Source organism: Burkholderia sp. BCC1644 (assembly GCF_902833225.1).
In the GTDB taxonomy this organism is placed as follows: domain Bacteria; phylum Pseudomonadota; class Gammaproteobacteria; order Burkholderiales; family Burkholderiaceae; genus Burkholderia.
In genome coordinates this window covers 110,651-161,787 of record NZ_CADFEI010000019.1, presented here as the reverse complement: position 1 = coordinate 161,787, position 51,137 = coordinate 110,651, and the positions used below count along the sequence as shown (strand labels likewise).

45 protein-coding genes (1 of these 45 cut by a window edge) are annotated in these 51,137 nt (G+C 67.1%); 21 read left to right on the top strand and 24 right to left on the bottom strand.

The features are described from left to right. Nucleotides 1–335: 335 nt before the first annotated feature. From adk to lpxK, 4 genes are all read right to left on the bottom strand, one after another. Entirely contained in the window at nt 336–998 is a 663-nt protein-coding gene (gene adk / locus HWX87_RS30575) for an adenylate kinase (protein ID WP_059233378.1), read from the bottom strand. A gap of 208 nt (nt 999–1,206) precedes the next feature. Beyond that, complete coding sequence (gene kdsB, locus HWX87_RS30570; protein WP_059233379.1) at nt 1,207–1,998, bottom strand: 3-deoxy-manno-octulosonate cytidylyltransferase; 792 nt, start codon at nt 1,996–1,998, stop codon at nt 1,207–1,209. A 100-nt stretch (nt 1,999–2,098) separates the two neighbouring features. Further along, nucleotides 2,099–2,293 carry a Trm112 family protein gene (locus HWX87_RS30565; protein WP_006482216.1) on the bottom strand — a complete coding sequence of 65 codons (195 nt, stop codon included), beginning with the start codon at nt 2,291–2,293 and terminating at the stop codon, nt 2,099–2,101. Then, on the bottom strand, nt 2,274–3,302 hold the full coding sequence (gene lpxK / locus HWX87_RS30560; RefSeq protein ID WP_176050714.1) for a tetraacyldisaccharide 4'-kinase: 1,029 nt from the start codon (nt 3,300–3,302) through the stop codon (nt 2,274–2,276). Before lpxK ends, HWX87_RS30565 begins: the two co-directional genes overlap by 20 nt. A 450-nt stretch (nt 3,303–3,752) precedes the next feature. Between lpxK and xseA the strand changes: the two genes are divergently transcribed. Both xseA and sodB read left to right on the top strand, forming a co-directional pair. After that, nucleotides 3,753–5,135: an exodeoxyribonuclease VII large subunit gene (xseA, locus tag HWX87_RS30555; RefSeq protein ID WP_176050713.1), complete on the top strand. Its 1,383-nt coding sequence runs from the start codon at nt 3,753–3,755 to the stop codon at nt 5,133–5,135. Between the two features lie 227 nt (nt 5,136–5,362). Further along, nucleotides 5,363–5,941, top strand: a complete 579-nt coding sequence (gene sodB, locus HWX87_RS30550; RefSeq protein WP_011352986.1) for a superoxide dismutase [Fe] — start codon at nt 5,363–5,365, stop codon at nt 5,939–5,941. A gap of 104 nt (nt 5,942–6,045) precedes the next feature. On the opposite strand, the gene chrA is transcribed toward sodB, so the two are convergent. Further along, entirely contained in the window at nt 6,046–7,257 is a 1,212-nt protein-coding gene (chrA, locus tag HWX87_RS30545) for a chromate efflux transporter (RefSeq protein ID WP_176050712.1), read from the bottom strand. Between the two features lie 87 nt (nt 7,258–7,344). Beyond that, nucleotides 7,345–8,052, bottom strand: a complete 708-nt coding sequence (locus HWX87_RS30540) for a Crp/Fnr family transcriptional regulator (RefSeq protein WP_176050711.1) — start codon at nt 8,050–8,052, stop codon at nt 7,345–7,347. An 81-nt stretch (nt 8,053–8,133) separates the two neighbouring features. Between HWX87_RS30540 and HWX87_RS30535 the strand changes: the two genes are divergently transcribed. The 3 genes from HWX87_RS30535 to HWX87_RS30525 all read left to right on the top strand — a co-directional run bounded on the left by HWX87_RS30535 (nt 8,134) and on the right by HWX87_RS30525 (nt 10,411). After that, nucleotides 8,134–8,658, top strand: coding sequence for an Mpo1-like protein (locus HWX87_RS30535; protein WP_176050710.1), 525 nt, complete (start codon nt 8,134–8,136; stop codon nt 8,656–8,658). Beyond that, nucleotides 8,651–9,697, top strand: a complete 1,047-nt coding sequence (locus HWX87_RS30530) for a 2-dehydropantoate 2-reductase (protein ID WP_176050709.1) — start codon at nt 8,651–8,653, stop codon at nt 9,695–9,697. Before HWX87_RS30535 ends, HWX87_RS30530 begins: the two co-directional genes overlap by 8 nt. Nucleotides 9,698–9,805: 108 nt before the next feature. Continuing rightward, the gene (locus HWX87_RS30525) at nt 9,806–10,411 is read left to right on the top strand and encodes a methyltransferase domain-containing protein (RefSeq protein WP_176050708.1); all 606 of its coding nucleotides are present in this window, start codon (nt 9,806–9,808) and stop codon (nt 10,409–10,411) included. Nucleotides 10,412–10,430: 19 nt separating this feature from the next. On the opposite strand, the gene HWX87_RS30520 is transcribed toward HWX87_RS30525, so the two are convergent. Both HWX87_RS30520 and mdtD read right to left on the bottom strand, forming a co-directional pair. Beyond that, on the bottom strand, nt 10,431–11,702 hold the full coding sequence (locus HWX87_RS30520; protein ID WP_176050707.1) for an EAL domain-containing protein: 1,272 nt from the start codon (nt 11,700–11,702) through the stop codon (nt 10,431–10,433). 192 nt (nt 11,703–11,894) lie between these two features. Further along, nucleotides 11,895–13,331, bottom strand: a complete 1,437-nt coding sequence (mdtD, locus tag HWX87_RS30515) for a multidrug transporter subunit MdtD (protein WP_176050706.1) — start codon at nt 13,329–13,331, stop codon at nt 11,895–11,897. Between the two features lie 218 nt (nt 13,332–13,549). Between mdtD and HWX87_RS30510 the strand changes: the two genes are divergently transcribed. Both HWX87_RS30510 and HWX87_RS30505 read left to right on the top strand, forming a co-directional pair. After that, on the top strand, nt 13,550–13,873 hold the full coding sequence (locus tag HWX87_RS30510) for a DUF2917 domain-containing protein (RefSeq protein ID WP_176050705.1): 324 nt from the start codon (nt 13,550–13,552) through the stop codon (nt 13,871–13,873). A gap of 188 nt (nt 13,874–14,061) precedes the next feature. Next, a complete protein-coding gene (locus HWX87_RS30505) occupies nt 14,062–15,453 on the top strand; it encodes a CoA transferase (protein ID WP_176050704.1) in 1,392 nt (463 codons plus the stop codon). Between the two features lie 21 nt (nt 15,454–15,474). Here HWX87_RS30505 and HWX87_RS30500 read toward each other — a convergent pair whose 3' ends face one another. After that, nucleotides 15,475–16,221 (bottom strand): GntR family transcriptional regulator, encoded by a 747-nt coding sequence (locus tag HWX87_RS30500; RefSeq protein ID WP_174384412.1) that lies wholly within the window; start codon nt 16,219–16,221, stop codon nt 15,475–15,477. Nucleotides 16,222–16,387: 166 nt separating this feature from the next. On the opposite strand from HWX87_RS30500, the gene HWX87_RS30495 reads away from it, so the two are divergent. After that, nucleotides 16,388–17,233 (top strand): aldo/keto reductase, encoded by an 846-nt coding sequence (locus HWX87_RS30495; protein ID WP_176050703.1) that lies wholly within the window; start codon nt 16,388–16,390, stop codon nt 17,231–17,233. A 27-nt stretch (nt 17,234–17,260) separates the two neighbouring features. On the opposite strand, the gene HWX87_RS38140 is transcribed toward HWX87_RS30495, so the two are convergent. From HWX87_RS38140 to HWX87_RS30460, 6 genes are all read right to left on the bottom strand, one after another. Next, nucleotides 17,261–19,213, bottom strand: coding sequence for a hypothetical protein (locus HWX87_RS38140; RefSeq protein ID WP_244137794.1), 1,953 nt, complete (start codon nt 19,211–19,213; stop codon nt 17,261–17,263). Nucleotides 19,214–19,510: 297 nt separating this feature from the next. Next, nucleotides 19,511–20,527, bottom strand: a complete 1,017-nt coding sequence (locus HWX87_RS30480) for a HoxN/HupN/NixA family nickel/cobalt transporter (RefSeq protein ID WP_176050700.1) — start codon at nt 20,525–20,527, stop codon at nt 19,511–19,513. A gap of 163 nt (nt 20,528–20,690) precedes the next feature. Beyond that, the gene (gene fusA, locus HWX87_RS30475) at nt 20,691–22,796 is read right to left on the bottom strand and encodes an elongation factor G (protein WP_176050699.1); all 2,106 of its coding nucleotides are present in this window, start codon (nt 22,794–22,796) and stop codon (nt 20,691–20,693) included. A 219-nt stretch (nt 22,797–23,015) separates the two neighbouring features. Next, nucleotides 23,016–23,516: a DUF192 domain-containing protein gene (locus HWX87_RS30470; protein ID WP_176050698.1), complete on the bottom strand. Its 501-nt coding sequence runs from the start codon at nt 23,514–23,516 to the stop codon at nt 23,016–23,018. Nucleotides 23,517–23,676: 160 nt separating this feature from the next. Beyond that, nucleotides 23,677–23,892, bottom strand: a complete 216-nt coding sequence (locus HWX87_RS30465) for a hypothetical protein (protein ID WP_011352970.1) — start codon at nt 23,890–23,892, stop codon at nt 23,677–23,679. 281 nt (nt 23,893–24,173) lie between these two features. Next, on the bottom strand, nt 24,174–24,752 hold the full coding sequence (locus tag HWX87_RS30460; RefSeq protein WP_176050697.1) for a pseudouridine synthase: 579 nt from the start codon (nt 24,750–24,752) through the stop codon (nt 24,174–24,176). A gap of 277 nt (nt 24,753–25,029) precedes the next feature. Here HWX87_RS30460 and icd point away from each other — a divergent pair, with 277 nt between their 5' ends. Together icd and HWX87_RS30450 are read left to right on the top strand one after the other, a co-directional pair. Then, nucleotides 25,030–26,286 carry an NADP-dependent isocitrate dehydrogenase gene (gene icd / locus HWX87_RS30455; protein ID WP_059233397.1) on the top strand — a complete coding sequence of 419 codons (1,257 nt, stop codon included), beginning with the start codon at nt 25,030–25,032 and terminating at the stop codon, nt 26,284–26,286. 281 nt (nt 26,287–26,567) lie between these two features. Continuing rightward, nucleotides 26,568–28,796 carry an NADP-dependent isocitrate dehydrogenase gene (locus HWX87_RS30450; protein WP_176050696.1) on the top strand — a complete coding sequence of 743 codons (2,229 nt, stop codon included), beginning with the start codon at nt 26,568–26,570 and terminating at the stop codon, nt 28,794–28,796. 123 nt (nt 28,797–28,919) lie between these two features. Here HWX87_RS30450 and HWX87_RS30445 read toward each other — a convergent pair whose 3' ends face one another. After that, nucleotides 28,920–29,144 (bottom strand): hypothetical protein, encoded by a 225-nt coding sequence (locus HWX87_RS30445; RefSeq protein WP_006490888.1) that lies wholly within the window; start codon nt 29,142–29,144, stop codon nt 28,920–28,922. A 622-nt stretch (nt 29,145–29,766) separates the two neighbouring features. Here HWX87_RS30445 and HWX87_RS30440 point away from each other — a divergent pair. Further along, the gene (locus HWX87_RS30440) at nt 29,767–31,383 is read left to right on the top strand and encodes a multicopper oxidase family protein (RefSeq protein WP_176050695.1); all 1,617 of its coding nucleotides are present in this window, start codon (nt 29,767–29,769) and stop codon (nt 31,381–31,383) included. 181 nt (nt 31,384–31,564) lie between these two features. Here the strand turns inward: HWX87_RS30440 and HWX87_RS30435 are convergent, their stop codons facing one another. Together HWX87_RS30435 and HWX87_RS30430 are read right to left on the bottom strand one after the other, a co-directional pair. Next, a complete protein-coding gene (locus HWX87_RS30435) occupies nt 31,565–31,768 on the bottom strand; it encodes a cold-shock protein (protein ID WP_006478030.1) in 204 nt (67 codons plus the stop codon). Nucleotides 31,769–31,857: 89 nt separating this feature from the next. Next, complete coding sequence (locus HWX87_RS30430; protein ID WP_176050694.1) at nt 31,858–32,025, bottom strand: hypothetical protein; 168 nt, start codon at nt 32,023–32,025, stop codon at nt 31,858–31,860. 290 nt (nt 32,026–32,315) lie between these two features. On the opposite strand from HWX87_RS30430, the gene clpS reads away from it, so the two are divergent. From clpS to HWX87_RS30410, 4 genes are all read left to right on the top strand, one after another. Then, entirely contained in the window at nt 32,316–32,630 is a 315-nt protein-coding gene (clpS, locus tag HWX87_RS30425; protein WP_006398529.1) for an ATP-dependent Clp protease adapter ClpS, read from the top strand. Next, nucleotides 32,627–34,927, top strand: a complete 2,301-nt coding sequence (clpA, locus tag HWX87_RS30420) for an ATP-dependent Clp protease ATP-binding subunit ClpA (RefSeq protein WP_175846211.1) — start codon at nt 32,627–32,629, stop codon at nt 34,925–34,927. The genes clpS and clpA overlap by 4 nt, the downstream gene beginning before the upstream one ends. 103 nt (nt 34,928–35,030) lie before the next feature. Continuing rightward, a complete protein-coding gene (locus tag HWX87_RS30415; protein ID WP_176050693.1) occupies nt 35,031–36,410 on the top strand; it encodes an amino acid permease in 1,380 nt (459 codons plus the stop codon). 134 nt (nt 36,411–36,544) lie between these two features. Next, entirely contained in the window at nt 36,545–37,315 is a 771-nt protein-coding gene (locus HWX87_RS30410; protein WP_176050692.1) for a hypothetical protein, read from the top strand. 54 nt (nt 37,316–37,369) lie between these two features. On the opposite strand, the gene dut is transcribed toward HWX87_RS30410, so the two are convergent. The 5 genes from dut to HWX87_RS30385 all read right to left on the bottom strand — a co-directional run bounded on the left by dut (nt 37,370) and on the right by HWX87_RS30385 (nt 43,586). Further along, nucleotides 37,370–37,816, bottom strand: coding sequence for a dUTP diphosphatase (dut, locus tag HWX87_RS30405; protein WP_021160741.1), 447 nt, complete (start codon nt 37,814–37,816; stop codon nt 37,370–37,372). Nucleotides 37,817–37,871: 55 nt separating this feature from the next. Next, entirely contained in the window at nt 37,872–39,083 is a 1,212-nt protein-coding gene (gene coaBC / locus HWX87_RS30400) for a bifunctional phosphopantothenoylcysteine decarboxylase/phosphopantothenate--cysteine ligase CoaBC (protein ID WP_176050691.1), read from the bottom strand. 67 nt (nt 39,084–39,150) lie between these two features. Beyond that, the gene (gene lspA, locus HWX87_RS30395) at nt 39,151–39,651 is read right to left on the bottom strand and encodes a signal peptidase II (RefSeq protein ID WP_069248662.1); all 501 of its coding nucleotides are present in this window, start codon (nt 39,649–39,651) and stop codon (nt 39,151–39,153) included. 2 nt (nt 39,652–39,653) lie between these two features. Next, on the bottom strand, nt 39,654–42,491 hold the full coding sequence (ileS, locus tag HWX87_RS30390) for an isoleucine--tRNA ligase (RefSeq protein WP_176050690.1): 2,838 nt from the start codon (nt 42,489–42,491) through the stop codon (nt 39,654–39,656). 102 nt (nt 42,492–42,593) lie between these two features. After that, entirely contained in the window at nt 42,594–43,586 is a 993-nt protein-coding gene (locus tag HWX87_RS30385) for a bifunctional riboflavin kinase/FAD synthetase (RefSeq protein ID WP_176050689.1), read from the bottom strand. 122 nt (nt 43,587–43,708) lie between these two features. On the opposite strand from HWX87_RS30385, the gene purN reads away from it, so the two are divergent. The 6 genes from purN (at nt 43,709) to nadC (ending at nt 50,732) form a co-directional block, all read left to right on the top strand. Beyond that, complete coding sequence (purN, locus tag HWX87_RS30380) at nt 43,709–44,371, top strand: phosphoribosylglycinamide formyltransferase (RefSeq protein WP_176050688.1); 663 nt, start codon at nt 43,709–43,711, stop codon at nt 44,369–44,371. Beyond that, complete coding sequence (locus HWX87_RS30375; RefSeq protein ID WP_176050687.1) at nt 44,368–45,633, top strand: RsmB/NOP family class I SAM-dependent RNA methyltransferase; 1,266 nt, start codon at nt 44,368–44,370, stop codon at nt 45,631–45,633. Before purN ends, HWX87_RS30375 begins: the two co-directional genes overlap by 4 nt. Before the next feature lie 18 nt (nt 45,634–45,651). Further along, nucleotides 45,652–47,034 (top strand): mechanosensitive ion channel domain-containing protein, encoded by a 1,383-nt coding sequence (locus HWX87_RS30370; protein ID WP_176050686.1) that lies wholly within the window; start codon nt 45,652–45,654, stop codon nt 47,032–47,034. Nucleotides 47,035–47,255: 221 nt separating this feature from the next. Continuing rightward, the gene (locus tag HWX87_RS30365) at nt 47,256–48,452 is read left to right on the top strand and encodes an acyl-CoA desaturase (RefSeq protein ID WP_176050685.1); all 1,197 of its coding nucleotides are present in this window, start codon (nt 47,256–47,258) and stop codon (nt 48,450–48,452) included. A gap of 265 nt (nt 48,453–48,717) precedes the next feature. Further along, nucleotides 48,718–49,854, top strand: a complete 1,137-nt coding sequence (gene nadA, locus HWX87_RS30360) for a quinolinate synthase NadA (protein ID WP_176050684.1) — start codon at nt 48,718–48,720, stop codon at nt 49,852–49,854. Beyond that, entirely contained in the window at nt 49,851–50,732 is an 882-nt protein-coding gene (nadC, locus tag HWX87_RS30355) for a carboxylating nicotinate-nucleotide diphosphorylase (protein ID WP_176050683.1), read from the top strand. The genes nadA and nadC overlap by 4 nt, the downstream gene beginning before the upstream one ends. Before the next feature lie 96 nt (nt 50,733–50,828). Here nadC and nadB read toward each other — a convergent pair whose 3' ends face one another. Beyond that, nucleotides 50,829–51,137: the 3' portion of an L-aspartate oxidase gene (gene nadB, locus HWX87_RS30350; protein WP_176050682.1), read on the bottom strand. It continues 1,278 nt past the right edge of the window; 309 of the gene's 1,587 nt are visible here — the last part of the coding sequence; its start codon lies off the right edge, out of view; the stop codon is at nt 50,829–50,831.

The window sequence follows — 51,137 nt, the reverse complement described above, 5'->3', positions numbered from 1 at the left end:
AACCCGCGAATATCAGTGTGATCCACCGTCGAGTTTTACTGCTACGTCGCCCTCAGGAAATTCGTATGACATGTACTTGAGAAGCTGAAAACCGATCCCCATTGACACGCGAAGTCATATCAGTGCTCAGGGCGATCCCATGCAAAGCGGTTGTTCTGTCCGACGCTGATCCATCGGCTGAAGGGCCAGCGCGCCGCGAGTGGGCGAGGCACGCATTCGAGCGATTGTACGGGGCGTCGTCACGTGAAGGCGATAAACGCACGATCGTGCAAATCCCGGCCGGGCAAAAAAAACCGCCCGGAAAGGGCGGTTCTTGCGGGTGCGCGACGCGCTGCTTACTTCAGTGCGTCAAACGCGCGCTCGCGGATTTCCTCGACGGCGCCGAGGCCCGAGATCTTGCGATACTGCGGCGCCTTCAGGCCGTTTTCCTCGCCGCGCTGCGCCCAGTCGCCGTAGTACGTGATCAGCGGCTTGGTCTGCGCTTCGTACACTTCGAGACGCTTCTTGACGGTTTCTTCCTTGTCGTCGTCGCGCTGGATCAGCGGTTCGCCCGTCACGTCGTCGTGGCCTTCGACCTTCGGCGGGTTGAACTTGACGTGGTACGTGCGGCCCGATGCCGGGTGCGTGCGGCGGCCGCTCATGCGCTCGATGATTTCCGAGAACGGGACGTCGATCTCGAGCACGTAGTCGATCGCGACGCCGGCTTCCTTCATCGCGTCAGCCTGCGCGATCGTGCGCGGGAAACCGTCGAACAGATAGCCGTTCGCGCAGTCGGATTCCTTCAGGCGCTCCTTGACGAGGCCGATGATCAGCGCGTCCGGCACGAGCTTGCCGGCGTCCATGTAGCCCTTCGCCTCGACGCCGAGCGGCGTGCCGGCCTTCACGGCCGCGCGCAGCATGTCGCCCGTCGAGATTTGCGGGATGCCGAATTTTTCCTTGATGAAGTTTGCCTGGGTGCCCTTTCCCGCGCCGGGCGCGCCCAACAGGATCAAACGCATGGTGATATCTCCAAGTATGTAGATTCGTGTGGCGAGCCTCAAAGGCGTCGGCGACAGCGGGCGCGGGGCTTGCCTGGCGCGCGGCGGGCCGGTCTGATGCGGCGCGTCGACTTGGGCGACGCGCGGCTGCCGGCAGGGCCGCGGGCGGGGTCAAGCGAGGACGCGCTGGTCGCGGACGGCTCGCACAATCGCCTGATTATGCCACGGGTTATTTTGAACCCGGCTGAAAAAGGGCCTGCACGCGCGCGAGATCGGCCGGCGTGTCGATTCCGGCTTCGGGCGCGGACTCGGTGATCAGCACTGCGATGCGCTCGCCATGCCACAGCGCGCGCAGTTGTTCGAGCTGCTCGGCCTGTTCGATCGGCGCCTGCGCGAGCGACGGATAGGTGCGCAGGAAACGCGCGCGATACGCATAGAGCCCGATGTGCCGGTAGACCGGGAAAGCCGGTGCCGGCATGGCTGCGACGTCGGGCCAATGCGGCTGGTACGCGTCGCGGCTCCACGGAATCGGCGCACGCGAGAAGTACAGCGCGACGCTCTGCGCGTCGAGTGCGACCTTCACGACGTTCGGGTTGAACACGTCGGCCGCGTCGTGGATCGGGTGGGCGGCGGTCGCGATCGCGCAGGCCGGATGCGCGGCGAGGTGCGACGCCACGTCGCGCACGAGCACGGGGTCGATCAGCGGCTCGTCGCCCTGCACGTTGACGACGACGGTGTCGTCGCTCCACCCGAAGGCCGCCGCGACTTCCGCGAGCCGGTCGGTGCCGGACGGATGGTCGGCACGCGTCAGCACCGCTTCGAAGCCGTGGTCGCGCGCCGCGTCGAGCACGCTCTGCGCGTCGGAGGCGACGAGCACCTGCTGCGCGCCTGCTTCGCGTGCGCGCTCGGCGACGCGCACGACCATCGGCTTGCCGCCGAGATCGGCGAGCGGCTTGTTCGGAAGGCGCGTCGACGCGAGCCGGGCGGGAATGACGGCGATGAAGGGTTGCGGGTGAGTCATCGGGGATGGGCGGTGAGGGGAGCGGGCGCGCGGCGCGTCCGGAGCCGGTCGGCCGGCAGGGTTCGGTACCCCGGCCGAGGCCGGGGCGCTGTCGGGCGGCTTAGCGGCCGGCCGGATCGACCGGCGTGCCTTCGACGGTCTGGCGCGCTTCGTCGACGAGCATCACGGGGATGCCGTCGCGGATCGGGTAGGCGAGCTTGTCCGCGTTGCAGATCAGCTCCTGCGCGGCGCGGTCGTAGTGGAGCGGGCCTTTGCAGATAGGGCACACAATGATTTCAAGCAGGCGAGCGTCCACGGAGTTTCTCCACAACGAGGGCAATGAGGCGAGGGTCGAGCGCGGCTTCGACGGGGACCACCCACAGTCGAGCGTCGCGCCAGGAAGCGCCCAATTTTACTGCATCCTTCTCTGTGATCAGGATTGCGTCGACGGCATCGTCGACGAATGGATTGTCGGCGAATGCGTAGTGGTCGGGCAGCGCGCGCGTCGCCGGCGCGAGACCGGCCGCGCGCAGCGTCGCGAAGAAGCGTTCCGGCGCACCGATGCCGGCCGCGGCAAGCACGCGCTCGTTCGCGAACTGCGACAGCGGACGGCGCAGCGCGGGCTGGTCGAGGTGCCACGCGGCGCCCGGCGTCAGCGCGAGCGCGTAGGTGTCGGGCCAGGGCGGCAGCGCGCCGCTGTACGGATCGTTGACGAGCGTCGCGTCGCGGTGCCGCGACAGCGGCTCGCGCAGCGGCCCGGCCGGCAGCAGGAAGCCGTTGCCGCCGAGCCGGTGGTCGAACACGACGAGTTCGACCGTGCGCGCGAGGCGGTAGTGCTGCAGGCCGTCGTCGCTGACGATCACGTCGACGTCCGGATGCGCGGCGCGCAGCGCCTGCGCGGCCGCGACACGATCGGGGCACACCCACACGGGCGCGCCGGTGCGGCGGGCGATCAGCAGCGGTTCGTCGCCGCCGGCGCCGGCGCGCGACGCGGGCGTGACGGCGGTCGGCGCCTTCACGTTCGCGCCGTAGCCGCGCGACACGACGCCAGGCGTGAAGCCGGCCGCGCGCAACGCGTCGACGAGCGCGATCACGGTCGGCGTCTTGCCGGTGCCGCCGACGGTCACGTTGCCGACCACGACGACGGGTACGCCGACGTCGACCGGCTGTTTCCACCCCTGCGTGTAGGCGGTACGTCGCAGCGCTGCGCACAGGCCGAACACGCAGGCGAACGGCGTGAGCGCCCAGGCGAGCGCGCCGCGCCGCTGCCATTCGCGTGTCAGGTGCGCTTCGAGCCGCGCGAGCGGGCCGCCGGGCGCGCTCATCGGGCCGGGCGCGGCGCGTCGTGCGCCGCGGCGTGGGACGGATTCGTCAAGGCGGATTCTCCGTTGGGCGGCACATGCCGCGGGATCTGCGGAAGGCGGCACTCTAGCGCGCCGCACGCCGGCGCGGCAAGCGCGACCGGCCGACGCAGCCCGCGGGGACGGATCGCGGCGGCCTGTGGATAACTCTGTGAAAAACTCCCCGCTCGATCACCTCAAACGCCCGCCGGGTGGGCATCGAATCGGATGAGAATCATTTCGAAAGGTTTAAAAATCTATAAAAATCAATGCGTTATCGCGAATCGTCTGGTTTTTTCAGCGGTTTTAATGCGTTTTAGGCGGAAGATTGCCAAAGTGTGGACACCTTCCGCGTGCCACGGCGAATGCGGCCGGCGCTGGACGTCGAGCGCGTGTCGGACTATCGTGTCGCCGCCAGCATTCATCCGACCGCCCATGCCTTCCGACTCCTCTTTTTCCGCACCCGGCGCGACGCGCGGCGGCGACGAAGTGATTCCCGTTTCGGCGCTCAATCGCGCGATTTCGACGATGCTCGAGCGTTCGTTTCCGCTGTTGTGGATTTCGGGCGAAGTATCGAATTTCACGCGTGCCGCGAGCGGCCACTGGTATTTCTCGATCAAGGACCAGCAGGCGCAGATGCGCTGCGTGATGTTCCGCGGCCGTGCGCAGTACGCGGAATTTACGCCGCGCGAAGGCGACCGGATCGAGGTGCGAGCGGTCGTCACGATGTACGAGCCGCGCGGCGAAGTGCAGCTCAACGTCGAGGCCGTGCGGCGCACCGGGCAGGGGCGCCTGTACGAGGCGTTCCTGCGGCTGAAGGCGCAGCTCGAAGGCGAGGGCCTGTTCGCCCCCGAGCGCAAGCGGCCGTTGCCGGCCCACCCGCGTGCGATCGGCATCGTCACGTCGCTGCAGGCCGCCGCGCTGCGCGACGTGCTGACCACGCTCGCACGCCGCGCGCCGCACATTCCGGTGATCGTCTATCCGGCGCCCGTGCAGGGCGCCGGTTCCGCCGAGAAGCTCGTTGCGGCCGTCGAGGCCGCGAATGCGCGTCGTGAGGTCGAGGTGCTGCTCGTCTGCCGCGGCGGCGGCTCGATCGAGGATCTGTGGTCGTTCAACGACGAAGCGCTGGCGCGCGCGATCGCGGCGAGCGAATTGCCGGTCGTCAGCGGTGTCGGGCACGAAACCGATTTCACGATCGCGGACTTCGCGGCCGACCTGCGCGCGCCTACGCCGACCGGCGCGGCCGAGCTCGCGAGCCCCCAGCGCGCGCTGCTGCTGCGCGAGGTCGACGACCGCCAGCGTGCGCTCGCGCGCGGCATGGCGCGCCGGCTGGAACAGCGCGCGCAGCAGCTCGACTGGCTTTCGCGCCGGCTCGTGAGCCCGGCCGAGCGGCTGCACCGGCAGCGTACGCACGTCGAGCAGCTCGCGGTGCGGCTTGCGTCGGCGGCGTCACGGCCGGTGCGCGATGCGCGTGCGCGTTTCGCGCTCGTGCAGCTGCGCTGGCAGCGTGCACGGCCCGATCCGTCGCAGGCACGCCAGGCGCTCGCGGGGCTGTCGCAACGTCTCACGGTTGCGTTGCAGCGCCGTCACGAGCGCGACACGGCGCGTGTGTCAGCCTGTGCGGCACGGCTCGAGGTGCTGAGCCCGCAGCGCACGCTCGAGCGCGGCTATGCGGCGCTGATCGATGCGCAGACGGGCCGCGCGGTGCGTGCGCCGAACGCGCTGAAGCCGCAGCGGCGCCTGACCGTGCATCTGGCTGAAGGCTCGGCCGACGTGTCGCTCGCCGACGTGCAGCCGCGCCTGACCGATACGATCTGACGTAACCGCTGCAAGCGGAGCGGAGGTTGCCGCGACGGACGCATCGTGCGCGGGAACGGAGGCTGCGCATCGTCGGGTTCGTCCGGCCGGACGATGCGCAAACATCGCTTTTCCGCATACTGCGGATAAATGGCCCGTGAGTTTGCGGGGTTATTCGTCCTCGCCTACAATCGGACGCTCGGCAGCATCCAACACAGCCTCCCTACATACTCAACGAAGGAATCGCCATGGCTCATACGCTCCCGCCGCTCCCGTACGCTGAAGACGCACTCGCGCCGACCATCTCGCTCGAGACGATCCAGTACCACTACGGCAAGCACCATCAGGCTTATGTGACGAACCTGAACAATCTGATCCCGGGCACGGAATTCGAAAACCTGTCGCTGGAAGAGATCGTGAAGAAGTCGTCGGGCGGCATCTTCAACAACGCCGCGCAAATCTGGAACCACACGTTCTTCTGGAACAGCCTGTCGCCGAACGGCGGCGGCGCACCGACGGGCGCGCTGGGCGACGCGATCAACGCGAAGTGGGGTTCGTACGACGCATTCAAGGAAGCGTTCACGAAGGCCGCAGTCGGCACGTTCGGTTCGGGCTGGGCATGGCTCGTGAAGAAGGCCGACGGTTCGCTCGACATCGTGTCGACGAGCAACGCAGCGACGCCGCTGACGACCGCCGACAAGGCACTGCTGACGATCGACGTGTGGGAACACGCGTACTACATCGACTACCGCAACGCACGTCCGAAGTTCGTCGAAGCGTTCTGGAACATCGTGAACTGGGACTTCGCAGCGAAGAACTTCGCGTAAGTCCGGCCCCTGCGCGCCGCCATGGCGCGCGGCACCCAGCAAAAAGCCCTCGAAACGAGGGCTTTTTTGTTTTTGTCGCGCGGGAAAGCGGCGCGCTTGCCGGATCAGGCGGCCAGGCCGAGCCCCCAGCCGAGTGCCGCGCTCGCGATCACGACGGCCCAGGGCGGCACGCGCCAGAACACCAGCGCGACGTAGGCGACGAGCGCGGCGGCCAGGTCGCGCGGTGCGAGGATCGTGTCGGTCCAGACCGGGTGGTAGAGCGCGGCGAGCAGCAGTCCGACGACGGCCGCGTTCACGCCCGCGAGCGCGGCCTGCATGCGCGTGCTGCGACGCAGGCGTTCCCAGAACGGTGCCGTGCCGGCAATGAGCAGGAACGACGGCGCGAAGATCGCGACCAGTGCGATCGTGCCGCCGAGCCAGCCGTTCGGCGCGTCGCGCAGCGACGCGCCGAGGAACGCCGAAAACGTGAACAGCGGTCCCGGCATGGCCTGCGCGACACCGTACCCGGCGAGGAACGTCGCATCGCCGACCCAACCGGGCGCGACCACGGCCGCCTGCAGCAGCGGCAGTACCACGTGCCCGCCGCCGAACACGAGCGCGCCGGTGCGGAAGAACGCATCGACGACGGCGAGCGTATCGGAGTGGAGCGCGCGGGCCGCGAACGGCAACGAGACGAGCAGCGCCGCGAACAGCGCGAGCCACAGCAGGCCTGCGCGATGCGACACGTGCAGCGGCAACGGTTCGTGCGCGTCGCGTGCCGGTTGCGGCAGCAGTGCGAGGCCGGCCGCACCGGCCGCGACGATCACCGCGATCTGCGTCCACGCGGCCGGCGCGAGCAGTGCGCCGCACGCGGCCGCGGCCATCAGCGTGACGCGGCGCGCATCGGGGCACAGTGTGCGCGCCATCCCCCAGACGGCCTGCGCGATCACCGCGACCGACACGATGCGCAGCCCGTGCAGCGCGCCGGCTTCGATCGGCGCGCCCGTCGCGTGAATGCCGAGCGCGAACAGCATCATCAACAGCGCCGACGGCAGCGTGAAGCCGAGCCACGCGGCGAACATGCCCGCATAGCCGGCGCGCGCGAGGCCGATTGCCATCCCGACCTGGCTGCTCGCAGGCCCCGGCAGGAATTGGCATAGCCCGACGAGATCCGCATACGTGCGTTCGGTGAGCCAGCCGCGCCGCGTGACGAACTCCGCGCGGAAGTAGCCGAGGTGCGCGACCGGGCCGCCGAACGACGTGAGGCCGAGCCGCAGGAACGCGACGAAGACGGGCCACGGATGGCGGGACGGGGCGGCGTCGGTCGATGGATTCAAGGCGGGGCGAGGGGAGAACAGACGAGCCGCCACGATAGCGCAACGCGGCGGCGGCAGGGCAACGTATGACAGCGCGGTGCGCGTTGCTCAGCGCGTACCGTCCCCCAGCCCGCTCGCGCGCCGCAGCGCGTCGATATCCACGAGCTCGATCTCGCCGACATGCAGCCGCACGACGCCGTCGGCCTGCAGCGCCTTCAGCAACTGGTTGGTGGTCTGCCGCGTGATCGACAGCATCGACGCGAGCGTTTCCTGCGACAGCCGCACGCGCGTGCGCCCGGCGCTGATGCCGCCATAGCCGTCGGCGATCATCAGCAGGCGGGCGGCGAGTCGTTGCGCGGCCGGCATCACGCTCATCGACTCGACGGTCAGGAAGCTCAGGCGCAGCTTCTGCGCCATCAGCAGCGCGAACTGCCGCCAGTATTGCGGCGTCGCATCGAGGATCGCGAGCAGCGCGGCCTGCGGGACGTGCAGCAGCAGCGCGTCGTCGAGCGCGATGGCGTCGTGGGTGCGCGGCTGGCCGTCGAACAGCGCGATTTCGCCGAACCACGTGACGGGCTCGGCCACCGTCAGCAGCGCTTCCTTGCCCTGCGGGTCGACCGCACCTATCGTGAGTGAACCGGCCAGGACCGCATACAGCCCGCACGGCGGGTCGCCGCGCCGGAACAGCGCGTGGCCGGCCGGCAGGCGGCGCAGCACCGCACCGGCGACCAGGTCCGCGCGCAACGCGGGCGGCAGCGCGGCGAACCACGGGTTCGCTTCGATCTGCGGCAGGTACGGGGCGAGCGGAGCAGGCATGGATACGCGATGTCGGGTAGCTGACAGAGGTTCTCGGGCGTGACGCGCATCATAGCGCTCAATAACCGACCAGGAGACGCGATGAAGACGCTCGAAGACCATCTTTCGCAGTATGCGGCCTACCACCGTGACGCGCGCAACATCGCGACGCATCTGGTCGGCATCCCGATGATCGTGTTCGCGGTCGAGGTGCTGCTGTCGCGGCCGGCGCTCGGGATGCTGGCCGGCATCGCGCTGTCGCCGGCGCTGCTGCTCGCGGTCGCGTTCGTCGTGTTCTACCTGCGCCTCGACCTGCGGTTCGGGCTCGTGATGACCGTGCTGTTCGCGCTCGGCCTGTGGGCCGCGCAGTCGCTCGCGTTGCTGCCGACGGCGCAATGGCTCGCGACCGGCATCGGCGCGTTCGTCGTCGGCTGGATCGTGCAGTTCGTCGGGCACTGGTTCGAGGGACGCAAGCCCGCGTTCGTCGACGATCTGGTCGGGCTGATGGTCGGGCCGCTGTTCGTCGTCGCCGAAGTCGCGTTCTTCGCGGGGCTGCGCGGCGACGTGCGCCGCGAAGTCGAGCGGCGTGCCGGCCCCGTGCACGGCGGCGCGCACTCGCATGTCTGACGCGCCGGTCTGCGTGTTCGGCGCAGGCGCCGTCGGCTGCTATCTCGGCGGCCGGCTCGCGGCCGGCGGCGCGCACGTGACGCTCGTCGGCCGTGCGCGGATCGGCGATGCGATTCACCTGCACGGGCTCACGCTGACCGACCAGCGCGGCTATCGCGCGACGCTCGCGCCGGCCGATGTCGCGTTCGCGACCGCTCCGGCCGCCGCGGCCGACGCGCGGCTCGTGCTGGTCGCGGTGAAATCGGCCGCGACGCGGGACACGGCCGCGCAGCTGGCCGGCGTGCTGCGGCCCGGCACGGTCGTGATCAGCTTCCAGAACGGCCTGCACAATGCCGACGTGCTGCGCGACGCGCTGCCGCAAGCGACCGTGCTGGCCGGCATGGTGCCGTTCAACGTGATCGAGCGCGGTCCCGGCGCGTTTCACCAGGGCTCGGCCGGCGCGCTCGCGGCCGACGCGTCGCCCGCGCTGCAGCCGTTCGCCGGCGCATTCGCGCGCGCCGGGCTGCCGCTCGCGCTGCATCGCGACATGCCGGCCGTGCAGTGGGCGAAGCTGTTGCTCAACCTGAACAACGCGGTCAATGCGCTCGCGAACCTGCCGCTGCGCGACGAACTCGCGCAACGCGCGTACCGTCGCTGCGTCGCGCTGGCCCAGCGGGAGGCGCTGCACTGGCTGGCGCGGGCCGCGATTCGCCCGGCGCGGCTGACGCCGTTGCCGGCCGGCTGGATCCCTGCCGTGCTCGATCTGCCCGATGCGGCTTTCCGTGTGCTCGGCGGCCGGATGCTTGCGATCGACCCGCTGGCGCGCTCGTCGATGTCCGACGATCTTGCGGCGCGCCGCGCGACGGAAGTCGAGTGGATCAACGGTGAGATCGTGCGGCTGGCCGCGCGCTTCGGCGCACCGGCGCCTGTCAATGCGAGACTGTGCGCGCTCGTCCACGACGCCGAGGGCGCGGTCGTGCGCCCGGCATGGCGCGGCGACGCGCTGTGGGCCGAGCTGGCCGCGCAGGCGCCACGCACGGGCGACGTGCGGGCCGCCTAGCCCGGCTTCAGACGATCGCCGGTGCGGGCCTCGCGTGCGGCACCACAGGCCGGGCGCAACGGCTAAGATGCGGGGTGCGTCATACGACGCCTATGCGGAGCACTCACCATGGTGGATCGCCCGACGCTCGACGCGTACGACGCCCATGCCGCGCAATACGCGCAGGACTGGCTCGACCAGGCCGCACCCGACGACATGTACGCGCTGCTCGAACAGCATTTCTCGCCGGGGCCGACCGCGGACGTCGGTTGTGGCGCGGGTCGCGATACGGCCTGGCTTGCGTCGCGCGGCTTCGACGTGCGTGGCTACGATGCGAGCGCCGCGCTGCTTGCCGAGGCGCGGCGGCACCATCCGGACCTGAGCTTCGAACTCGCCACGCTGCCGGCGCTGGCCGGCGTGCCATCCGGCGCGTTTCGCAACGTGCTGTGCGAAACGGTCGTCATGCATCTCGAGCAGGCCGATGCGGCGGCCGCCGCCGCGCGGCTGGCCGATCTGCTGATGCCGGGCGGCACGTTGTACCTGAGCTGGCGGGTGGCCGGAAACGGCACGTTGCGCGACGAGCGCGGTCGCCTCTATACGGCACTGGATTCGGCGCGGATGCATGCGGCGCTCGGCGCCGGCGTGCAGGTGATCGACGAGCACGAGGTCGTCAGCGCCTCGTCCGGCAAGCGTGTACACCGGTTGATCGTGCGCAAGGCGGCCGGCGCCGCGTGAAGGCGGCGCACGGTCGCGCTTACTGGTTGAGCGCCGCTTCCCAGTTGATGTCGACGCAGAGCACCTGCATGCCGGTCGCGGCCGGTGCGGCGATCGACGCCGTCACGCACAGGTGCGCCTCGTTGATCGACAGGTAGGGCGGCGTCAGGTGCACGCGGCCCGGCGCGCGCATGGCGTCGATGAAGTACGGGCGACGTTCCCAGCTGGCCCCTTCGGAATGCAGCAACGGCCGGAAGCGCTTCGCGCGTTGCGACACGCTGCCGCGCGCGAGCACGTTGTCGCCGATCTGGCGCCCCGATGCATCGAGCAGGAAGCAGCGTGCGGTCTCGGGCAATCCGAGCACGGCGGCCGCCGCTTCAGTAAGCGATTCGCCCGCGACGAGCTTCTGGCTCGCTTCCTCGAGCGCGGTGACGTACGGCGCGAGCCGTTCCGCCTGCGTGCGTTCGCGCTGCGCGACGCGCAGCCGCAGCGCGGCCGACAGCGTATCCATGCAACCCGCCGCGGCCTGCGGCTGCACGGGATCGACGCTCGGCCCCGCGAAATACTGACCCTGCACGAAATCGACGTCGCATTCGAGCGCGATCAGCGCGTCGCGTTCGGTCGACAGGCCGCCCATCAGCACGAGCTGGCCGGATTCGTGCAGCAGCGACACGAGCCCCGGCAGCACGCGTTCGAGGTGCGAGTGCTCGCTCGCCTGCGCGAGGATGCCGCGGTCGAGCGTGACGATGTCGGGATGCAGGTGCCACACGCGGTCGATGTTCGAATGCTTCGCGCCGAACCCGACCAGCGCGATCAGGAAGCCGGCCTTGCGCAGCCCGTCGACGATCGCCGCGTAGCGCGGCGTCTCGCCGCCGGCCTGCTCGGGCACCTCGAGCACCACGCGGTGCGGCGGCAGCCCGAGCGCCTTCAGGTTCGCGAGCAGCGCGTCGCCGTAGATGGTGTCCATCAGCGCAGCCGGATGCAGGCTCAGGAAGAGCCATTCGTCGTGACTGTCGAACGCGTGGAAGTTACCGAGATGCAACGATTCGGCGAGCCGGCCGAGCTCGAGCAGATCGCCGCGGCGCGCCGCCTGCGTGAATACCTCGTGCGACGCCACCTGGCGGCTTTCCTCGTCGTGTGCGCGCAGCGACGCGTGATAGCCGATCGCGCGGCGGTGCGACACCGAGAAAACGGGCTGGAACACGCTGAACACGGTGTAGCCGCCGTACAGCACGGTGCGCCGGTTCCCGTCGTCGCCGGCGACGGGGCGGGGCGGCTGAAAGCCGGGGGGATCGATTTCGATCATGCTCATGATGTCGGCCGATGGAAGACTGCCAGTTTACCTAGAGAATAGGCGAGCAAGAAGCATGCACGGCATCGCGCCGCGTGCGGCCGCCCGTCGCGGCCGGGAAAGGGCGCCTCGACGCGCGCGTCGCCGGGGCGATCTGCACCGCAATGGTGCGTTCGGCGGCGGCGCGGCCCCCGAAACGGCGCGCGCCGCGCGTCACGTGCGCTCGGACGGGTCGGTCTTGCGCGCGGTGCTGCGGATCTCGGGCGCGAGCTGCGCGAAGATCCATGCCGACGCGGCGGTGATGATCCCGACGCAGATGAAGGTCGCGTGGAACGCCGGCAGCGTATTGCTCGGCGTCACGGTGCGCAGCATGCCCGTGAAGGTCGCGAGCAGCGCGCCCGCGACCGTGACGCCGAGGCTCATCGACAGCATCTGCACGAGCGAGAACAGGCTGTTGCCGCTGCTCGCGCCGCCCGTGCCGAGATCCTTCAGCGTCAGCGTGTTCATCGCGGTGAACTGCATCGAGTTGAAGCCGCCGAACAGCGCGAGATGCACGACCTTCACCCACACCGGCACCGAGTCGTGCATCAGCGCGAAGCTCGCCATCATCACGCCGACCATGATCGTGTTCGCGAGCAGCACCTTGCGGTAGCCGTGCTGCGTGATCAGCCGCGTGATGATGCGCTTCGAGAACATCCCGGCCGCCGCGACCGGCAGCATCATCAGCCCGGCCTCGAACGCCGAGTAGCCGAGGCTCACCTGCAGCAGCAGCGGGATCAGGTACGGCATCGCGCCGCTGCCGATCCGCGCGAACAGGTTGCCGAGCAGCCCGACGCTGAACGTGTGGATTCTGAACAGTTCGAGCGAGAAGATCGGTTGCGGCGCGCGCACCGCGTACAGCCCGTATGCGACGAAGCACGCGAGGCTCAGGATGAGCAGCACGAGCACGGCCGCGTGCTGCATGCCGAGATCGGCGAGCCCGTCGAGCGACAGCGAGATGGCGATCATGCCGATCGTCAGCAGCAGATAGCCCTTCAGGTCGAAGCGGCCGACGGCCGGGTTGCGCGAATCGGGCATCGAGTAGAAGGTCGCGATGCAGCCCGCGACGCCGACCGGCACGTTGATCAGGAAGATCCAGTGCCACGACGCGATCTTCACGAGCCAGCCGCCGAGGGTTGGCCCGATCAACGGGCCGATCAGGCCGGGAATCGCGACGAACGACAGCGCGGCCAGGTAGCGCTCGGCCGGAAAGGTGCGCAGCACCGCGAGCCGCCCGACCGGCAGCAGCATCGCGCCGCCGACCCCCTGCACGACGCGGAACGCGACGAGCTGCGTGAGCGTATGCGCATTCGCGCACAGCAGCGAGCCGAGCGAGAACACCAGGATCGCGCTGAAGAATACGCGCCGCGTGCCGAAGGTGTCGGCGAGCCAGCCTGACACGGGGATCATCACCGCCATCGTCAGCGAGTAAGCGATCACGACCGACTGCATTCGCAGCGGCGATTCGCCGAGGCTCGCGGCCATCGACGGCAGCGCCGTGTTGACGATCGTCGAATCGAGCGTCTGCATGAAGAAGCCCGTCGCAACGAGCCAGAGCATCACGGTGAGATTCTTTTCGCCGGGGGCGGCGGCAGGCGGACGCTGGAACATGAGGGCGGGGCGGTGGCGCGGGACAGCCGACATTGTAGGGAAAGCCGATGGCCCGTGCAGGTTCGGCGCATGGTGTGGCGCGAATTCCGGCGGTCGGATGCCGTCCCCGTCGCCCGACCAGTACAGTTCAGTCAAAAGTGTCTGCAGCCGTATCTGTCCGCGTGCCGCCACTGTCCGAAATACTGGTGCCATCGAACCCGTGCGACCAGGAGGCTGCCATGCGCGAACTGCGACTTTACGTGATCGACGGCGACGAGCCGGCCGGACGGTGGCGGATCGTCGACCGCACCGCACTGCAGGTGGCGGACGGTGACGTGTGGGTGACGGTCGAGGGCAGGCTCGACGACTACTGGCTGGGCGCCGGCGATTCGCTGACGTTCGAGCCCGGCGTGCGCGTGTGGGTCAGCGCGGGGCCGCGCGGCGCCACGTTCGCGTTCGGGCCGCACGCGGCCCCGGCCGTGCGTGTTGCGCACGCGTGGTGGCGGCCGCTCGTCGCATGGCGCGATGGCCGGCGCCATGCGGCCGCGTCGCTGCCGACGTAGTGTGCGCGGGGCGCATGTGTGCAGGAGGGCGCTCGCCCGAACACGGCGGATGCCCGCGAATGTCGTGCCGATCGCACCGGTCGTGCAGCATCAAGCGCGCCCGCACGTGGATTCTCGCGATCCGGATTGATTGCGGCGGGCGCGAATTCTAGACTCGATTTCGTGTCCTCCATCGCGCCCCGTTCACCATGACGCCCGAACTCGCATTGACGCATCTGTGGCAACTCGCGCGCGGCGATCGCGGCGCGCTGGCCCGCGCGACCGTGACGGGGCAGGACCCGGCGCTGCCGTCGACGTTTCATGTCGGCACGCTCGCGGCGGCGACGATCGCGGCTGCCGGGCTCGCGGCAGCCGAATGCCACCGGCTTCGCACGGGCGTAGCGCAATCCGTCGGCGTGTCGGTGCGCGATGCGCTGATCGCGTTCCGCAGCGAACGCTACCTGCGCGTGGACGACGGCCCGCCGCCGGAGTTGCGTCATCCGGTGACGGGCTTCTTCGAGACGGGTGACGCACGCTGGATTCAGCTGCATGCGAACTTCCCGCATCACCTGCGCGGGATTCTCGACGTGCTCGGTTGCAGCGCGCAGCGGGACGACGTCGCTGCCGCGATCCGCACGTGGGACGGCACGGCGCTCGATACCGCGCTGGCCGAGGCCGGTCTGTGCGCGGCATTGATCAGAACCCCTGACGAATGGGTGGCGCACGCGCAGGCGCACGCAATCGCATCGCTGCCGCTGTTCGAGATCGAGCGGATCGGCGACGCGCCGGTCGAGCCGATCGGCCGCGGCGAATCCGGACAGCCGCTCGCGGGCGTGCGCGTGCTCGATCTCACGCGCATCATCGCGGGGCCGGTCGCGGGCCGCACGCTGGCGTCGCACGGCGCGCAGACGCTGCTCGTCAACGGGCCGCACCTGCCGAACATCGCGCCGCTGGTGATCGACAACGGGCGCGGCAAGCGTTCGACGTGGATCGACCTGCGCGATACGGCGGGCGTCGACGCGTTGCACGCGCTCGTGCGCGACGCGGACGTGTTCCTGCAGGCGTACCGGCCCGGCGCGCTCGCGGCCCGCGGTTTCGCGCCGCAGGCGCTGGCGGAGCGGCGGCCCGGCATCGTGTGCGTGTCCATCTCGGCGTACGGACAGGCGGGGCCGTGGGCGCAGCGGCGCGGCTTCGACAGTCTCGTGCAGTCGGCGAGCGGAATCGCGTGGCAGGAGCAGCACGCCGCGCACGCGGACGCGCCGCGCCATCTGCCGTGCCAGGCACTCGATCATGCGACGGGGTATCTCGCGGCGTTCGGCGCGATGATCGCGCTCGCGCGGCGTGCACGCGAAGGGGGAAGCTGGCACGTGCGGATGTCGCTCGCACAGACGGGGCGCTGGCTGCAGGCGTTCGGCAACGTGCCGGGCGGCCTGAGTGCGCCCGATCTCGCGGCCGCCGACGTGCGTGACCGGATCGATCGCATCGCGTCGCCGTTCGGCATGCTCGATACCGTGCGGCCGGCCGAGCGGTTGTCGGCTACGCCGCCGGCGTTCGCGCGGCCGCCCGTGCCGCCCGGCACCGATGACGCGTACTGGCTGTAAGCGCCGGCCGCACGGCCGGCGTTACTTGCGCAGCTCGACGACGAAGTCGTAGTAGTCGTTGCGGCAGTAGGTATCGGTCAGCTCGATCGCGCGCTGGTCCGACGTATAGCCGATCCGCGTGATCAGCAGCAGCGCGTCATGCGGCGCGATGCCCATCTGTTCGGCGATCTCGTCGGTCGCGTTGACCGCGCGGAAATGCTGCAGCGCGCGCACGATCGGCGTGCCGCGCGCTTCGAGATAGCTGTACAGCGACCCGCCGATCGCTTGCGGATCGGGAATCAGCGTCGCGGGGAAGGTCGAGTTCTCGACGGCCATCACGATGCCGTCGGCGAGGCGCAGGCGTTTCAGGCGTGTAACGGATGCGGCAGGCGATAGTCCGAGCTGGATCACTTCGTCTCGGTTCGCCGGCTGAATTTCGCGCGCGAGCCATTGCGAACTCGGCTTGAAGCCGCGGCGCTCGAGCATTTCGCTGAAGCTCGACAGTCGCGACAGCGGATCCTCGTAGCGCGGCTGGATGAAATTGCCCGCGCCCTGCGTGCGGCGGATCAAGCCCTGCTCGACGAGCAGCGCGATCGCCTTGCGCGCGGTGATGCGCGACACGCCGAGCGCATCGGACAGCACGCGCTCCGAAGGCAGGGCCTCACCGGCCGTCCAGCGGTTGTCGTGGATCGCGTCGCCGAGCTTGCGGGCGAGCTGCAGGTACAGCGGCGTGTCGTTGTCGGGGTCGGGGCGCAGGTCTTGCCACCGGTCGTCCGTGGGTGACTTCATGGAATGGGTATCGATCAGGTTGCGGCCATTCTAAGTCATCATGCGGCGCCGTTATAGCCGGTTTTTGCCATGCAATAGGCCGCCGCCGTGCCGATTGACTACACTGACGCGTCGTATTCCATGCTTCGGCCGCGGCGCGCGGCCACGAATCCGCAACGAGGAACGCATGACAGACACGATCGCCAGGGTCGTCCTGCCGGACGGCGAGACGATTCCGAAGCTCGGACAGGGTACCTGGGAAATGGGCGAGCGGCCGGCCCGTCGAGCGGACGAGATCGCCGCGCTGCGCGAAGGCATCGAACTCGGGATGACGCTGGTCGATACGGCCGAGATGTACGGCGACGGCGCGACCGAGGAACTGGTCGGAGAAGCACTCGCGGGCCTGCGCGACGACGTGTTTCTCGTCAGCAAGGTCTATCCGCACCATGCGAGCCGGCGCGGTGTCGTCGCCGCGTGCGACGCGAGCCTCAAGCGCTTGCGCACCGATCGCCTCGACCTGTACCTGCTGCACTGGCGCGGCTCGGTGCCGCTCGAGGAGACGGTCGAAGGTTTCGAGGCGCTGCAGCGCGCGGGCAAGATCCGTCGCTGGGGCGTGAGCAACTTCGATACGGCCGATATGGAAGAGCTCGTCGACGAGGCGGGCGGCGGTGCCTGCGCGACCAACCAGATCCTCTACAACATCGCGCGGCGCGGACCGGAATTCGACCTGCTGCCATGGCTCGCCGATCACCGGATGCCGGCCATGGCGTACAGCCCGGTCGACCACGGGCGGTTGCCGAAGCGTTCGCCGCTCGACGAGATCGCACGGCTGCGCGGCGTGTCGGTGATGCGCGTCGCACTGGCATGGGTGCTCGCGCAGCCAGGTGTATTCGCGATCCCGAAGGCATCGAGGATCGAGCACGTGCGCGACAATCGCGCCGCGCTCGATTTCGAATTGAGCGATGACGAGCGCGCGCAGCTTGACGCGTATTTCCGTCCGCCACGCAACAAGCGCGCGCTCGAGATGCTCTGACGGCACTCGGTCGGGCAACGCTTCCGGTCAGTGGTTGCCGCCGGACGATCCGCCGTTGCCGTGACCGCCGCCATTGCCGTTGCCGGTACCGTGGCCATTGCCGACACCGTTGGCGCCGCCATTGCCGGCGCCACCACTGCCGTTGCCATTGCCGTTGCCGCCGCCATTGCCGTGGCCACCGTTGCCGTTGCTGCCGCCGTTGCCCGAGCCACCGTTGCCGTTACCTTGGCCACCGTTGCCGCCGCCATTGCCGGAGCCGCCGTTGCCGGAGCCGCCGTTGCCGCCGGCACCGTTGCCGCCGCCATTGCCGGAGCCGCCGTTGCCGCCGGCACCATTGCCATTACCGCCACCGTTGCCGGAGCCGCCGTTGCCGTTACCATGGCCACCGTTGCCGCCGCCGTTGCCTGAGCCGCCGTTGCCGTTACCACGGCCGTTGCCAACGCCATTGGCACCACCATTGCCAGCGCCACCACTGCCGTTGCCATTGCCGTTGCCACCGCCATTGCCGTGACCGCCGTTGCCATGGCTGCCACCATTGCCGTGACCACCACTGTCACCGTTGCCATGGCCGCCACCATTGCCGTGACCACCACCGTCACCGTTGCCATGGCCACCACCATTGCCATGACCGCCGCCATCACCGTCGCCATGGCCGCCACCGTTGCCGTGACCGCCGCCGTCACCATCGCCATGGCCACCACCATTGCCGTGACCGCCGCCGTCACCGTTGCCATGGCCACCACCATTGCCATGACCACCGCCGTCACCATCGCCGTGGCCGCCGCCGTTGCCGTGACCGCCGCCGTCACCATCGCCATGGCCACCACCGTTGCCGTGACCGCCGCCGTCACCATCGCCGTGGCCGCCACCGTTGCCATGACCGCCGCCGTCACCATCGCCATGGCCACCGCCGTTGCCGTGACCGCCGCCGTCACCATCGCCATGGCCACCACCATTGCCGTGACCACCGCCGTCACCATCGCCATGGCCGCCACCGTTGCCGTGACCGCCGCCGTCACCATCGCCATGGCCGCCACCGTTGCCGTGACCGCCGCCGTCACCATCGCCGTGGCCGCCGCCGTTGCCGTGACCACCGCCGTCACCGTCGCCGCCACCTCCGTGTCCGCCATGGCCTCCGCTACCCGAAGTGCCGCCACCGGAAGTGCCGCCACCTGAAGTGCCGCCACCGGAAGTGCCGCCACCGGAAGTGCCGCCGCCCGAAGTGCCGCCACCCGAAGTGCCGCCACCGGAAGTGCCGCCACCCGAAGTGCCACCGCCCGAAGTGCCGCCGCCCGAAGTGCCGCCACCCGAAGTGCCGCCGCCCGAAGTGCCGCCACCCGAAGTGCCGCCGCCCGAAGTGCCGCCACCCGAAGTGCCGCCGCCCGAAGTGCCGCCACCCGAAGTGCCGCCACCCGAAGTGCCGCCACCTGAAGTGCCGCCACCCGAAGTGCCGCCACCTGAAGTGCCGCCGCCCGAAGTGCCGCCACCCGAAGTACCACCACCCGAAGTACCGCCACCCGAAGTGCCGCCACTTGAACCACCGTTACCGCCGTTGCCGGACGAGTTGCCTCCGCGGCCCGTGCCGCTCGTCCCGCCGGACGTTCCACCTGTCGTTCCACCGGTACCGGCAGGTCCGACGGCACCGTTGCCGTTATTTCCGCCGCTACCGTTGCCGCTACCACTACCGTTACCCGGTCCGGGACTACCGCCGCCATTGCCGCTCGGGCCGGCACCATTACCGCCGATACCCCGACCGGCATAGACGTGCACCGCGCACGCAGCCGGATTGGCTGCGCATGACGAAGCGTCTGCGACCACCATCATGATGGTGTCCGCGCTGGCGTTCGCGTCGGGCTCGGAGTCAGCTGTGGTGGTTTGTGCGACGGCATACGAGCAGCAGCACGCGAACGCGGCTGCGGCCAGCAAGGTTGCACGAGGGCGCCGTCCCGCCGGGCGGGACGGTTGTTTCGTCTTATGCATCATGGCCTCCCCATGCGCGCGATGCCTCGTTGCCGCGCGGCTATCTACGTGTGGTGCAGGGGGCCAGCAAAGATTCGTTGTCCTGTCGGCGGCCGATTGCCTTCGGGCCGGCGCATGACGCCAGCCGCGAACGCGGATCGGCACGCGGGCCCGCCGTGCGAATCCCTATCTGCGAGATTCGTGCCATCGGCCGCTTGTGCCCGTCGCGCAATGCGCGCGCGGGTACGCGACGGGTGCATGCAACGTCTTGGGGGAAAATTGTTTCCGGAATGAAACGTCTGAGCGTTCGCGCGTGGTTCAGCGCGCCGGCGCGTCGGCGGCGCGCTGCCAGCGGTGGAACAGGATCGACGCGATCCAGCAGACGAGGAACAGCGCGACGATGCCGTAGCCGATCGAGCCGAAGCGTTCGCCGAGCGCATCGAGCGCGTCGCGCACGGGGCCCGTCAGCGACAGCTTGTCGGCCAGCAGGCCGGCCGCCTCGATCCCGCCGATCGCCAGTGCAACGGCCGCCGACACGAACGTGATGCTCGCGTTGTAGAGCAGCTTGCGCTGCGGGTCGTCCATCGCCCAGCCGTATGCATGAATCATCAGCACATTGTCGGTCGAGTCGATCAGCGTCATGCCGGCGGTGAACAGCGCGGGAAACAGCATGACCGTGTAGACGGGCAACCCCTGGCTCGCTTGCGCGGCAGCGATCGCGAGCAGGCCGATTTCGGTTGCAGTATCGAAACCTAGCCCGAACAGCACGCCGACCGGATACATGTGCCAGCTCTTCGACACGAACCGGAACAAGGGGCGCAGCAGTCGTGAAACGAGCCCTGCAGGCCGATGCACGTGCGCGTCGTCATGCGCGTGTGCGTGTCCGGGAGCGCGGCGATAACGTCGCCATACGTCGCGCAGGATCATCAGGTTCACGCACGCGAGCACGAGCAGGAAAGTGGCCGATACGGCCGTGCCGATCGTGCCGCCGATCTCGCGGAACGCATCGAACCGGTCGCGCAGTGCGAACGCGGTCAGCGCGATGCCGAGCGTCGCCGCGATCACGATCGTCGAATGGCCGAGCGAAAAGAACAGGCCGACGCTCACCGGACGCTGGCCGTCCTGCATCAGCTTGCGCGTCGCGACGTCGATCGCGGCGATGTGATCGGCGTCGACCGCGTGACGCAGCCCGAGCCCGTACGCGATCGCCGCGGTGCCGAGCAGCAGCGGATGGTCGCGCAGCACCGCGAGCGCCCACAGCCACACGGCGACGTTCGCGGCGATCAGGCCGGCGTAGAGCATCAGCAGACGGCGCAGGGCAGGGGTGGGTGGCATCGGGCGGGTTCCATCTGACGAATCGCGATCCATTGTGGCATGCGAAAAAAATGCCTGGCGTACCGATCAAAAAACCGCGAACGCAGCGCGCGCCGGATGAAAAAAAGCCCGTCCGGAACCGGACGGGCTTGCGTGCAGGCGACGGGGCGTGAACGCCCGGCGCTTACTTCGTCTTCGCGCTGATCACGCCTTCCGACACGTTGGCCGGCGTTTCCGCGTACTGCTTGAACTCCATCGTGTAGGTTGCGCGGCCCTGCGTGGCCGAACGTAGCGACGTCGAATAGCCGAACATCTCCGCGAGCGGCACCTCGGCGCGCACGAGCTTGCCGCCACCGCCGGCGATATCTTCCATCCCCTGCACGATGCCGCGCCGGCTCGACAGGTCGCCCATCACGTTGCCCATGAAGTCCTCGGGCGTCTCGACCTCGACTGCCATCATCGGCTCGAGCAGCACCGGCTTCGCGCGGCGCATCGCTTCCTTGAACGCCATCGACCCGGCCATCCGGAACGCGTTTTCGTTCGAGTCGACGTCGTGGTACGAACCGAACGTCAGCGTGACCTTTACGTCGACGACCGGATAGCCCGCCAGCACGCCGCTCTTCAGCGTTTCCTGGATGCCCTTGTCGACCGACGGAATGTATTCGCGCGGAATCACCCCGCCCTTGATCGCGTCGACGAACTCGTAGCCCTTGCCGGGGTTCGGCTCGAGCGTGATCACCGCATGCCCGTACTGGCCACGGCCGCCCGACTGCTTGACGAACTTGCCTTCGACGTCCTTCGCCGGCGTGCGCACCGTCTCGCGATACGCGACCTGCGGCTTGCCGACCGTCGCTTCCACGCCGAATTCACGCTTCATCCGGTCGACCAGAATTTCGAGGTGAAGCTCGCCCATCCCCGAAATGATGGTCTGCCCGGATTCTTCGTCGGTCTGCACGCGGAACGACGGATCTTCCTGCGCCAGACGGTTGAGCGCCAGGCCCATCTTTTCCTGGTCGGCCTTCGTCTTCGGCTCGACGGCCTGCGAAATCACCGGCTCCGGGAAAATCATGCGTTCGAGCACGATCGGGTGCGCCGGATCGCACAGCGTGTCGCCGGTGGTCGCTTCCTTCAGGCCGACGGCCGCCGCGATGTCGCCCGCTCGCACTTCCTTGATTTCCTTGCGCTCGTTCGCGTGCATCTGCAGGATCCGGCCGAGCCGCTCCTTCTTGTCCTTCGTCGCGTTCAGCACCGTGTCGCCGGATTCGACCACGCCCGAATACACGCGGAAGAAGATCAGCTGGCCGACGAACGGATCGGTCATGATCTTGAACGCGAGCGACGAGAACGGATCCTCGTCGTTCGGATGACGTTCCGCTTCCTTGTCGTGCAGGTCATGGCCGAGAATCGCGGGCACGTCGGCAGGCGACGGCAGGTAGTCGATCACCGCGTCGAGCATCGCCTGCACGCCCTTGTTCTTGAATGCGCTGCCGCACAGCATCGGGACGATCTCGTTCGCGATCGTGCGTTTGCGCAACGCGGCCTTGATCTCGTCCTCGCTCAGCGATTCATGGTCGTGCAGGTACTTCTCGAGCAGTTCCTCGCTCGCTTCCGCGGCGGCCTCGACCATCTTCTCGCGCCACTCGTGCGCGAGCTCGACGAGGTTCGCGGGGATGTCCTCGTACGTGAACTTCACGCCCTGGCTTTCGTCGTCCCACACGATCGCCTTCATCTTCACGAGATCGACGACGCCCTGGAAATGATCTTCCGCGCCGATCGGAATCTGGATCGGCACGGCGACGCCTTTCAGGCGCTCGCCGATCTGCCGCTGCACGCGGAAGAAATCGGCGCCGATGCGGTCCATCTTGTTGACGAACGCGATGCGCGGCACCTTGTACTTGTTCGCCTGGCGCCACACGGTTTCGGACTGCGGCTGCACGCCGCCGACCGAGTCGTAGACCATGCACGCGCCGTCGAGCACGCGCATCGAGCGCTCGACTTCGATCGTGAAGTCGACGTGCCCGGGCGTGTCGATGATGTTGATGCGGTGTTCCGGATAGTTGCCGGCCATGCCCTTCCAGAAGGCCGTGGTCGCCGCCGACGTGATCGTGATGCCGCGTTCCTGCTCCTGCTCCATCCAGTCCATCGTGGCCGCGCCGTCGTGCACTTCACCGATCTTGTGGCTCACGCCGGTGTAAAACAGGATGCGCTCGGTCGTCGTGGTCTTGCCGGCATCGATGTGAGCGCTGATCCCGATATTGCGATAGCGCTCGATGGGGGTTTTGCGGGGCACGTGAACCTCCTGGTGGTTCGGATCGTAAGCGAGCCGGCTGGGCCGGCCCGGGCTGGAACAAGCGAGACTTAAAGCATAGCGCTTGCGCGTGGCTTTTGCAGATGCGGCCGGCGCCGGCGGAATCAAGCCGGACAGCACCACCGGCAGGCGAAAAAAAACCGGCGCGCAACGGGCGGCCGGCTTCGGTCGATGCGCGGCGCGACGCCGCGAAAAGGGCCGTTACTGGGCCTTCGGCAGGCCGTCGAGCTTCATGCCGGGCTTGATGCCCTTGGCCGCGAACCAGCCCTTGCTCATTTCGAGCGCGTAGACGCCGTTGTTGCGCGGGCAGTGGTTGTCGGTCGTCTCCGCCCGCATCTCGTCGATGTCGGTGATCGTGCCGTCAGCGCGGATGAACGCGATCGACAGCGGGATCAGCGTGTTCTTCATCCAGAAGCAGTGCACGGCGTTTTCGTTGAAGACGAACAGCATGCCTTCGTTCGGCGCGAGCTGCGAGCGGTACATCAGCCCCTGTTCGCGGTCGGCGTCGTTCGCGGCGACGGCCGCGTCGATCACGTACATGCCGGCGCGCAGCTTCACGCGCGGGAACTCGCTCGGCTGCTTGGCGCCGGGCGGCATCTGCGCGCTGGCGGCCTGCATGCCGAACGCGAGGACGGCGAGCGCGGCGGGAAAGACGGCGGCGCGCGCTAGGCGGCCGAGCGACGAGCGCAGGGAGAATTGCACAGCATGGCTCCTGTCTGGAAAACGAGACCCGCATGGTACGCGATGCGCGCCGGCGGGCACACAAAAGAAAAAGGCAGATCGCCTTGCGGTGATCTGCCTTTCAACGCCGTAAGAACGGCAAGACTGCGTGTTCTTGACTGCGTTATTACAGCTTGCTTACTTAGTTCGAAGCAGCTGCCGGTGCTGCTGCGTCGCTTGCTGCAGCCTTCTTCGATGCCTTGTGGTGCTTCTTGGCAGCGTGGTGCTTCTTGGCAGCGTGCTTAGCCGGTGCCGAAGCAGCTTCTGCTGCTGCCGGAGCAGCTTCCGGAGCCGAAGCTTGTGCGAAAGCAGCCGTTGCGAAGAGGCCAGCGACCAGAGCGGCGATCAGTTTGTTCATGTTGTGTTCCTCAGCTTTAGTTAATTAACCAAATGACCCGGCAATAGGAGTCATGTCGTCTAACGGTGCCATCCACCTTTCGGTTGACAGACGCTTCGAGAAATTTCTCATTGCGCTGCGGGCGCCGAATCGTATTCGAGAAAAACGTCGCTTTCGTGACGCAAATACGGGTTCGGCTGCCAATGCCGGATAGCTAAGGTTGGCATCTGCGTGGTTTAACGCGCGATCTTCGCAGCCGGTTGACGAAAAAGATGACGAAAAATTCGCGCCTCCCGGATTCGTCATCCGGCGGGCGCGAAACCGTCCCATGGCGCGCGCGGCGGCAGTGCGATTGTTTCGCCCGGCGCAATGCCGAGTGCAAATATATCCAGTGCGCCGACGCCGACGCGCACCAGTCGCAACGTCGGGAAGCCGACCGCGGCCGTCATCCGGCGTACCTGCCGATTCTTGCCTTCGGTGATCGCGAGTTCGATCCACGTGGTCGGGATCGCGGCGCGGTAGCGGATCGGCGGATTGCGCGGCCACAGCGTGTCGGGCGGCTCGATGAACTCGGCGCGGCACGGTCGCGTCACGTAGTCGCCCAGGTTGACGCCGCGCGCGAGCGCCTTCAGGTCGGCCGGGCCGGGCGCGCCCTCGACCTGCGCCCAGTAGCGCTTCACGAGCTTGTGGCGCGGCTCCGCGATGCGCGCCTGCAGCGCGCCGTCGTCGGTGAGCAGCAGCAAGCCTTCGCTGTCCGCGTCCAGCCGGCCGGCCGCATAGACGCCGGGCGTTTTTACCCAGTCGCCGAGCGACGGCCGCGTCTCGTGCGCGGAAAACTGGCAAATCGTGCCGAACGGCTTGTTGAGGGCGATCAGGTTCATGGCAGGGCGCCCACCCGGCCTGCCGCGGGAGGCGGGGGCGGGCGGTCTATGGCAAATGGCGGAATCTTAATGCATAATACGGAACGGCAAGTCCTCTGTCTTATATAAGACATAAGTGAGGTCTTGATACGCAGTGCCGCGGTTCATGCCGAAGTGCCCGGTTGGGGCGCTAGAATAGCGGCTCGCTGTTGCCGTCACGGGGTGGCCATGCCGCGCCCCCGCCGCGCGCGCAGTTTCGACCAGCATCACCTGCTCAGCCACGTCACTGGAGTCGATCATGCCGTATCAGCACATCAAGGTTCCGGAAGGCGGTGACAAGATCACCGTCAACAAGGACTTCTCGCTCAACGTTTCCGATCAGCCGATCATTCCCTATATCGAAGGCGACGGTACGGGCTTCGATATCACGCCGGTCATGATCAAGGTCGTCGACGCGGCGGTCGCGCATGCCTACAAGGGCAAGCGCAAGATCCACTGGATGGAGATCTTCGCGGGCGAGAAGGCGACGAAGGTGTACGGTCCGGACGTGTGGCTCCCGGAAGAAACGCTGCAGGTGCTGAAGGAATACGTGGTGTCGATCAAGGGGCCGCTCACGACCCCGGTCGGCGGCGGCATCCGTTCGCTGAACGTCGCGCTGCGCCAGGAGCTCGACCTGTACGTGTGCCTGCGACCGGTCCAGTACTTCAAGGGCGTGCCGTCGCCGGTGCGCGAGCCGCAGAAGATCGACATGGTGATCTTCCGCGAGAACTCGGAAGACATCTACGCGGGCATCGAATGGGCCGCGGGTTCCGAGCAGGCGAAGAAGGTCATCAAGTTCCTGCAGGACGAGATGGGCGTGAAGAAGATCCGCTTCCCGGAAACCTCGGGGATCGGCGTCAAGCCCGTGTCGACCGAAGGCACCGAGCGTCTCGTGCGCAAGGCGATCCAGTACGCGATCGACAACGATCGCAAGTCGGTCACGCTGGTGCACAAGGGCAACATCATGAAGTTCACGGAAGGCCTGTTCCGTGACGCCGGCTACGCGCTCGCGCAGAAGGAATTCGGCGGCGAGCTGATCGACGGCGGTCCGTGGATGCGCGTGAAGAACCCGAAGACGGGCAACGAGATCGTGATCAAGGATTCGATCGCCGACGCATTCCTGCAGCAGATCCTGCTGCGCCCGGCCGAATACGACGTGATCGCGACGCTGAACCTGAACGGCGACTACATCTCCGACGCACTGGCCGCGCAGGTCGGCGGCATCGGGATCGCGCCGGGCGCGAACCTGTCGGATTCGGTCGCGATGTTCGAGGCGACGCACGGCACGGCACCGAAGTACGCAGGCAAGGATTACGTGAACCCCGGTTCCGAGATCCTGTCGGCGGAAATGATGCTGCGCCACCTCGGCTGGACGGAAGCGGCCGACACGATCATCGCCTCGATGGAGAAGTCGATCCTGCAGAAGCGCGTCACGTACGACTTCGCGCGGCTGATGGAAGGCGCGACGCAGGTGTCGTGCTCCGGCTTCGGCGAAGTGCTGATCGAGAACATGTAAGACCCCTTCCGGGGTAGGCCGGCAGGTTGCCGGCCGCCCCGGCGCTGACTGCCGGCGCCGGAGCGTTTCGTGGATGGCAGGTTTGTTGGCAGGGCGGTCCGGCATGCGGGCCGCGGCGCCGCGATGCGGCCCGGAGGCCCTGCAAGGTAGAACATGACGGCCCTCGCAACACCACCGCCCGGCTGAGCCGGCGTGCCCCTTTCGCGACCGACCCGGTCGCTCCCCGCCGGTTACCGCCGGCGCTCCTCAGTCCAAAATTTTCACGTAGCAACGCATCGACCATGTCCACTTCGCCCAAGATCATCTACACCCTCACCGACGAAGCGCCCGCGCTCGCGACCTATTCGCTGCTGCCGATCGTCAAGGCCTTCACGCGCTCGTCCGGCGTCGCCGTCGAAACGCGCGACATCTCGCTCGCCGGCCGCATCATCGCGGCATTCGCAGACGTCCTGCCGCCTGAGCAGAAGGGTTCCGACGATCTGGCCGAGCTGGGCCAGCTCACGCTGAAGCCGGAAGCGAACATCATCAAGCTGCCGAACATCAGCGCATCGGTGCCGCAGCTGAAGGCCGCGATCGCGGAACTGCAGGCGCAGGGCTTCAAGCTGCCGGCCTACCCGGAAGATCCGTCGACGGACGAAGAGAAGGCGGTCAAGGCCCGCTACGACAAGATCAAGGGCAGCGCGGTGAACCCGGTGCTGCGCGAAGGCAACTCCGACCGCCGCGCGCCGCTGTCGGTCAAGAACTACGCACGCAAGCATCCGCACAAGATGGGCGCGTGGAAGGCCACGTCGAAGGCACACGTCGCGCACATGAGCGAAGGCGACTTCTACGGCAGCGAGAAGTCGGCGCTGATCGCCGATGCCGGCAGCGTGAAGATCGAACTCACGACGACGGACGGCGCGAAGAAGGTGCTGAAGGAAAAGACGGCCGTGAAGGCCGGTGAAGTCATCGACGCATCGGTGATGAGCCGCAATGCGCTGCGCAGCTTCATCGACGCGCAGATCGCCGACGCGAAGGCGCAGGACGTGCTGTTCTCGGTGCACCTGAAGGCGACCATGATGAAGGTCTCGGATCCGATCCTGTTCGGTCACTTCGTGTCGGTGTTCTACCGCGACGCGCTCGCGAAGCACGCGGACGTGCTGGCGCAGGCCGGCTTCAACCCGAACAACGGGATCGGCGACCTGTACGCGCGCCTGAAGGACCTGCCGGCCGACACGCGCGAAGCGATCGAAGCCGACATCAAGGCCGAATACGCGGTGCGTCCGCGCCTCGCGATGGTCAACTCGGACAAGGGCATCACGAACCTGCACGTGCCGAGCGACGTGATCGTCGACGCGTCGATGCCGGCGATGATCCGCGATTCGGGCGGCATGTGGGGTCCGGACGGCGCACTGTACGACGCGAAGGCCGTGATTCCGGACCGTTGCTACGCAGGCGTCTACCAGGCCGTGATCGAGGATTGCAAGCAACACGGCGCATTCGATCCGGTCACGATGGGCAGCGTGCCGAACGTCGGCCTGATGGCGCAGGCGGCCGAAGAATACGGTTCGCATGACAAGACGTTCCAGATCCCGGCGGACGGCGTCGTGCGCGTCACCGACGAAGCCGGCAACGTGCTGCTCGAGCACGCAGTGGAATCGGGCGACATCTGGCGCATGTGCCAGACGAAGGACGCACCGGTGCAGGACTGGGTCAAGCTCGCGGTGAACCGCGCGCGCGCGACCGGCGCACCGGCCGTGTTCTGGCTCGACCCGGCGCGTGCACACGATGCGCAGATCATCGCGAAGGTCGAACGCTACCTGAAGGATCACGACACGAACGGTCTCGACATCCGCGTGATGACGCCGGTCGACGCGACGCGTTTCTCGCTCGAGCGCATCCGCGCGGGCAAGGACACGATCTCGGTCACCGGCAACGTGCTGCGCGACTACCTGACCGACCTGTTCCCGATCATGGAGCTCGGCACCAGCGCGAAGATGCTGTCGATCGTGCCGCTGATGGCCGGCGGCGGGATGTTCGAAACGGGTGCGGGCGGCTCGGCGCCGAAGCACGTGCAGCAGTTCGTCGAGGAAGGCTTCCTGCGCTGGGATTCGCTCGGCGAATTCCTCGCACTGGCTGCGTCGCTCGAACACCTCGGCAACGCGTACCAGAACCCGAAGGCGGTCGTGCTCGCGAAGACGCTCGACCAGGCAACCGGCAAGTTCCTGGACGAGAACAAGTCGCCGGCGCGCAAGGTCGGTGGCCTCGACAACCGCGGCAGCCACTTCTACCTGTGCCTGTACTGGGCGCAGGCGCTGGCCGAGCAGACCGAGGACGCCGCGCTGAAGGCGCAGTTCGAAGGTGTGGCGAAGGCGCTGTCCGACAGCGAAGCGCGCATCCTGGAAGAACTGGCGGCCGCGCAAGGCAAGGCGCAGGCGATCGGCGGCTACTACCGTCCGAACGTCGAGCAGACGAGCCAGGCGATGCGCCCGAGCGCGACGCTGAACGGCATCGTCGACGCAGTCGCCTGACGCGGGCCGCGCCATCGCGCGAGCCAATGCGCGTGTCGACACGGCACGGTTAGCCGTTCGCCGTCCGGCACCCAATAAAAACGCCCCGGTCGCCCGGGGCGTTTTTCGTTGCTGGCTTGTCATTCAGACGTGAACGATTTCCCATTCGGCGATTTCATGCGGCACTTCGAGCGTCGCCGTGTCCAGTTCGGACAGTTGCTCGCAGTCGCCGCGGGAGATGTGGTCGGCCGCCACTTCGGGGCACGAGAACGCGCCGAGCAGGGCGTTGCCGAACGTCGCTTCCCAGCCGCCGTTACCCGGCAGGATGTAGAACGACCCGAGCGCTGAACCAAAGCGAAATCCCTTCATTTCCGTTCTCCCTTTCTGATCACAAGCGATTCTGGTGTGCCGCCTGCCGGTTCGGCCGGCTGTGGCCCGACTGGCTGCTGCGCCGGGTTCCGTATCGAACGTCGTGGCGAAGCGTCAGTGCATGGGACAAAGTCTACGTCCGCGGCCCGGTCGGATGGTGCATGTAGAATGGCTTCTCGAAACAAAAATTCTCTTTTAAAAACAAGTAATTATTTTCAACGTTTTGTATTGCGGAACGTTTTTTGGCATCGCGAAACGGGAAATTTGTGCCCTGCACCACGAATTTTTACAACGCAGGGACTTGTTCCACATCGTGAAAAATCGGTGGTTTGGCGGAGAGGGGGATCGGCGCGCGCCAGCGTAGTGGCGAACGGCAGGCGCCAAGCGGGCGGACGGATGCGGCGGCGAGCGCGGTTCGGCGCGGGGCGTGAAGGCCGACGAACGGCGGTGCAAAGCCGCGCTGCGGCGTATCGCCGCCCGATCGGTGGCGGCGTTTTTCGATAGGAGCCTGCGGTTATGATGACGCGGGCATCAGGTTTCGCGTCGCGCACCGGCGGTCCAGCCGGCCGGCGCACGCGTCGCAGTTGTTGGGCGACGCTGCATGGATAACGAGGATCGATTGATGATACGGAGAACCTTCCTGTCGCGCGCCATCGGCGTCGCGGCCGCGTCGCTGTTCGCGCGCACCGCGTGGGCGCAGCATGCCGGTCACGCGGGCATGGCCGGCATGGATTCGATGGACGACATGCCCGGCATGTCGGGTATGTCAGGAATGTCCGGCATGTCGGGGCATGCGCAGCACGGCAAGCCCGCAACGGCCGCGCTCGCGGCCGCCGACGCACTGCCGGCCGGCGCGCCGCTCGCGGCGTTGCGCACGCTCGCGAACGAAAGCCGCGATCCCGGCACGTTCCGGGCCACGCTGGTCGCGCAGCCTGTCGCGCGCCCGATGCTGCGCGGGGCGCGGCCGACCACGTTCTGGCAGTTCGGCGCGGGCGCGCAAGGCCCCGTCGTCGGCCCGCTGATCGACGTGCGCGAGGGCGACACGGTCGAAATCAAGTTCGTGAACAAGCTGCCGCAGCCGTCGACGATCCACTGGCACGGCCTGCCCGTGCCGCCCGACCAGGACGGCAATCCGTCCGATCCCGTCGCGCCCGGCGCATCGCGCGTATATCGCTTCACGCTGCCGAAGGGCAGCGCCGGCACCTACTGGTACCACCCGCATCCGCACATGATGACGGCCGAGCAGGTGTTTCGCGGGCTGGCCGGCCCGTTCGTCGTGCGCGCCGCGGACGATCCGCTCGCCGGCTGGCCCGAGCGCAACCTGTTCGTGTCGGACCTGAAGCTTGCGCGCGACGGCACGATTGCGCCGAACGACATGATGGACTGGATGAACGGCCGCGAAGGCCAGTTCGTACTGGTCAACGGCGCGCGCCGGCCGCGTATCGACGTCGCGGGCGACGAGCGCTGGCGCGTGTGGAACGCGTGCAGCGCGCGCTACCTGCGTGTCGCGTTCGATGACGGCCGTGCGTTCGAGCATGCGGGGACCGACGGCGGGCTGTTCGATGCGCCGCGTCGCGTGACGTCGCTGCTGATCGCGCCGGGCGAACGCGCGGAACTGCTGGTGCGCGCCGGTGACCGTGCGTCGCGCGTGGTGCTGCAGGCGGCCGAGTACGACCGCCGCAAGATGGCGATGTCGCACGACGACGGTCACGGCAGCCTGCCGCCCGACCCGGCGCTGGCGCTGGCCGATGTCGCGTTTGCGCCCGCCGCCGCGCGTGCGTTGCCGGCCACGCTGCGCGCGGTGCCGCCGCTGGGCGAGCCGGTCGCGCACAAGACGGTCGCGTTCGGCGAGGAAATGGACATGGACGCGATGATGAAGGGCGCGGCGCAAGGCCGGCCGGCCGGCATGCGTTTCATGATCAACGGCGAAACCTACGCGGCGCACCGCGCGACGTTGACGAGCCGCCGCGGCGACGTCGAACGCTGGGAGATTCGCAATACCACCGACATGGATCACCCGTTCCACCTGCACGGCACGCAGTTCCAGGTGATCGAGCGTGCGTCGGGCGGCTCGCGCACGACCGAACCGTTTCGCGCATGGCGCGATACCGTGAACGTGCGCAGCGGTGAAACGGTGTCGATTCTCGTCACGCAAGACATGCCCGGAGAGCGCATGTTTCATTGCCACATTCTCGAACACGAGGATCTCGGCATGATGGGCACGCTGAAGGTCGTGTAACGACGTGGTGAATATGTTTCACGCGCAGGATCGATATCCGATCTGCGTGTGTGACAAGACAATGTGTGTTCAATTATCGGGATTGAACGAAAAGGCCGGCCAATCGATTATCGATTGGCCGGCCTCAAAAAAAGAAACCCGGCGCAATGCGCCGGGTTTCTTCGTCCGATATCCGATGCCTTTATGCGGCCTGGATGTTCGACGCTTGCTTGCCCTTCGGTCCTTGAACGACGTCAAAGCTCACCTTCTGGCCTTCCTTCAGCGTCTTGAAGCCATTCATGGTGATAGCCGAGAAGTGCGCAAACAGATCCTCACCGCCCTCGTCGGGAGTGATGAAACCGAAGCCCTTCGCGTCGTTGAACCACTTAACGATACCAGTTGCCATTTTCCTACTTCCCCTGTCACACAGTCGCTGCTACTTACCACGAGCACGCTCGAAAAGCTAAACGACTGCAAAATGCAGTCGTTCCCCCCTCACAAGCTCACCTCGGCCTCTTTCATTTCGCCAACCGGCAAATTGAAAAAAGTGCCAGCTTGATTGTTGGCGCTCTTTATTGGAGTGTCAAGTGGAATTTTTAGACGTTTAGAGGGTCGTTGTAAAGAACCCATTTTCAGGGTTTTTCCGGCTTTGCTTTGCAGCATGCCGCCAAGCGCGGGGTCTTGAAAAGCCGCATAATCGGCTCATATACCAGGCTCGAGTGACACGCGTTCGAGTCGTCCCGGCTTGTGGGATACTGGATGCGGACACGACGTTCCGGTGCAGTTGCCCCCTGACGGTTCGTGTTCCGCGCCACGCGTGAAAGCCGGCACCGCAGCCGGCTTTCGTATGGCACGAGGACGATCGCGTGTTCCGGGATACCGGGGAGGGCGCCGGCCGGTCGGTCGGGTTATGGCAGGATTGCGGGCCTGTCCGAGTTGTTTAGAATGGGTGTATGGCGATTATCCCGGACAAGCAGGACAGTACCGTCCTGGAACGCAAGCAGCAGAAGCTCAAGCCGCCTTCGATGTACAAGGTGGTGCTGCTGAACGACGACTTCACGCCGATGGAATTCGTCGTGATGGTGGTCCAGGAGTATTTCAAGAAGGATCGCGAGACGGCCACGCAGATCATGCTGAAGGTCCATCGCGAAGGGCGAGGAGTTTGTGGGGTCTATACGCGGGACATCGCGTCGACCAAGGTTGAGCAAGTCGTTACCCATGCGCGGCAGGCCGGGCATCCGCTGCAGTGCGTGATGGAGGAAGCATGATTGCCCAGGAATTGGAAGTCAGCCTGCACATGGCGTTCATGGAAGCACGCCAGGCGCGCCATGAGTTCATTACGGTCGAGCATCTGCTGCTGGCCCTGCTGGATAATCCGACGGCAGCCGAGGTGTTGCGCGCGTGCGCGGCAAACATCGAGGACTTGCGTCAGAACCTGCGCAATTTCATCCACGACAACACACCTACCGTCCCGGGTACCGACGATGTCGATACCCAGCCGACGCTCGGTTTCCAGCGCGTGATCCAGCGCGCGATCATGCACGTCCAGTCGACGTCGAACGGCAAGAAGGAAGTCACCGGCGCGAACGTGCTGGTCGCGATCTTCGGCGAGAAGGATTCGCATGCCGTGTACTACCTGCAGCAGCAGGGCGTTACGCGCCTCGACGTGGTGAACTTCATTTCGCACGGCATCGCGAAGACGAACAACGGCGAAGCCGCGAAGTCGACCGACGCGAATGCGGAAAGCGAAGACGCGAACGCGCAGAAGGAAACGCCGCTCGCGCAGTTCACGCAGAACCTGAACCAGATGGCGAAGGACGGCCGCATCGATCCGCTGATCGGGCGCGAGCCCGAGGTCGAGCGCGTCGTGCAGGTGCTGTGCCGTCGCCGCAAGAACAACCCGCTGCTCGTCGGCGAGGCTGGCGTGGGCAAGACCGCGATCGCGGAAGGGCTCGCGTATCGCATCACGCGCGGCGAAGTGCCGGACATCCTCGCGAACGCGCAGGTCTATTCGCTCGACATGGGCGCGCTGCTCGCGGGCACCAAGTATCGCGGCGATTTCGAGCAGCGTCTGAAGACGGTGCTGAAGGAACTGAAGGAGCGCCCGCACGCGATCCTGTTCATCGACGAAATCCACACGCTGATCGGCGCGGGCGCCGCGTCGGGCGGCACGCTCGATGCGTCGAACCTGCTGAAGCCGGCGCTGTCGTCGGGCACGCTCAAGTGCATCGGCGCGACCACGTTCACCGAGTACCGCGGCATCTTCGAGAAGGATGCGGCGCTGTCGCGGCGCTTCCAGAAGGTCGACGTGAGCGAGCCGACCGTCGAGCAGACGGTCGCGATCCTGCGCGGCCTGAAGTCGCGCTTCGAGGAGCATCACGGCGTCAAGTATTCGTCGGGTGCGCTGTCGGCCGCGGCCGAACTGTCGGCGCGCTTCATCACCGACCGTCACCTGCCGGACAAGGCGATCGACGTGATCGACGAGGCGGGCGCCGCGCAGCGCATCCTGCCGAAGTCGAAGCAGAAGAAGACGATCGGCAAGAGCGAGATCGAGGAAATCATCTCGAAGATCGCGCGTGTGCCGCCGCAGAGCGTGTCGCAGGACGATCGCAGCAAGCTGCAGACGCTCGACCGCGACCTGAAGAGCGTCGTGTTCGGCCAGGATCCGGCGATCGACGCGCTCGCGGCCTCGATCAAGATGGCGCGCGCGGGCCTCGGCAAGATGGACAAGCCGATCGGCGCGTTCCTGTTCTCCGGCCCGACGGGCGTCGGCAAGACCGAAGTGGCGCGCCAGCTCGCGTTCACGCTCGGCATCGAGCTGATCCGCTTCGACATGTCGGAATACATGGAGCGTCATGCGGTGAGCCGGCTGATCGGCGCGCCGCCGGGCTACGTCGGGTTCGACCAGGGCGGGCTGCTGACCGAAGCCGTCACGAAGAAGCCGCATTGCGTGCTGCTGCTCGACGAAATCGAGAAGGCGCATCCGGACATCTACAACGTGCTGCTGCAGGTGATGGACCACGGCACGCTGACGGACAACAACGGCCGCAAGGCGGATTTCCGCAACGTCATCATCATCATGACGACGAACGCCGGCGCCGAGTCGATGCAGAAGGCGACGATCGGCTTCACGACGCGCCGCGAGACGGGCGACGAGATGACCGACATCAAGCGCCTGTTCACGCCGGAGTTCCGCAACCGCCTGGATTCGATCATCAGCTTCCGCTCGCTCGATGAGGAAATCATCATGCGCGTGGTCGACAAGTTCCTGATCCAGCTCGAGGAACAGCTGCACGAGAAGAAGGTCGACGCGCTCTTCACCGACGCGTTGCGCAAGCATCTCGCGAAGCACGGCTTCGACCCGCTGATGGGCGCGCGGCCGATGCAGCGGCTGATCCAGGACACGATCCGGCGCGCGCTGGCCGACGAACTGCTGTTCGGCAAGCTCGTCAACGGCGGTCACGTGACGGTCGACGTCGACGAAAACGACAAGGTGCTGTTGTCGTTCGACAAGCTGGCGAATCCGCCGCACAAGCCGAACGAAGAGACGGTCGAAGTCGAGTAAGCGATAATTCGTTGTTCATGCGAACGGCGCGGGAAGTTTTCCGCGCCGTTTCGTTTTATCCGGCGCCGGCGGCGCAATGGTGGTGCAGGGGAGTGGTAACGCAGTGACACAACAACAACGGTCGTTCGACGATATCGTCGCGCGCGAACAAGGGTTGCGCCATGCGCTGACGTCGGGGCAGATGGCGATGATCGCGATCGGCGGCGCGATCGGCACGGGGCTGTTCCTCGGCAGCGGGTTCGCGATCGGGCTTGCGGGCCCGAGCGTGCTCGTTTCCTATGCGATCGGCGCGCTGATCGCGCTGCTGCTGATGGGCGCGCTCGCGGAAATGACCGTCGCGCATCCGACGGCCGGCTCGTTCGGCGCGTATGCCGAGCACTACGTCGGCCCGCTCGCGGGCTTCCTGGTGCGCTATGCGTACTGGTTCGCGGTCGTGTTCGCGATCGGTACCGAAATCAGCGCGATCGCCGTGTTCATGAAGTACTGGTTCCCGGCCGTGCCCGGCTGGTACTGGGTGATCGGCTTCTCCGCGCTGCTGATCGCCGTGAACCTGGCCAGCGTCACGCTGTACGGCACGGTCGAATATGCGTTCTCGCTGCTGAAGATCGCGGCGATCGTCGTGTTCATCGTGCTCGGCGCGTATCTGGTCTGGTCCGCGCCGGCCGCATCGGGCATCGGCTTTGCGAACTACACCGCGCACGGCGGCTTCATGCCGAAGGGGCCGTGGGGCACCTGGGTCGCGGTGATCGTCGCGATCTTCAGCTACATGAGCATCGAAGCCGTCGCGATCGCGGCCGGCGAGGCGCGCGATCCGCAGCACGCGGTCACGCGGGCGTTCCGCTCGACCGTGTTCCGGCTCGTGCTGTTCTACCTGCTGACGCTGTCGCTGATGCTCGCGATCGTGCCGTGGACGGCGGCCGGCACCGACGAAAGCCCGTTCGTGAAGGTGATGGCCGCCACGCACGTGCCGTACGCGGCGGGCGTGATCAATTTCGTGTTGCTGATCGCGGCGCTGTCGGCGATGAACAGCCAGCTCTACGTGACGACGCGGATGATGTTCAGCCTGTCGCGTGCGCGGCTCGCGCCTGCGGTGTTCGGCCGGCTCGGCACGAACGGCGTGCCGCGCGCGGCGCTGTGGATTTCGACCAGCGGCGTCGCGGTCGCGGCCGTGCTGGTCGCGCTGGCGCCCGACACCGCGTTCACCGTGATGATGGCGATCGCGATGTTCGGCGCGCTGTTCACGTGGCTGATGATCTTCGTCACGCACCTGCGCTTCCGGTCGCAGTACCGCGGCCCGGCGCTCGCGTTCCGGATGTGGGGGCACCCGTTCGGCAGCCTGCTCGGCGCAGCGCTCGTCGCGGCGATCCTGTTCACGACCGCGTTCACGCGCGAATTCCGGATGACGATGGTGGTCGGCGTCGTGTTCGTCGTCTTGCTGACGCTCGCATACGCACTGCATTACCGGCACGAACACGCACGCTGACCGCGCCGGAATCCCCCCCGCACGGCTCTTCACGCCCGCTAAGGTTCCGTTAAGCCTGCGGCGACTACATTCGATCCTGTCCGCAAGGCGGGCCGGCACGCGCCGGCTCGCCGCTTCCTGCAAATGGGGTTCGAATGAACAAACTTCCCGAAATTACGCTCGCGTTCTGGATCATGAAGATCTGCGCGACGACGCTCGGCGAGACCGGCGGCGACCTGCTGTCGATGACGCTGAACGTCGGCTACGCGGTGAGCTCGATCCTGCTGTTCGGTTTCTTTCTCGTGACGCTGGGCGCACAGCTCAGGACGACACGCTATCGCCCGGCGATCTACTGGGCCGTGATTGTCGCGACGAGTACGGCCGGCACGACGATGTCCGACTTCATGGACCGCACGCTCGGCCTCGGCTACGCGGCCGGCTCGTCGATCCTCGTCGCGATCCTGCTGGCGATCTTCGCGGTCTGGCGCCTGAGCGGCGAATCGCTGTCGGTCGACCTGATCCGCACGCGCAAGGTCGAGCTGCTGTACTGGATCGCGATCCTGTTCTCGAACACGCTCGGCACCGCACTCGGCGACTTCCTCGCGGACAGCTCGGGGCTCGGCTTCGGCGGCGGCGCGCTGCTGATCGGCGGGCTGCTGGCGGTGATCGTGCTCGCGCACTACTTCACGCGGATCTCCGGCGTGCTGTTGTTCTGGGCCGCGTTCGTGCTCACGCGTCCGTTCGGCGCGACGGTCGGCGACCTGCTGACGAAGCCGGTCGCGAAGGGCGGCCTCGCGCTCGGCACGGTCGGGTCGTCGGCCGTACTGCTCGGTGTGCTGGTCGCGCTGGTGATCTACGCGAGCGTCGCGCAGGCGCGGCGACGCGAACCGGTGCCCGCGCGGATCGCGCAGCCGGTCGGCGAATGACATCCGACGGAAAAAGAAAAGGGGCCGCGAGGCCCCTTTTTCGTGCAGTGCCGCTCAGTGGCGGCCGGTGCTGCCGAAGCCGCCTTCGCCGCGATCGCTCTCGGCGAAATCGTCGACGATGTTGAACTGCGCCTGCACGACCGGCACGATCACGAGCTGCGCGAGCCGTTCGAACGGGTTCAGCACGAACTCGGTCTGGCCGCGGTTCCACGTCGAGACCATCAGCTGGCCCTGGTAGTCGGAGTCGATCAGGCCGACGAGATTGCCGAGCACGATCCCGTGCTTGTGGCCGAGGCCCGAGCGCGGCAGGATCAGCGCCGCATAGCCGGGATCGGCGAGGTGGATCGCGAGGCCCGTCGGCACGAGCGTCGTTTCGCCCGGCTGCAGCGTGACCGGCGCGTCGAGGCACGCGCGCAGGTCGAGGCCCGCGCTGCCGGTGGTTGCGTAGGCGGGCAGGTAGTCGCGCATGCGCGCGTCGAGAATCTTCAGGTCGAGTTTCATGCGGTCGTGGAATCGGTCGGGAAGGGCGCGGCGGCAAGCGCCGCCGCGCAGGTGATCAGATCAGGCGGTTGTCGGGCAGGCGCTTCGCGATTTCCGCGACGAGCGCATGCGCGAGTTCGTCCTTCGGTGCGCGCGGCAGGCGCGTGAGGCCGGCCGCTTCGAACAGCACGACTTCGTTGTCGTCGCGGCCGAACGTCAGCGGGCCGAGGTTGCCGATCAGCAGCGGCACGTTCTTGCGCTTGCGCTTCTCGTCGCCGTGCACGTCGAGGTCGCCGCTCTCGGCCGCGAAGCCGACGCAGAACGGCGGATCGGGCAGCGCCGCGACCGACGCGAGGATGTCCGGGTTCTCGACGAACGCGAGCGTCGGCATCTTGCGGTCGGCCGTCTTCTTCATCTTGTGCTCGGCCGGCTGATCGACGCGCCAGTCTGCCACCGCGGCCACTGCGATGAAGATGTCGGCATCGGCGACCGCATGCATCACCGCGTCGTACATCTGCTGCGCGGTCTGCACGTCCTGGCGATAAACCCCCCACGGCGTATCGAGCGCGACCGGCCCCGCGACGAGATGCACGTCGGCGCCGGCCTGTTGCGCGGCGCGCGCGAGCGCGAAGCCCATCTTGCCGCTCGAGCGGTTCGTGAGGCCGCGCACGGGGTCGAGCGGTTCGAACGTCGGCCCGGCCGTGATCAGCACGCGCCGGTGCGCGAGCACCTTCGGCGCGAAGTGCGCGACGATCGCTTCATAGATCGCTTCGGGTTCGAGCATGCGGCCGTCGCCGACTTCGCCGCATGCCTGCGCGCCCGAATCCGGGCCGAGCACCGACACGCCGTCCGCGCGCAGTTGCGCGGCGTTGCGCTGCGTGGCCGGGTTCTGCCACATCTGGCGGTTCATTGCGGGGACGACGAGCAGCGGACAGTCGCGTGCGACGCACAGCGTCGACAGCAGATCGTCCGCGAACCCGTGCGCGAGCTTCGCGAGGAAGTCCGTCGACGCGGGCGCGATCACGATCGCGTCGGCTTCGCGCGACAGGTCGATGTGCGCCATGTTGTTGTCGATGCGCGCGTCCCACTGGCTCGTATAGACGGGCCGGCCCGACAGCGCCTGCATCGTGACGGGCGTGATGAACTGGGTGGCCGCTTCGGTCATCGCGACCTGCACGGTCGCGCCGGCCTTCACGAGCAGCCGCGTCAGCTCGGCGATCTTGTAGCAGGCGATGCCGCCCGTCAGGCCGAGAACGAGGTGTTTTCCTGCGAGTTCTGCGTGTGCCAACTCAGGCCTCCAAGGGTCAAACGGAACGGCCGGCGCGAAGCCGGCCGTCGACGCCGAGTATGCGCGCTTAGCGCGAGCCGCGCACGCGACGCAGTTCGTCGTAGATCAGCAGCACCGCGCCGACCGTGATCGCGGAATCGGCGAGGTTGAACGCCGGGAAGTGCCAGGCGCCGAGGTGGAAATCGAGGAAGTCGATCACGTGACCGTAGACGAGCCGGTCGATCACGTTGCCGAGCGCGCCGCCGAGGATCATCGCGAGCGACAGGCTGAACAGCCGCTGCTGGCCGTGGCGCTTCAGCAGGAAGCAGATCACGAGCGTCGCGGCGATGCCGAGCGCGGTGAACGCCCAGCGCTGCCAGCCGCCGGCGGTCGACAGGAAGCCGAACGCCGCGCCGCGGTTGTACACCAGCACGAGATTGAAGAACGACGTCAGCTCATGCTGCGCGCCGTACGCGAACGTCTTCAGGATCGCGATCTTCGACAGCTGGTCGAACAGGATCACGATCAGCGAAATGCCGAGCCAGGGCGCAAGCGCGCCGCTGGCCGGTTTCGACAGGGTCTTCGCCATAGTTAAGCAGCGCTCCGGATTTCGCCGTTTTCGAACAGGTTGGAGAAGCAGCGGCCGCACAGCGTCGGATGATCGGCGTGCGCGCCGACATCTTCGCGGTAGTGCCAGCAGCGTTCGCATTTCTGGTACTTCGATGCGGCCACGTCGACGCTTTCCTGCGCTTCGTCGTCGACCTTGACGACCGTCGCGGCCGACGTGATCAGCACGAACTTGAGATCCTCGCCGAGGCTCGTGAGCGCGTTGTAACGCGCGCCGCTCGCATGCACGCTGACTTCGGCCTGCAGCGACGAACCGATGCGGTTCGCGGTGCGCGCTTCCTCGAGCGCCTTCGTCACGTTGCCGCGCACATCGCGCAGCAGCGCCCACTTCTCGATCAGCGCGGCCGAGCCGGCGACTTCCGGATACGCATAGTAGGTTTCCGTGAAGATCGTGTCGCTGGCCGGCTGGAACACCTTCCACGCTTCTTCGGCCGTGAACGACAGGAACGGCGCGAGCACGCGCAGCAGGCCGTGCGTCAGGTGGTACAGCGCGGTCTGCGCGGAACGGCGTGCGCGCGAATCGGCCGCGCTCGTGTACAGGCGGTCCTTCAGCACGTCGAGATAGAAGCCGCCGAGATCTTCCGAGCAGTACGTCTGCAGCTTCGCGACGACCGGGTGGAATTCGTACCGCTCGTAGTGGCCGAGCAGTTCCGTCTGCAACTGCTGCGAGAACGCGACCGCATAACGGTCGATCTCGAGCCATTCCTCGACCGGCACCGCGTGCTGCGCGAAGTCGAAGTCCGACAGGTTCGCGAGCAGGAAGCGCAGCGTGTTGCGGATGCGGCGATAGCCTTCGGTCACGCGCTTCAGGATTTCCTCGGAGATCGCGAGTTCGCCCGAGTAGTCGGTCGATGCGATCCACAGGCGGATGATTTCCGCGCCGAGGCGGTTCGCGACTTCATGCGGGTCGATGCCGTTGCCGAGCGACTTGCTCATCTTGCGGCCTTCGCCGTCGACCGTGAAGCCGTGCGTGAGCAGGCCCTTGTACGGCGCGCGGCCGTCGATCATCGACGCGGTCAGCAGCGACGAGTGGAACCAGCCGCGATGCTGGTCCGAGCCTTCGAGGTACAGGTCGGCCGGGAACTGCAGCTGATCCTTGTGCGAGCCGCGCAGCACGTGCCAGTGCGTCGTGCCCGAGTCGAACCACACGTCGAGCGTGTCGCGGTTCTTCTCGTACAGGTTCGCGTCGTCGCCGATCAGCTCGCGCGGGTCGAGCGACTGCCATGCCTCGATGCCCGACTGCTCGACGCGCTTCGCGACTTCCTCGAGCAGCTCCAGCGTGCGCGGGTGCAGTTCGCCGGTTTCCTTGTGCACGAAGAACGCCATCGGCACGCCCCACTGGCGCTGGCGCGACAGCGTCCAGTCGGGACGGTTCGCGATCATGCTGAACAGGCGCTGCTTGCCCCACGACGGGTAGAACGCGGTTGCGTCGACGCCTTCGAGCGCCGTTTCGCGCAGCGTCTTGCCGCCGTCGCGCGGCGTCACGTCCATGCCGGCGAACCACTGCGACGTCGCGCGGTAGATGATCGGCGTCTTGTGGCGCCAGCAGTGCATGTAGCTGTGCGTGTACTTCTCGCTGCGCAGCAGCGAGCCGGCCGCGTTCAGCGCCTCGACGATCTTCGGATTCGCATCCCAGATCGACAGGCCGCCGAACAGCGGCAGCGATTCGATATAACGGCCGTCGCCCATCACCGGGTTGATGAAGTCCGAATCGGTCATCCCGTGCGCCTTGCACGACATGAAGTCTTCGATACCGTAGGCGGGCGACGAGTGCACGACGCCTGTACCGGTGTCGGTCGTCACGTAGTCGCCGAGATAAACGGGCGCCGTACGCTTGTAGCCGGGGTGGGCCGATGCGAGCGGGTGGTGGAAGCGCAGGTTGGCGAGCTTCACGCCCGGCGCGGTCGCGACGACGCGGCCCGTCAGCTTGAAGTCGGTCATGCAGGCTTCGACGCGTTCTTCCGCGATGATCAGCAGCCCGCGCTCGGTATCGACCAGCGCGTAGACGATTTCCGGATGGAGGTTCAGCGCCTGGTTCGCCGGGATCGTCCACGGCGTCGTGGTCCAGATCACGATGCCGCCTTCGGCGCGCGGCAGCGCCGCCAGGCCGAACGCCTGCGCCGTCTTTTCCGGTTCCGCGAACGCGAACATCACGTCGATCGTCGGATCGGTGCGGTCCTTGTATTCGACTTCCGCCTCGGCGAGCGCCGAGCCGCAGTCGAAGCACCAGTTCACCGGCTTCAGCCCGCGGTACACGTAGCCCTTCTCGATGATCTTGCCGAGCGCGCGGAGCTCTTCCGCCTCGTTGACGAAGTTCATCGTCTTGTACGGGTTGGCCCAGTCGCCGAGCACGCCGAGGCGCTTGAAGCCGACTTTCTGCTTCTCGATCTGCTCGGTCGCGTACGCACGCGCCTTGCTCATCACTTCGGCCGCCGGCAGCGACTTGCCGAATTGCTTCTCGATCTGGATTTCGATCGGCATCCCGTGGCAATCCCAGCCCGGCACGTACGGCGCGTCGAAGCCGGCCATGTTGCGCGATTTGACGACGATGTCCTTCAGGATCTTGTTGACCGCGTGGCCGAGGTGGATGTCGCCGTTCGCATACGGCGGGCCGTCGTGCAGGATGAACTTCGGCCGGCCCTTGCTGGCCGCGCGGATCTTCTCGTAGAGGCCACGCTCTTCCCATTCCTTGACCCACTGCGGCTCGCGCTTGGGCAGGTCGCCGCGCATCGGGAACGGCGTGTCGAGCAGGTTGACCGGATACTTGGCCTGCGGTTTCGAATCGGCTTTCTTGTTGCTCATGATGGGATCGCTATCTAAATCGGGAGACGCTCGGGCGTCGTGAATCGGGGATGCGCGCGAGTGGGCGGCGCGAGGGTGCGGCGCCAGGCGCCGCCGTCCGGATCAGCTAATTCGGTCGGTGGCCGACGTCGAGAAGCCCGTGGCGCGGCTGCCCGGCGCACGGTCGCGCTCGATGAAGTACGCGCGCGCATTCGCGACGTCCAGTGCGATCGCGCGCGACAGCGCCTCGAGATCGTCGAATTTCGCCTCGTCGCGCAGCTTCTTCAGGAATTCGACGCGGATGAGCTTGCCGTACGCGTCGCCGTGCCAGTCGAGCAGGTGGACTTCGAGCAGCACGCGGCCCGAATCGTCGACGGTCGGGCGCAGGCCGAGGCTCGCGACGCCCGGCAGCGGCTCGGGGCCGAGGCCGTGCACTTGAACGACGAAGATGCCCGCGAGCGCCGGTCGTTTGTGCGCAATCGGCAGGTTCAGCGTCGGGAAACCGAGGTCGCGGCCGAGCTTCAGCCCGTGCGCGACGTGGCCGCTGATCGCATAGCCGTGGCCGAGCGCCTGCGCGGCCGCATCGAGATCGCCGGCCGCAAGCGCGGCGCGCACGCCCGAGCTGGAGATGCGCGTGCCGTCGCTGCCGGCCACCGTGCCCATCTGCTCGACTTCGAAGCCGTACTGCTCGCCGGCCGCCTTCAGCGTGTCGAAGGTGCCCGCGCGCTTCGCGCCGTAGCAGAAATCGTCGCCGACCATCATCCAGCGCGTGTGCAGCCCGTTCACCAGCGTGCGCTCGACGAACGCCTGCGGCGACTGGCTCGCGAACGTATGGTTGAAGTGCTCGACGACGACGCGGTCGACACCGTGATCGCGCAGCGCCTCGAGCTTGTCGCGCAGCATCGCGATGCGTGGCGGCGCGCCGGCCGGGTTGAAGAATTCGCGCGGGTGCGGCTCGAACGTCATCACGCACACGGGCAGGCCGCGCGCGTCCGCTGCCGCGCGCACGCGCGCGAGCAGGGCCTGGTGGCCGCGATGGACACCGTCGAAGTTGCCGATCGTCAGCGCGCACGGGGCGCGGCTCTCGGCGTTGGGCAGGCCGCGGAAGACTTTCACGATAGCGGATGCAGCGTCGGGGAATGGGCGGTGGGATGCCGCAAAGCAGAAGATTATAAACGTTCGGACGGGTCGGCGGCCGAGAAGGCGGGAAACGCGGGGGCGAATGGTAAAATTCGCGGATGAAAAAACTCGTGATCCTGATTTCCGGTCGCGGCAGCAACATGGAGGCCATCGTTCGCGCGTGCGCGCAGGAACGCTGGCCGGCCGAGATTGCAGCCGTGATCGCCAACCGGCCCGATGCGGCCGGGCTGGCTTTTGCCGCGTCGCACGGGGTGGCGACGGCGGTGGTCGACCATCGCTCGTTCGACGGCCGCGACAGCTTCGACGCGGCGCTCGCCGCCGAGATCGACCGTTTCGCCCCCGATCTCGTCATCCTCGCCGGCTTCATGCGCATCCTCACGCCCGCATTCGTCAGACGATACGAAGGCCGGCTGCTGAACGTCCATCCGTCGCTGTTGCCGAGCTTCAAGGGCATCCATACGCATCAGCAGGCGCTCGACGCGGGCGTCGCGCTGCATGGCGCGAGCGTGCATTTCGTCATTCCCGAGCTCGACAGCGGCGCGATCGTCGCGCAGGGCGCGGTGCCCGTGCGCGCGGGCGACGACGCGGCCGCGCTCGCGCAGCGCGTGCTGACCGTCGAGCATGTGCTGTATCCGCGCGCGGTGCGCTGGTTCGTCGAGGGGCGCCTGCGCCTCGAGAACGGCCGTGCAGTGGTCGCGCCGGAAGAGGCGCGCTGGATTTTCGCGGATCAACCGCATACCGAAACGAGTGAGGGCGTATGAAGCTGCACGGATTCCTGATTGGCCAGACCGAGACCTTGCTGGCCGAGGTGCTGAAGTTCGCCGGCCCCGCCGACGCGACGACGAGCCGGTTCTTCCGCGCGCACCCGAAGCTCGGGCATGCCGAGCGCGGCGTGATTGCCGAGGCTGTGTTCGCGGTGCTGCGCCGCAAGATGGAGTTTTCGCACCTGGCCGAGAGCGGCACGGGCACGCCCGCGCGGCGTCTCACGCTGCTCGGCCTGATGCAGACGGCCGGCCGCAATGCGCTGCGGCCGTTTTTGTCCGACACCGAGTCCGCGTGGCTCGAGCACGTGTCGAAGATCGATCCGGCGAGCCTGCCGGTGCGCGTGCGCACGAACCTGCCCGACTGGATCCACCAGGCGCTGTCGACCCGATTCGACGCCGAGGAACTCGCGCAGCTCGCCGCCGCGCTGAACTACCCGGCGCCGCTCGACCTGCGCGCCAACGCGCAGAAGGCGACCCGCGACCAGGTGATCGACGCGTTGCGTGCGAACGGCATCGATGCGGGCGCGATGCCGTTCGCGCCGTTCGGCGTGCGCGTCGTCGGCAAGCCGGCGCTGACGCGCCTGAAGCTGTTCGAGGAAGGCCAGATCGAGGTGCAGGACGAAGGCAGCCAGTTGCTGTGCTCGCTCGTCGCGCCGCGCCGCGGCGAGATGATCGTCGATTTCTGTGCGGGTGCGGGCGGCAAGACGCTCGCGCTGGGCGCGATGATGCGCTCGACCGGGCGCCTCTATGCGTTCGACGTGTCGGAAAAGCGCCTCGCGAAGCTGAAGCCGCGCCTCGCGCGCAGCGGGCTGTCGAACGTGAACCCGGTGCTGATCGACAGCGAGCACGATGCGAAGATCAAGCGGCTCGCCGGCAAGATCGACCGCGTGCTGGTCGACGCGCCGTGCAGCGGCCTCGGCACGCTGCGCCGCAATCCTGACCTGAAGTGGCGCCAGACGCGTACGGCGATCGACGAGCTGACGCCGAAGCAGGCGTCGATCCTCGCGAGCGCCGCGCGCCTCGTGAAGAAGGGCGGCCGGCTCGTCTACGCGACCTGCAGCGTGCTCGACGCCGAGAACGAGCGGATCGTCGAACAGTTCCTGGCCGATCATCCCGAGTTCGTGCTGGTGCCGGCGCAGCAGGTGCTGGCCGAGCAGCGCATCGAGCTCGAGACGGGCGACTACCTGTCGCTGTGGCCGCATCGTCATGCGACCGACGGCTTCTTCGCCGCGGTGCTCGAACGGCGCGCCGCGCAGTAACGGCTGCCCGGACGGACGATGGAAAATCTGCAGAGCCGCCTGCTGTCACACCGGCTGGCATCGGTCATTCGTGACTTCCACCAGCCGGTGATGATCTGGCAGGCGGCGATCCTCGTCGGCGCGCTGTGTTTCGCATGGGTGACCGCGCGCTTCGTGCACGGCCGTATCGATGCGCGCCGCCGGGCCGCCGGCCGTGCGCCCGGTGCGGGGGCGCAAAGCCTGAAGCGCGCGTTGTTCCCGTTGTTCGGCAGCGTCTTCGTCGGCGCCGCGCAACTCGCGTTCGACCCGTTCATGTCGACGTCGCTGCTGTCGCTCGCGCTCGTGCCGCTGTTCGGCATCGGGTTGATCTACGTGCTGTTCTTCTTCGCGCGGCGCGTGTTCGCGCGCGACGGCCACACGCATGCGTGGCTGTCGATCGTCGAGAAGATCGTGTCGACCGCCGTGTGGGCCGCGATGGTGCTGACCGTGCTCGGCATCCAGCGCGACGTGCTCGGCTGGCTCGACAGCGTGCAGTTCCGCGTCGCCAATGCGCACCTCACGCTGCTGTCGGTGATCTCGGGCGCGCTGTGGGTGTGCGTGACGCTGATGGTCGCGATGTGGCTCGGCTCGGTGCTCGAGGATCGCCTCACCCGCGCGAGCACGCTCGACGCGAACCTGAAGGTCGTGCTGTCGCGGGTCGGCCGCGCGCTGCTCGTGTTCGCGGCGATCCTGATCGGGCTGTCGCTGGTCGGCATCGACGTGACGGTGCTCGGCGTGTTCGGCGGTGCGGTGGGCGTCGGCCTCGGTTTCGGGCTGCAGAAGATCGCGAGCAACTACGTGTCGGGCTTCATCATCCTGCTCGACCGCTCGCTGCGGCTCGGCGACGCGATCAGCGTCGGCGGGCTGCAGGGCGTCGTCACGCAGATCCGCACGCGCTATACGGTCGTGCGCGGGCTCGACGGCAACGAGACGCTGATCCCGAACGAGAGGCTGATCACCGACGTCGTGCAGAACCAGTCGTCGTACCTGACGCGCGGCTATGCGAAGGTCGCGGTGCAGGTCGCGTACACGAGCGACGTCGAGCACGCGCTCGCGCTGCTCGCCGACGCGGCGAAGGGCGTGCCGCGCGTGCTGGCGGAGCCCGCGCCGACGCCGTATCTGGTGAGTTTCGGCGCGGACGGGATCGACCTGGAGCTCGGCTTCTGGATCGAGGATTCCGCGAAAGGCACGTCGGGCGTGCGTTCGACCGTGAACCGCAACATCTGGCGGCTGTTCAGCGAGCACGGGATTTCGATTCCGTTCCCGCAGCGTGAAGTGCGCGTGGTCGGATTGCCGGACGGATTTTCCGCCGCGGGTGCGACGGCCGGGCTCGATCCGGCGGCCGCGAACGGTGCGGTGGACGGGCGCGCACCGGCTGCGTAGCGCGCACCGGCCGTCAAATGGTTTGACCCCGCGGCCGGAACCGGATCGCGGGCCTTTCCAAGTCCGTCCGTGGACTGCTCCAGTTGCGTCAGGGCAAGAAAATATTCATTTTTTACAAAGACTTGGAACGGTTGAAGTAAAATTCAAGTCTATACGCGGTATGCTTTCATTTTTCTGACGCTCGGCGCGAGCCGGCGTCGCTCTCATCACAGGTACCTGCCTTGTTGAATTCCCTGCTCGATTTTCTTTCCCACGGGCTCCTGCATTTTTCGTGGTGGCAGGTCGCGCTGTTCGCGCTCGCCGTCACGCACGTCACGATCATCGGCGTGACGGTCTATCTGCACCGCTGCCAGGCGCACCGTGCGCTGGAACTGCATCCGATCGCGAGCCACTTCTTCCGCCTGTGGCTGTGGATGACGACCGGCATGCTGACGGGTCAGTGGGCCGCGATTCACCGCAAGCACCATGCGAAGTGCGAGACCGAGGAAGATCCGCACAGCCCGCAGACGCGCGGCATCTGGAAGGTGTTCCTCGAGGGCGCGGAGCTGTATCGCGCGGAAGCGAAGAACGAAGAGACGATGCGCAAGTTCGGCCACGGCACGCCGAGCGACTGGGTCGAGCGCAATGTTTATTCGAAGTACCCGATTCTCGGCATCAGCATCATGATGGTGATCGACGTCGCGCTGTTCGGCGTGCTCGGCCTCACCGTGTGGGCCGTGCAGATGGTCTGGATTCCGTTCTGGGCGGCTGGCGTCGTCAACGGCTTCGGTCACTTCTGGGGCTATCGCAACTTCAACTCGGCCGACGCGAGCACGAACCTGTTCCCGTGGGGCATCGTGATCGGCGGTGAAGAACTGCACAACAACCACCACACGTTCGCGACGTCGGCGAAGCTGTCGAACAAGTGGTACGAGTTCGACATCGGCTGGATGTACATCCGCATCATGTCGGCGTTCGGTCTCGCGAAGGTGAAGAAGGTCGCGCCGACCCCGCGCCTGAACAAGCCGAAGACGGTGCTCGACCAGGAAACGCTGCAGGCCGTGCTGTCGAACCGCTACGAAGTGATGGCGCGCTACGGCAAGGCCGTGAAGCGTGCGTATGCCCAGGAGCTCGCGCACCTGAAGGAACTCGGCTCGAGCGAGAAGTACCAGCTGATGCGCGGCGCGCGCAAGTGGTTCCACAAGGACGCCGACGGCCTCGACGAGCCGCAGAAGAAGCTGCTGCCGGAAATCTTCGCGAACAGCCAGAAGCTGCACACGTACTTCCAGCTGCGCCAGGATCTGGCCGCGATCTGGGATCGTTCGACCGCGTCGCGCGAACAGCTTCTCGCGCAATTGCAGGATTGGTGCCATCGCGCAGAACAAAGCGGCATCAAGGCGTTGCAGGAATTCGCGACGCGCCTGCGCCGCTACGCCTGATTCGAAATCGATTAGAATCTCAGGACGTCACAAACCCCGCGTTGGCGGGGTTTTTTCATTTGGGCCGCCGGTTTTTGATGGGCGTCGGCAGGGCTGAATTTGTATGACCAGAGGAGGGGCTGGAGCCAGCGCTGAAGCGCTAACTCTGGTCGACCGCGAAGCATGGGATCCAAGTAAGCGCTAAAGCGCTAACTTGGATCGACCGCAAAGCATGGGACCACAGTAAGCGCTAAAGCGCTAACTCTGGTCGACAGGAGATATGGAGATGCAATCGACGATCAAACCCGTCGAGTACGACCGGCCCGTCGCAGCAGGGACCGTGTGCGGCGTGGGGCAGGCATGGGCCAAGGTGCCCGACGCGCCGTCCGCCGAGGAGCGCGCTGCACTGAAGGCACGCATCAAGGCGCTGCTCGTCCGTGAAAAGGCCGTGCTGGTCGCCCACTACTACGTGGATGCCGAACTGCAGGAACTCGCCGACGAAACGGGTGGCTGCGTTGCCGATTCGCTTGAAATGGCACGCTTCGGCCGCGATCACGACGCGCAGACGCTGGTCGTCGCCGGCGTGCGCTTCATGGGCGAAACCGCGAAGATCCTGAGCCCGAACAAACGGATCCTGATGCCCGATCTCGACGCGACCTGTTCGCTCGACCTCGGCTGCCCGGTCGACGAATTCTCGGCGTTCTGCGATGCCCATCCGGACCGCACCGTCGTCGTCTACGCGAACACCAGTGCGGCCGTGAAGGCGCGCGCGGACTGGATGGTCACGTCGTCGATCGGCCTCGAGATCGTGGCCGACCTGCACGCACGCGGCGAAAAGATCATCTGGGCGCCCGATCGCCATCTCGGCAGCTATATCCAGAAGAAAACCGGCGCGGACATGTTGCTATGGCAAGGCTCGTGCCTCGTCCATGACGAGTTCAAGGGCATCGAGCTCGACCTGCTGCGCGCCGAATACCCGGACGCGAAGGTGCTCGTCCATCCCGAATCGCCGGAAAACGTCGTCGCGCAGGCCGATGTCGTCGGCTCGACCACGCAGCTGATCGATGCGGCGGTCAAGTTCGATGCGACGCACTTCATCGTCGCGACCGATCTCGGCATCCTGCACAAGATGCAGCTCGCGGCGCCCGGCAAGACCTTCATCGCCGCGCCGACGGCCGGCAACAGCGCGACCTGCAAGAGCTGCGCACACTGCCCGTGGATGGCGATGAACGGTCTCGCGAACCTCGCCGACGTGCTCGAGCGCGGTCACAACGAAATCTTCGTCGATCCCGCGATCGGCCAGCGCGCGCGTTTGCCGATCGACCGGATGCTCGAATTCGCGGCCGCGCACAAGAAGCGCGTGCAGGCGAGCGGCGATCTGCAGCGCGACCAGCAACTGTTTGCGAACGTGGGGGCTGCATGAGCGAGGCTGTATCCCCGCTGTTCGACATCGTTCGTGAGCAATACGGTGCGGCACTCGACGACGCGATCGCGCGCAACGTGGCCGACGCGATCGCGGAAGACGTCGGCACCGGCGACCAGACCGGGCGGCTCGTGCCGGCCGGCGGGCGCCGCCGCGCGCGCATTATCGTGCGTGAAGAAGCCGTGTTGTGCGGCGTGCCGTGGTTCGAGGCCGTGATCGCCCGGATCGATCCGTCGATCACCGTGCAATGGCGCTATCGCGAAGGCGAGCGCATGACGCCCGATTCGATCGTCTGCGAACTCGACGGGCCGGCGCGCGCGCTGCTGACGGCCGAGCGCAACGGGCTGAACTTCCTGCAACTGCTGTCCGGCGTCGCGACCGCGACGCGCCGCTACGTCGATCGCGTCGAAGGCACGCGCACGAAGATCCTCGATACGCGCAAGACGCTGCCAGGCCTGCGGCTCGCGCAGAAGTATGCGGTGCGCGTCGGCGGCGGCGAGAACCAGCGTCTCGCGCTGTACGACGGCATCCTGATCAAGGAGAACCACATCGCGGCAGCAGGCGGTGTCGGCGAAGCGCTCGACGCGGCGTTCGCGCTGGAATCGGGCGTGCCCGTGCAGGTCGAAGTCGAGACGCTTGCGCAGCTCGACACGGCGCTCGCGCATCGCGCGCAGTCGGTGCTGCTCGACAACTTCACGCTCGACATGATGCGTGAAGCCGTACGCGTGGCGGCCGGCAAGGCCGTGCTCGAAGTGTCGGGCGGCGTCAATTTCGAGACGGTGCGCGCGTTCGCGGAAACGGGCGTCGATCGCATCTCGATCGGCGCGCTGACGAAGGACGTGCGCGCGACCGACTATTCGATGCGGATCGTCGACTGACGGAACATCGTCCAGTCGGAAAAAAAGCCGTTGGCGCAAAAACGCCAGCGGCTTTTTTCGTGTGCGCCTCCGGCCGCAGCCGGGACGGACTGTCGCTCAGCGGCGCGCGCGCGGCGTGAGCACGCTCGGCAATGCTTTCGGCAGCGAGTGCGGCCAGTCGCGGCTGTAGTGCAGCCCGCGGCTTTCGCGGCGCGAGTGCGCGCTCTTCACGATCAGCGTCGCCACGTCGACGAGGTTGCGCAGTTCCAGCAGGTCGCGCGTCACGCGGAAATTCGCGTAGTACTCGTGGATTTCGTCGCGCAGCAGCGACAGCCGGTGCTTGGCGCGTTCGAGGCGCTTGTCGGTGCGCACGATGCCGACGTAGTTCCACATCAGGCGGCGCAGTTCGTCCCAGTTGTGCGCGAC

What these genes read in the sequence shown, in the direction of transcription:
- adk (WP_059233378.1), bottom strand. Translation starts at nt 998, where the DNA reads ATGCGTTTGATCCTGTTGGGCGCGCCCGGCGCGGGAAAGGGCACCCAG.
- kdsB (WP_059233379.1), bottom strand. Translation starts at nt 1,998, where the DNA reads ATGACTCACCCGCAACCCTTCATCGCCGTCATTCCCGCCCGGCTCGCG.
- lpxK (WP_176050714.1), bottom strand. Translation starts at nt 3,302, where the DNA reads ATGAGCGCGCCCGGCGGCCCGCTCGCGCGGCTCGAAGCGCACCTGACA.
- xseA (WP_176050713.1), top strand. Translation starts at nt 3,753, where the DNA reads ATGCCTTCCGACTCCTCTTTTTCCGCACCCGGCGCGACGCGCGGCGGC.
- sodB (WP_011352986.1), top strand. Translation starts at nt 5,363, where the DNA reads ATGGCTCATACGCTCCCGCCGCTCCCGTACGCTGAAGACGCACTCGCG.
- HWX87_RS30540 (WP_176050711.1), bottom strand. Translation starts at nt 8,052, where the DNA reads ATGCCTGCTCCGCTCGCCCCGTACCTGCCGCAGATCGAAGCGAACCCG.
- HWX87_RS30535 (WP_176050710.1), top strand. Translation starts at nt 8,134, where the DNA reads ATGAAGACGCTCGAAGACCATCTTTCGCAGTATGCGGCCTACCACCGT.
- HWX87_RS30530 (WP_176050709.1), top strand. Translation starts at nt 8,651, where the DNA reads ATGTCTGACGCGCCGGTCTGCGTGTTCGGCGCAGGCGCCGTCGGCTGC.
- HWX87_RS30525 (WP_176050708.1), top strand. Translation starts at nt 9,806, where the DNA reads ATGGTGGATCGCCCGACGCTCGACGCGTACGACGCCCATGCCGCGCAA.
- HWX87_RS30520 (WP_176050707.1), bottom strand. Translation starts at nt 11,702, where the DNA reads ATGAGCATGATCGAAATCGATCCCCCCGGCTTTCAGCCGCCCCGCCCC.
- mdtD (WP_176050706.1), bottom strand. Translation starts at nt 13,331, where the DNA reads ATGTTCCAGCGTCCGCCTGCCGCCGCCCCCGGCGAAAAGAATCTCACC.
- HWX87_RS30510 (WP_176050705.1), top strand. Translation starts at nt 13,550, where the DNA reads ATGCGCGAACTGCGACTTTACGTGATCGACGGCGACGAGCCGGCCGGA.
- HWX87_RS30505 (WP_176050704.1), top strand. Translation starts at nt 14,062, where the DNA reads ATGACGCCCGAACTCGCATTGACGCATCTGTGGCAACTCGCGCGCGGC.
- HWX87_RS30500 (WP_174384412.1), bottom strand. Translation starts at nt 16,221, where the DNA reads ATGAAGTCACCCACGGACGACCGGTGGCAAGACCTGCGCCCCGACCCC.
- HWX87_RS30495 (WP_176050703.1), top strand. Translation starts at nt 16,388, where the DNA reads ATGACAGACACGATCGCCAGGGTCGTCCTGCCGGACGGCGAGACGATT.
- HWX87_RS38140 (WP_244137794.1), bottom strand. Translation starts at nt 19,213, where the DNA reads ATGCATAAGACGAAACAACCGTCCCGCCCGGCGGGACGGCGCCCTCGT.
- HWX87_RS30480 (WP_176050700.1), bottom strand. Translation starts at nt 20,527, where the DNA reads ATGCCACCCACCCCTGCCCTGCGCCGTCTGCTGATGCTCTACGCCGGC.
- HWX87_RS30465 (WP_011352970.1), bottom strand. Translation starts at nt 23,892, where the DNA reads ATGAACAAACTGATCGCCGCTCTGGTCGCTGGCCTCTTCGCAACGGCT.
- HWX87_RS30460 (WP_176050697.1), bottom strand. Translation starts at nt 24,752, where the DNA reads ATGAACCTGATCGCCCTCAACAAGCCGTTCGGCACGATTTGCCAGTTT.
- icd (WP_059233397.1), top strand. Translation starts at nt 25,030, where the DNA reads ATGCCGTATCAGCACATCAAGGTTCCGGAAGGCGGTGACAAGATCACC.
- HWX87_RS30450 (WP_176050696.1), top strand. Translation starts at nt 26,568, where the DNA reads ATGTCCACTTCGCCCAAGATCATCTACACCCTCACCGACGAAGCGCCC.
- HWX87_RS30445 (WP_006490888.1), bottom strand. Translation starts at nt 29,144, where the DNA reads ATGAAGGGATTTCGCTTTGGTTCAGCGCTCGGGTCGTTCTACATCCTG.
- HWX87_RS30440 (WP_176050695.1), top strand. Translation starts at nt 29,767, where the DNA reads ATGATACGGAGAACCTTCCTGTCGCGCGCCATCGGCGTCGCGGCCGCG.
- HWX87_RS30435 (WP_006478030.1), bottom strand. Translation starts at nt 31,768, where the DNA reads ATGGCAACTGGTATCGTTAAGTGGTTCAACGACGCGAAGGGCTTCGGT.
- HWX87_RS30430 (WP_176050694.1), bottom strand. Translation starts at nt 32,025, where the DNA reads ATGCTGCAAAGCAAAGCCGGAAAAACCCTGAAAATGGGTTCTTTACAA.
- clpS (WP_006398529.1), top strand. Translation starts at nt 32,316, where the DNA reads ATGGCGATTATCCCGGACAAGCAGGACAGTACCGTCCTGGAACGCAAG.
- clpA (WP_175846211.1), top strand. Translation starts at nt 32,627, where the DNA reads ATGATTGCCCAGGAATTGGAAGTCAGCCTGCACATGGCGTTCATGGAA.
- HWX87_RS30410 (WP_176050692.1), top strand. Translation starts at nt 36,545, where the DNA reads ATGAACAAACTTCCCGAAATTACGCTCGCGTTCTGGATCATGAAGATC.
- dut (WP_021160741.1), bottom strand. Translation starts at nt 37,816, where the DNA reads ATGAAACTCGACCTGAAGATTCTCGACGCGCGCATGCGCGACTACCTG.
- lspA (WP_069248662.1), bottom strand. Translation starts at nt 39,651, where the DNA reads ATGGCGAAGACCCTGTCGAAACCGGCCAGCGGCGCGCTTGCGCCCTGG.
- ileS (WP_176050690.1), bottom strand. Translation starts at nt 42,491, where the DNA reads ATGAGCAACAAGAAAGCCGATTCGAAACCGCAGGCCAAGTATCCGGTC.
- purN (WP_176050688.1), top strand. Translation starts at nt 43,709, where the DNA reads ATGAAAAAACTCGTGATCCTGATTTCCGGTCGCGGCAGCAACATGGAG.
- HWX87_RS30375 (WP_176050687.1), top strand. Translation starts at nt 44,368, where the DNA reads ATGAAGCTGCACGGATTCCTGATTGGCCAGACCGAGACCTTGCTGGCC.
- HWX87_RS30370 (WP_176050686.1), top strand. Translation starts at nt 45,652, where the DNA reads ATGGAAAATCTGCAGAGCCGCCTGCTGTCACACCGGCTGGCATCGGTC.
- nadA (WP_176050684.1), top strand. Translation starts at nt 48,718, where the DNA reads ATGCAATCGACGATCAAACCCGTCGAGTACGACCGGCCCGTCGCAGCA.
- nadC (WP_176050683.1), top strand. Translation starts at nt 49,851, where the DNA reads ATGAGCGAGGCTGTATCCCCGCTGTTCGACATCGTTCGTGAGCAATAC.